General features: G+C 57.5%; 48 protein-coding genes. 42 read left to right on the top strand and 6 right to left on the bottom strand.

From position 1 onward, the window contains the following. From rpoB to bfr, 36 genes are all read left to right on the top strand, one after another. The coding region (gene rpoB / locus PMI29_RS24745; protein WP_007994656.1) for a DNA-directed RNA polymerase subunit beta at positions 1 to 1,873 on the top strand (1,873 nt) is incomplete at its 5' end. Between the two features lie 64 nt (positions 1,874 to 1,937). Further along, positions 1,938 to 6,137: a DNA-directed RNA polymerase subunit beta' gene (gene rpoC, locus PMI29_RS24750; RefSeq protein ID WP_007984408.1), complete on the top strand. Its 4,200-nt coding sequence runs from the start codon at positions 1,938 to 1,940 to the stop codon at positions 6,135 to 6,137. 216 nt (positions 6,138 to 6,353) lie between these two features. Continuing rightward, positions 6,354 to 6,725, top strand: a complete 372-nt coding sequence (rpsL, locus tag PMI29_RS24755) for a 30S ribosomal protein S12 (RefSeq protein ID WP_003186084.1) — start codon at positions 6,354 to 6,356, stop codon at positions 6,723 to 6,725. A gap of 108 nt (positions 6,726 to 6,833) precedes the next feature. Next, positions 6,834 to 7,307 carry a 30S ribosomal protein S7 gene (gene rpsG, locus PMI29_RS24760; protein WP_007994653.1) on the top strand — a complete coding sequence of 158 codons (474 nt, stop codon included), beginning with the start codon at positions 6,834 to 6,836 and terminating at the stop codon, positions 7,305 to 7,307. A gap of 30 nt (positions 7,308 to 7,337) precedes the next feature. Next, complete coding sequence (gene fusA, locus PMI29_RS24765) at positions 7,338 to 9,443, top strand: elongation factor G (protein ID WP_007994652.1); 2,106 nt, start codon at positions 7,338 to 7,340, stop codon at positions 9,441 to 9,443. A gap of 30 nt (positions 9,444 to 9,473) precedes the next feature. Further along, on the top strand, positions 9,474 to 10,667 hold the full coding sequence (gene tuf, locus PMI29_RS24770) for an elongation factor Tu (RefSeq protein WP_007984412.1): 1,194 nt from the start codon (positions 9,474 to 9,476) through the stop codon (positions 10,665 to 10,667). 157 nt (positions 10,668 to 10,824) lie between these two features. Then, positions 10,825 to 11,136, top strand: a complete 312-nt coding sequence (gene rpsJ / locus PMI29_RS24775; protein WP_003186070.1) for a 30S ribosomal protein S10 — start codon at positions 10,825 to 10,827, stop codon at positions 11,134 to 11,136. An 80-nt stretch (positions 11,137 to 11,216) separates the two neighbouring features. Then, positions 11,217 to 11,852, top strand: a complete 636-nt coding sequence (gene rplC / locus PMI29_RS24780) for a 50S ribosomal protein L3 (RefSeq protein WP_003186059.1) — start codon at positions 11,217 to 11,219, stop codon at positions 11,850 to 11,852. A gap of 12 nt (positions 11,853 to 11,864) precedes the next feature. Continuing rightward, positions 11,865 to 12,467 carry a 50S ribosomal protein L4 gene (gene rplD / locus PMI29_RS24785; protein WP_003228735.1) on the top strand — a complete coding sequence of 201 codons (603 nt, stop codon included), beginning with the start codon at positions 11,865 to 11,867 and terminating at the stop codon, positions 12,465 to 12,467. Continuing rightward, positions 12,464 to 12,763, top strand: a complete 300-nt coding sequence (rplW, locus tag PMI29_RS24790) for a 50S ribosomal protein L23 (protein WP_002555488.1) — start codon at positions 12,464 to 12,466, stop codon at positions 12,761 to 12,763. Before rplD ends, rplW begins: the two co-directional genes overlap by 4 nt. A gap of 14 nt (positions 12,764 to 12,777) precedes the next feature. Next, positions 12,778 to 13,602: a 50S ribosomal protein L2 gene (gene rplB, locus PMI29_RS24795; RefSeq protein ID WP_003186055.1), complete on the top strand. Its 825-nt coding sequence runs from the start codon at positions 12,778 to 12,780 to the stop codon at positions 13,600 to 13,602. Positions 13,603 to 13,618: 16 nt separating this feature from the next. After that, on the top strand, positions 13,619 to 13,894 hold the full coding sequence (rpsS, locus tag PMI29_RS24800; protein WP_002555486.1) for a 30S ribosomal protein S19: 276 nt from the start codon (positions 13,619 to 13,621) through the stop codon (positions 13,892 to 13,894). 11 nt (positions 13,895 to 13,905) lie between these two features. Then, positions 13,906 to 14,238 carry a 50S ribosomal protein L22 gene (gene rplV, locus PMI29_RS24805; protein WP_003103908.1) on the top strand — a complete coding sequence of 111 codons (333 nt, stop codon included), beginning with the start codon at positions 13,906 to 13,908 and terminating at the stop codon, positions 14,236 to 14,238. Positions 14,239 to 14,251: 13 nt separating this feature from the next. Further along, on the top strand, positions 14,252 to 14,938 hold the full coding sequence (rpsC, locus tag PMI29_RS24810; protein ID WP_007970424.1) for a 30S ribosomal protein S3: 687 nt from the start codon (positions 14,252 to 14,254) through the stop codon (positions 14,936 to 14,938). Positions 14,939 to 14,950: 12 nt separating this feature from the next. Beyond that, positions 14,951 to 15,364: a 50S ribosomal protein L16 gene (rplP, locus tag PMI29_RS24815; RefSeq protein ID WP_003228729.1), complete on the top strand. Its 414-nt coding sequence runs from the start codon at positions 14,951 to 14,953 to the stop codon at positions 15,362 to 15,364. Then, entirely contained in the window at positions 15,364 to 15,555 is a 192-nt protein-coding gene (rpmC, locus tag PMI29_RS24820; protein WP_002555481.1) for a 50S ribosomal protein L29, read from the top strand. The genes rplP and rpmC overlap by 1 nt, the downstream gene beginning before the upstream one ends. 2 nt (positions 15,556 to 15,557) lie before the next feature. Beyond that, positions 15,558 to 15,824 carry a 30S ribosomal protein S17 gene (gene rpsQ, locus PMI29_RS24825; RefSeq protein ID WP_003176419.1) on the top strand — a complete coding sequence of 89 codons (267 nt, stop codon included), beginning with the start codon at positions 15,558 to 15,560 and terminating at the stop codon, positions 15,822 to 15,824. A gap of 23 nt (positions 15,825 to 15,847) precedes the next feature. Continuing rightward, entirely contained in the window at positions 15,848 to 16,216 is a 369-nt protein-coding gene (gene rplN / locus PMI29_RS24830; RefSeq protein ID WP_002555479.1) for a 50S ribosomal protein L14, read from the top strand. An 11-nt stretch (positions 16,217 to 16,227) separates the two neighbouring features. Continuing rightward, positions 16,228 to 16,542 carry a 50S ribosomal protein L24 gene (gene rplX, locus PMI29_RS24835; RefSeq protein ID WP_003186046.1) on the top strand — a complete coding sequence of 105 codons (315 nt, stop codon included), beginning with the start codon at positions 16,228 to 16,230 and terminating at the stop codon, positions 16,540 to 16,542. 20 nt (positions 16,543 to 16,562) lie between these two features. Next, positions 16,563 to 17,102, top strand: a complete 540-nt coding sequence (rplE, locus tag PMI29_RS24840) for a 50S ribosomal protein L5 (RefSeq protein ID WP_003210069.1) — start codon at positions 16,563 to 16,565, stop codon at positions 17,100 to 17,102. A 13-nt stretch (positions 17,103 to 17,115) separates the two neighbouring features. After that, complete coding sequence (gene rpsN, locus PMI29_RS24845; protein ID WP_003176414.1) at positions 17,116 to 17,421, top strand: 30S ribosomal protein S14; 306 nt, start codon at positions 17,116 to 17,118, stop codon at positions 17,419 to 17,421. Between the two features lie 209 nt (positions 17,422 to 17,630). Continuing rightward, a complete protein-coding gene (gene rpsH / locus PMI29_RS24850) occupies positions 17,631 to 18,023 on the top strand; it encodes a 30S ribosomal protein S8 (RefSeq protein WP_003186040.1) in 393 nt (130 codons plus the stop codon). A gap of 12 nt (positions 18,024 to 18,035) precedes the next feature. After that, on the top strand, positions 18,036 to 18,569 hold the full coding sequence (rplF, locus tag PMI29_RS24855) for a 50S ribosomal protein L6 (protein ID WP_003176412.1): 534 nt from the start codon (positions 18,036 to 18,038) through the stop codon (positions 18,567 to 18,569). A 10-nt stretch (positions 18,570 to 18,579) separates the two neighbouring features. Continuing rightward, positions 18,580 to 18,930: a 50S ribosomal protein L18 gene (rplR, locus tag PMI29_RS24860; RefSeq protein ID WP_003186037.1), complete on the top strand. Its 351-nt coding sequence runs from the start codon at positions 18,580 to 18,582 to the stop codon at positions 18,928 to 18,930. Between the two features lie 3 nt (positions 18,931 to 18,933). Next, positions 18,934 to 19,434: a 30S ribosomal protein S5 gene (rpsE, locus tag PMI29_RS24865; RefSeq protein WP_003186035.1), complete on the top strand. Its 501-nt coding sequence runs from the start codon at positions 18,934 to 18,936 to the stop codon at positions 19,432 to 19,434. Positions 19,435 to 19,436: 2 nt separating this feature from the next. Next, entirely contained in the window at positions 19,437 to 19,613 is a 177-nt protein-coding gene (gene rpmD / locus PMI29_RS24870; RefSeq protein ID WP_003176408.1) for a 50S ribosomal protein L30, read from the top strand. A gap of 3 nt (positions 19,614 to 19,616) precedes the next feature. Then, entirely contained in the window at positions 19,617 to 20,054 is a 438-nt protein-coding gene (gene rplO, locus PMI29_RS24875; RefSeq protein WP_003228720.1) for a 50S ribosomal protein L15, read from the top strand. Then, the gene (secY, locus tag PMI29_RS24880) at positions 20,055 to 21,383 is read left to right on the top strand and encodes a preprotein translocase subunit SecY (RefSeq protein WP_003228718.1); all 1,329 of its coding nucleotides are present in this window, start codon (positions 20,055 to 20,057) and stop codon (positions 21,381 to 21,383) included. Positions 21,384 to 21,407: 24 nt separating this feature from the next. Further along, positions 21,408 to 21,524 (top strand): 50S ribosomal protein L36, encoded by a 117-nt coding sequence (gene rpmJ, locus PMI29_RS31705; RefSeq protein ID WP_002555468.1) that lies wholly within the window; start codon positions 21,408 to 21,410, stop codon positions 21,522 to 21,524. 130 nt (positions 21,525 to 21,654) lie between these two features. Further along, positions 21,655 to 22,011, top strand: a complete 357-nt coding sequence (gene rpsM, locus PMI29_RS0129855) for a 30S ribosomal protein S13 (protein WP_009045849.1) — start codon at positions 21,655 to 21,657, stop codon at positions 22,009 to 22,011. A 30-nt stretch (positions 22,012 to 22,041) separates the two neighbouring features. Continuing rightward, on the top strand, positions 22,042 to 22,431 hold the full coding sequence (gene rpsK, locus PMI29_RS24885; RefSeq protein WP_002555466.1) for a 30S ribosomal protein S11: 390 nt from the start codon (positions 22,042 to 22,044) through the stop codon (positions 22,429 to 22,431). Between the two features lie 18 nt (positions 22,432 to 22,449). Further along, positions 22,450 to 23,070: a 30S ribosomal protein S4 gene (gene rpsD / locus PMI29_RS24890; protein WP_003176404.1), complete on the top strand. Its 621-nt coding sequence runs from the start codon at positions 22,450 to 22,452 to the stop codon at positions 23,068 to 23,070. A 22-nt stretch (positions 23,071 to 23,092) separates the two neighbouring features. After that, positions 23,093 to 24,094, top strand: coding sequence for a DNA-directed RNA polymerase subunit alpha (locus PMI29_RS24895; RefSeq protein ID WP_007970428.1), 1,002 nt, complete (start codon positions 23,093 to 23,095; stop codon positions 24,092 to 24,094). Positions 24,095 to 24,136: 42 nt separating this feature from the next. Further along, positions 24,137 to 24,523 carry a 50S ribosomal protein L17 gene (gene rplQ / locus PMI29_RS24900; RefSeq protein WP_007970429.1) on the top strand — a complete coding sequence of 129 codons (387 nt, stop codon included), beginning with the start codon at positions 24,137 to 24,139 and terminating at the stop codon, positions 24,521 to 24,523. 238 nt (positions 24,524 to 24,761) lie between these two features. After that, the gene (locus PMI29_RS24905; protein WP_007994645.1) at positions 24,762 to 26,216 is read left to right on the top strand and encodes a catalase; all 1,455 of its coding nucleotides are present in this window, start codon (positions 24,762 to 24,764) and stop codon (positions 26,214 to 26,216) included. A gap of 149 nt (positions 26,217 to 26,365) precedes the next feature. Next, the gene (gene bfr / locus PMI29_RS24910) at positions 26,366 to 26,830 is read left to right on the top strand and encodes a bacterioferritin (protein WP_007984427.1); all 465 of its coding nucleotides are present in this window, start codon (positions 26,366 to 26,368) and stop codon (positions 26,828 to 26,830) included. Between the two features lie 164 nt (positions 26,831 to 26,994). Here the strand turns inward: bfr and uvrA are convergent, their stop codons facing one another. Beyond that, positions 26,995 to 29,829, bottom strand: coding sequence for an excinuclease ABC subunit UvrA (gene uvrA / locus PMI29_RS24915; RefSeq protein WP_007994644.1), 2,835 nt, complete (start codon positions 29,827 to 29,829; stop codon positions 26,995 to 26,997). Between the two features lie 191 nt (positions 29,830 to 30,020). On the opposite strand from uvrA, the gene PMI29_RS24920 reads away from it, so the two are divergent. Both PMI29_RS24920 and PMI29_RS24925 read left to right on the top strand, forming a co-directional pair. Beyond that, positions 30,021 to 31,418 carry an MFS transporter gene (locus PMI29_RS24920; protein ID WP_007994643.1) on the top strand — a complete coding sequence of 466 codons (1,398 nt, stop codon included), beginning with the start codon at positions 30,021 to 30,023 and terminating at the stop codon, positions 31,416 to 31,418. Between the two features lie 9 nt (positions 31,419 to 31,427). Next, positions 31,428 to 31,946, top strand: a complete 519-nt coding sequence (locus PMI29_RS24925; RefSeq protein WP_007984430.1) for a single-stranded DNA-binding protein — start codon at positions 31,428 to 31,430, stop codon at positions 31,944 to 31,946. Between the two features lie 90 nt (positions 31,947 to 32,036). Here PMI29_RS24925 and PMI29_RS24930 read toward each other — a convergent pair whose 3' ends face one another. Then, positions 32,037 to 32,585 carry a cysteine hydrolase family protein gene (locus PMI29_RS24930; RefSeq protein WP_007994642.1) on the bottom strand — a complete coding sequence of 183 codons (549 nt, stop codon included), beginning with the start codon at positions 32,583 to 32,585 and terminating at the stop codon, positions 32,037 to 32,039. Positions 32,586 to 32,687: 102 nt separating this feature from the next. On the opposite strand from PMI29_RS24930, the gene PMI29_RS24935 reads away from it, so the two are divergent. The 3 genes from PMI29_RS24935 (at position 32,688) to PMI29_RS24945 (ending at position 35,848) form a co-directional block, all read left to right on the top strand. Further along, a complete protein-coding gene (locus tag PMI29_RS24935) occupies positions 32,688 to 33,680 on the top strand; it encodes a GlxA family transcriptional regulator (protein WP_007994641.1) in 993 nt (330 codons plus the stop codon). A gap of 301 nt (positions 33,681 to 33,981) precedes the next feature. Continuing rightward, complete coding sequence (locus PMI29_RS24940; protein ID WP_007994640.1) at positions 33,982 to 35,091, top strand: DUF3182 family protein; 1,110 nt, start codon at positions 33,982 to 33,984, stop codon at positions 35,089 to 35,091. Continuing rightward, positions 35,081 to 35,848, top strand: a complete 768-nt coding sequence (locus PMI29_RS24945) for an alpha/beta hydrolase family protein (protein WP_007994638.1) — start codon at positions 35,081 to 35,083, stop codon at positions 35,846 to 35,848. Before PMI29_RS24940 ends, PMI29_RS24945 begins: the two co-directional genes overlap by 11 nt. A 140-nt stretch (positions 35,849 to 35,988) precedes the next feature. Here the strand turns inward: PMI29_RS24945 and PMI29_RS24950 are convergent, their stop codons facing one another. The 4 genes from PMI29_RS24950 to PMI29_RS24965 all read right to left on the bottom strand — a co-directional run bounded on the left by PMI29_RS24950 (position 35,989) and on the right by PMI29_RS24965 (position 40,478). Continuing rightward, a complete protein-coding gene (locus PMI29_RS24950) occupies positions 35,989 to 36,975 on the bottom strand; it encodes a lysylphosphatidylglycerol synthase domain-containing protein (RefSeq protein WP_007994637.1) in 987 nt (328 codons plus the stop codon). After that, on the bottom strand, positions 36,962 to 38,254 hold the full coding sequence (gene clsB, locus PMI29_RS24955) for a cardiolipin synthase ClsB (RefSeq protein WP_007994635.1): 1,293 nt from the start codon (positions 38,252 to 38,254) through the stop codon (positions 36,962 to 36,964). Before clsB ends, PMI29_RS24950 begins: the two co-directional genes overlap by 14 nt. Continuing rightward, on the bottom strand, positions 38,251 to 39,063 hold the full coding sequence (locus tag PMI29_RS24960; RefSeq protein ID WP_007994632.1) for an endonuclease/exonuclease/phosphatase family protein: 813 nt from the start codon (positions 39,061 to 39,063) through the stop codon (positions 38,251 to 38,253). Before PMI29_RS24960 ends, clsB begins: the two co-directional genes overlap by 4 nt. 203 nt (positions 39,064 to 39,266) lie before the next feature. Further along, complete coding sequence (locus tag PMI29_RS24965) at positions 39,267 to 40,478, bottom strand: MFS transporter (RefSeq protein WP_007994630.1); 1,212 nt, start codon at positions 40,476 to 40,478, stop codon at positions 39,267 to 39,269. Positions 40,479 to 40,698: 220 nt separating this feature from the next. Between PMI29_RS24965 and PMI29_RS24970 the strand changes: the two genes are divergently transcribed. Continuing rightward, complete coding sequence (locus PMI29_RS24970; protein ID WP_007994628.1) at positions 40,699 to 42,819, top strand: mechanosensitive ion channel family protein; 2,121 nt, start codon at positions 40,699 to 40,701, stop codon at positions 42,817 to 42,819. Positions 42,820 to 43,058: the final 239 nt, after the last annotated feature.

Raw genomic sequence — 43,058 nt, 5'->3', positions numbered from 1 at the left:
AAGCCGTATCGTGGTTCGTGTTGCCGATGACGAAGTTGAAACCGGTGAAGCCGGTGTCGACATCTACAATCTGACCAAGTACACCCGCTCCAACCAGAACACCTGCATCAACCAGCGTCCGCTGGTGCGTAAGGGTGATCGGGTTCAGCGTAGCGACATCATGGCCGACGGCCCGTCCACCGACATGGGTGAACTGGCACTGGGTCAGAACATGCGCATCGCGTTCATGGCATGGAACGGCTTCAACTTCGAAGACTCCATCTGCCTGTCCGAGCGTGTTGTTCAGGAAGACCGTTTCACCACGATCCACATTCAGGAACTGACCTGTGTGGCCCGTGACACCAAGCTTGGCCCAGAGGAAATCACTGCCGACATCCCTAACGTGGGTGAAGCGGCTCTGAACAAGCTGGACGAAGCCGGTATCGTTTACGTAGGTGCTGAAGTTGGCGCAGGCGACATCCTGGTCGGTAAGGTCACTCCGAAAGGCGAGACCCAACTGACTCCGGAAGAAAAACTGCTGCGTGCGATCTTCGGTGAAAAAGCCAGCGACGTTAAAGACACTTCCCTGCGTGTACCTACCGGTACCAAAGGTACTGTCATCGACGTACAGGTCTTCACCCGCGACGGCGTTGAGCGTGATGCTCGTGCCCTGTCGATCGAGAAGTCCCAGCTGGACGAGATCCGCAAGGACCTGAACGAAGAGTTCCGCATCGTTGAAGGTGCAACTTTCGAACGTCTGCGTTCCGCTCTGGTCGGCCACAAAGCCGAAGGCGGCGCCGGTCTGAAGAAAGGCCAGGACATCACCGATGAAGTTCTCGACGGTCTTGAGCACGGCCAGTGGTTCAAACTGCGCATGGCTGAAGATGCTCTGAACGAGCAGCTCGAGAAGGCCCAGGCCTACATCGTTGATCGTCGCCGTCTGCTGGACGACAAGTTCGAAGACAAGAAGCGCAAACTGCAGCAGGGCGATGACCTGGCTCCAGGCGTGCTGAAAATCGTCAAGGTTTACCTGGCAATCCGTCGTCGCATCCAGCCGGGCGACAAGATGGCCGGTCGTCACGGTAACAAGGGTGTGGTCTCCGTGATCATGCCGGTTGAAGACATGCCGCACGATGCCAATGGCACCCCGGTCGACGTCGTCCTCAACCCGTTGGGCGTACCTTCGCGTATGAACGTCGGTCAGATCCTTGAAACCCACCTGGGCCTCGCGGCCAAAGGTCTGGGCGAGAAGATCAACCGCATGGTTGAAGAGCAGCGCAAGGTTGCCGAGCTGCGTAAATTCCTGCACGAGATCTACAACGAGATCGGCGGTCGTCAGGAAAGCCTCGATGACTTCTCCGACCAGGAGATCCTGGATCTGGCTCAAAACCTGCGTGGCGGCGTTCCAATGGCCACTCCAGTGTTCGACGGCGCCAAGGAAAGCGAAATCAAGGCCATGCTGAAACTGGCAGACCTGCCAGAAAGCGGCCAGATGCAGCTGACCGACGGCCGTACCGGCAACAAGTTCGAGCGCCCGGTTACCGTTGGCTACATGTACATGCTGAAGCTGAACCACTTGGTAGACGACAAGATGCACGCTCGTTCTACCGGTTCGTACAGCCTGGTTACCCAGCAGCCGCTGGGTGGTAAGGCGCAGTTCGGTGGTCAGCGTTTCGGGGAGATGGAGGTCTGGGCACTGGAAGCATACGGTGCCGCTTACACTCTGCAAGAAATGCTCACAGTGAAGTCGGACGATGTGAACGGCCGTACCAAGATGTACAAAAACATCGTGGATGGCGATCACCGTATGGAGCCGGGCATGCCCGAGTCCTTCAACGTGTTGATCAAGGAAATTCGTTCCCTCGGCATCGATATCGATCTGGAAACCGAATAACACGTGACGCGAATCGAGAGCGGGGCAGGATTGCCCGCTCTCTGCTCCGCCAGGAGGAAAGGCCTTGAAAGACCTACTGAATTTGCTGAAAAACCAGGGTCAAGTCGAAGAGTTCGACGCCATCCGTATCGGATTGGCATCGCCTGAGATGATCCGTTCGTGGTCGTTCGGTGAAGTTAAAAAGCCGGAAACCATCAACTACCGTACGTTCAAACCCGAGCGTGACGGCCTGTTCTGCGCCAAGATCTTTGGCCCGGTAAAGGATTACGAGTGCCTGTGCGGTAAGTACAAGCGCTTGAAGCACCGTGGCGTGATCTGCGAGAAGTGCGGCGTTGAAGTCGCGCTGGCAAAAGTTCGTCGTGAGCGCATGGCGCACATCGAACTGGCTTCGCCTGTTGCCCACATCTGGTTCCTGAAATCGCTGCCGTCCCGTATCGGCTTGCTGATGGACATGACCCTGCGTGATATCGAACGCGTTCTCTACTTCGAGAGCTACGTCGTTATCGATCCAGGCATGACCACCCTTGAAAAAGGTCAGCTGCTGAACGACGAGCAGTACTTCGAAGCGCTGGAAGAGTTCGGCGACGATTTCGATGCCCGCATGGGTGCCGAAGCTGTCCGCGAACTGCTGCACGCTATCGACCTGGAGCACGAGATTGGCCGCCTGCGTGAAGAAATTCCGCAAACCAACTCCGAAACCAAGATCAAGAAGCTGTCCAAGCGTCTGAAGTTGATGGAAGCCTTCCAGGGTTCCGGCAACCTGCCAGAGTGGATGGTGCTGACCGTTCTGCCGGTTCTGCCGCCAGATCTGCGTCCACTGGTCCCGCTGGATGGCGGTCGCTTCGCGACTTCCGACCTCAACGATCTGTATCGTCGAGTGATCAACCGTAACAACCGTTTGAAGCGCCTGCTGGATCTGTCCGCTCCGGACATCATCGTGCGCAACGAAAAGCGTATGTTGCAGGAAGCCGTCGATGCACTGCTCGACAACGGTCGTCGTGGCCGCGCTATCACCGGTTCCAACAAGCGTCCTCTGAAATCCCTGGCTGACATGATCAAGGGTAAGCAGGGTCGTTTCCGTCAGAACTTGCTCGGTAAGCGTGTTGACTACTCCGGTCGTTCGGTAATTACCGTAGGTCCGACCCTGCGTCTGCACCAGTGCGGTCTGCCGAAGAAGATGGCTCTCGAGCTGTTCAAACCGTTCATTTTCGGCAAGCTGGAAATGCGTGGTCTCGCGACCACCATCAAGGCTGCCAAGAAGATGGTCGAGCGTGAGCTGCCAGAGGTTTGGGACGTTCTCGCTGAAGTGATTCGCGAACACCCGGTTCTTCTCAACCGTGCGCCGACCCTTCACCGTCTGGGTATCCAGGCGTTTGAACCGGTACTGATCGAAGGTAAGGCTATCCAGCTGCACCCGCTGGTCTGCGCCGCGTACAACGCCGACTTCGACGGCGACCAAATGGCCGTGCACGTACCGCTGACGCTGGAAGCCCAGCTGGAAGCGCGTGCGTTGATGATGTCGACCAACAACATTCTGTCGCCAGCCAACGGTGAGCCAATCATCGTTCCGTCGCAGGACGTTGTATTGGGTCTGTACTACATGACGCGTGAAGCGATCAACGCCAAGGGCGAAGGTCGTGTGTTCGCGGATCTGCAGGAAGTTGACCGTGTGTTCCGTGCCGGCGAAGCCGCACTGCACGCCAAGGTCAAAGTGCGGATCAACGAAACCGTCAACGACCGTGACGGCGGCAGCGTGACCAACACTCGTATCGTCGACACCACTGTCGGCCGTGCGCTGTTGTTCCAGGTTGTGCCAAAAGGTCTGTCGTACGACGTCGTCAACCTGCCGATGAAGAAAAAGGCGATCTCCAAGCTGATCAACCAGTGCTACCGCGTGGTTGGTCTGAAAGAGACCGTGATCTTCGCTGACCAGTTGATGTACACCGGTTTTGCCTATTCGACCATTTCCGGCGTTTCCATCGGTGTTAACGACTTCGTTATCCCGGATGAAAAAGCCCGCATCATCGGTGCAGCCACCGACGAAGTGAAAGAGATCGAAAGTCAGTACGCCTCCGGCCTGGTAACCCAGGGCGAGAAGTACAACAAAGTGATCGACCTTTGGTCCAAGGCGAACGACGAAGTTTCCAAGGCGATGATGGCCAACCTCTCGAAAGAGAAAGTCATCGACCGTCATGGCGTCGAAGTCGACCAGGAGTCCTTCAACTCGATGTACATGATGGCTGACTCGGGTGCGCGGGGTTCCGCAGCACAGATTCGTCAGCTGGCCGGTATGCGTGGCCTGATGGCCAAGCCGGACGGTTCCATCATTGAAACGCCGATTACTGCGAACTTCCGTGAAGGTTTGAGCGTACTCCAGTACTTCATCTCCACTCACGGTGCTCGTAAAGGTCTGGCGGATACCGCGTTGAAAACCGCTAACTCCGGTTACCTGACTCGTCGTCTGGTAGACGTGGCACAGGATCTGGTTGTAACCGAGATCGATTGCGGCACCGAGCACGGCCTGCTGATGACTCCGCACATTGAAGGCGGTGACGTTGTAGAGCCGTTGGGTGAGCGCGTATTGGGTCGTGTTATTGCCCGTGACGTATTCAAGCCAGGTACCGAGGACGTCATCGTTCCTGCCGGCACCCTGGTAGACGAAAAGTGGGTCGAGTTCATCGAGCTGAACAGCATCGACGAAGTGATCGTGCGTTCGCCGATCAGCTGCGAAACCCGCTACGGCATTTGCGCCAAGTGCTACGGCCGCGATCTGGCTCGTGGTCACCAGGTGAACATCGGTGAAGCGGTCGGCGTTATCGCCGCCCAGTCCATCGGTGAGCCGGGTACCCAGCTGACGATGCGTACGTTCCACATCGGTGGTGCGGCAAGCCGGACCTCCGCAGCCGACAGCGTTCAGGTGAAGAATGGCGGTACCGTCCGTCTGCATAACCTGAAGCACGTTGAGCGAGTGGACGGCCACCTGGTTGCCGTATCCCGTTCCGGTGAGCTGGCCATCGCTGATGACTTCGGTCGTGAGCGTGAGCGTTACAAGCTGCCGTACGGTGCTGTGATTTCGGTTAAGGAAGGTGACAAGGTCGACGCTGGCGCAATCGTGGCCAAGTGGGATCCGCACACTCACCCGATCGTTACCGAGATGAAAGGTACCGTGACCTACGTGGGCATGGAAGAAGGCATCACGATCAAGCGTCAGACTGACGAATTGACCGGTATGACCAACATTGAAGTACTCGACGCCAAAGATCGTCCAGCTGCCGGTAAGGACATCCGTCCTGCCGTGAAGATGGTCGACGACAACGGCAAGGATCTGTTGCTGCCAGGCACTGACGTAATCGCTCAGTACTTCCTGCCAGCCAACGCCCTGGTCGGTGTAGCGGATGGTGCGAAGATCGCGATCGGTGATGTTATCGCTCGTATCCCGCAAGAAACTTCGAAGACCCGTGACATCACCGGTGGTCTGCCGCGTGTTGCTGACCTGTTCGAAGCCCGTCGTCCGAAAGAAGCGTCGATTCTGGCTGAAGTCAGCGGCACCATCGCGTTCGGTAAAGAGACCAAGGGCAAGCGCCGTCTGGTCATTACCCCGAACGACGGTAGCGATCCGTACGAAGAGCTGATTCCGAAGTGGCGTCACCTGAACGTCTTCGAAGGCGAACAGGTAAACCGCGGCGAAGTTATCTCCGACGGCCCGAGCGATCCACACGACATCCTGCGTCTGCTGGGTGTGAGTGCGCTGGCCAAGTACATCGTTAACGAGATCCAGGACGTTTACCGTCTGCAAGGCGTGAAGATCAACGACAAGCACATCGAGACCATCCTGCGTCAGATGCTGCGTAAAGTTGAGATCGCTGAATCCGGCGATTCCAGTTTCATCAAGGGCGACCAGATGGAATTGACTCACGTACTGGTAGAGAACGAGCGTCTGAGCGGCGAAGACAAGTTTGTCTCCAAGTTCACTCGCGTTCTGCTGGGTATCACCAAGGCGTCGTTGTCCACCGAATCGTTCATCTCGGCGGCTTCCTTCCAGGAAACCACTCGCGTACTGACCGAAGCGGCGGTAACCGGCAAGCGCGATTACCTGCGCGGCCTGAAAGAAAACGTGGTCGTGGGTCGTCTGATCCCGGCCGGTACCGGTCTGGCTTATCACAGCGAGCGTAAGCGCCGCCGTGATGCAGACAAGCCGTTGCGCGTAAGCGCCAGTGAAGTGGAAGCTGCACTGACCGAAGCGCTGAACTCGAGCGGTAACTGAGTTCTGCGGTAAATGAGTGTGAGGCCCTGGTCGCTCCGTTCATCGAATCGAGACAATTTGTCGGGATTGGATGAGCGGGGAGGGCGGGGCCTTGCCTTGACTGGGGACAAGATCCTCTTTAGACTCTTGTACCCCTAAATTTGGCGGGAACTCGTTCCTGCCATTTTGCTTTTCTTGCAAGACAATAGCGTCGCAAGACAACAGTGGAGCTAGTAGATGGCAACTATCAACCAGCTGGTACGTCAGCCGCGTAAGCGTATCGTCGAGAAATCCGACGTGCCTGCGCTGCAGAACTGCCCGCAACGCCGTGGCGTGTGCACCCGTGTGTACACCACCACGCCGAAAAAACCTAACTCGGCACTGCGTAAAGTATGCCGTGTGCGTCTGACCAACGGTTTCGAGGTTTCCTCGTACATCGGTGGTGAAGGCCACAACCTGCAAGAGCACAGCGTGGTACTGATCCGCGGCGGTCGTGTAAAAGACTTGCCAGGTGTTCGTTACCACACCGTTCGCGGTTCGTTGGATACTTCCGGTGTTAAAGGTCGTAACCAGGGTCGTTCGAAGTACGGTACCAAGCGTCCGAAGTAATCGGTCGTTTTGCAGTATTTAATTTTATTGAGTCGATAAGAGTAAGGTCGGGCACGTATCCACAGGATCTGTCCCGGGCTAACCTGAAGACCGTTTGAGGGCTTATCAATGCCAAGACGTCGCGTAGCAGCCAAGCGTGAGATTCTGGACGATCCGAAATACGGAAGCCAAATCCTCGCCAAATTCATGAACCACGTAATGGAAAGCGGCAAGAAAGCCGTTGCCGAGCGTATCGTTTATGGTGCCCTGGATACCGTGAAGGCTCGTAAGGCCGGCACCGATCCCCTGGAACTCTTCGAAAAAGCACTCGACGCCATCGCTCCGCTGGTCGAAGTGAAGTCGCGCCGCGTTGGTGGTGCTACTTACCAGGTTCCGGTCGAGGTTCGTCCTTCCCGTCGTAACGCTCTGGCAATGCGCTGGTTGGTAGACTACGCCCGCAAGCGCGGCGAGAAGTCTATGGCTCTGCGTTTGGCTGGCGAACTGTTGGACGCTGCCGAAGGTAAAGGTGCTGCAGTTAAGAAGCGTGAAGACGTTCACCGTATGGCTGAAGCCAACAAGGCTTTCTCGCACTACCGCTTCTAATTTTAGCGTCACTCATTTTGCGAGGGCTTTATGGCTCGTACAACACCGATTAATCGCTACCGTAACATTGGTATCGTTGCACACGTGGATGCTGGTAAAACCACCACCACTGAGCGCGTCCTTTTTTACACTGGCAAAAGTCACAAAATGGGCGAGGTGCATGACGGCGCCGCGACCACAGACTGGATGGTGCAGGAGCAGGAGCGTGGTATTACCATTACTTCTGCTGCCATTACCGCCTTCTGGCAGGGTTCTGCGAAGCAGCACAAGGACCAGTACCGTTTCAACGTTATCGATACCCCGGGCCACGTAGACTTCACTATTGAAGTTGAGCGTTCCCTGCGCGTACTCGACGGCGCGGTCGTTGTGTTCTGTGGTACTTCCGGCGTTGAGCCTCAGTCCGAAACCGTATGGCGTCAAGCCAACAAGTACGGTGTTCCACGTATCGTTTACGTGAACAAGATGGACCGTGCCGGTGCGAACTTCCTGCGTGTGATCGCTCAGATCAAGCAGCGTCTGGGTCACACTCCGGTGCCGATCCAGTTGGCTATCGGTTCCGAAGACAACTTCCAGGGTCAGATCGATCTGATGACCATGGAAGCGGTTTACTGGAACGATGCTGACAAGGGCATGACTCCGCGTCGCGAAGCTATCCCTGCTGAACTGCAGGAGCTGGCTGAAGAGTGGCGCAACAACATGGTTGAGGCTGCGGCCGAAGCCAGCGAAGAACTGATGAACAAGTACCTTGAAGGTGAAGAACTCACCATCGAGGAAATCAAGGGTGCTCTGCGTCAGCGTACTATCGCTGGTGAGATCGTTCTGGCTGTTTGCGGTTCTTCCTTCAAGAACAAGGGTGTTCCCCTGGTTCTCGACGCCGTTATCGACTACCTGCCGGCTCCAACCGACATTCCTGCCATCAAGGGTACTGACCCGGATGACGAGGAAAAGCAAATGGAGCGTCATGCAGACGACAACGAGCCGTTCTCGGCTCTGGCGTTCAAGATCGCTACCGACCCATTCGTGGGTACCTTGACTTTCGTCCGTGTTTACTCGGGCGTGTTGGCCTCCGGCGACGGCGTGATCAACTCGGTCAAAGGCAAGAAAGAGCGCGTGGGCCGTATGGTGCAAATGCACGCAAACGCCCGTGAAGAGATCAAGGAAGTGCGCGCTGGTGACATCGCGGCCTTGATCGGCATGAAGGACGTCACCACTGGTGAAACCTTGTGCAACGCTGACAAGCCAATCATCCTGGTTCGCATGGACTTCCCGGAGCCGGTTATTTCGGTTGCCGTTGAGCCTAAGACCAAGGATGACCAGGAAAAAATGGGTATCGCTCTGGGCAAGCTTGCTCAGGAAGACCCGTCTTTCCGCGTCAAGACTGATGAAGAGACTGGTCAAACGATCATCTCTGGCATGGGCGAGCTGCACCTGGACATCCTGGTTGACCGGATGCGCCGTGAGTTCAACGTCGAAGCCAACATCGGCAAGCCTCAGGTTTCGTATCGTGAGCGCATCACGAAGAACTGCGAAATCGAAGGCAAGTTCGTTCGTCAGTCCGGTGGTCGTGGCCAGTTCGGCCATTGCTGGATCCGTTTTGCTCCTGCTGACGAAGGTCAGGAAGGTCTGCAATTCGTGAACGAAGTAGTGGGTGGTGTGGTTCCTAAGGAATACATCCCGGCTATCCAGAAGGGTATCGAAGAGCAGATGAAGAACGGCGTTGTTGCCGGCTATCCGCTGATCGGCCTGAAGGCTACCGTGTTTGATGGTTCTTACCACGACGTCGACTCGAACGAGATGGCGTTTAAGGTGGCTGCTTCCATGGCGACCAAGCAACTGGCCCAGAAGGGCGGTGGTGAGTTGCTCGAGCCGATCATGGCGGTAGAGGTTGTTACGCCTGAAGACTATATGGGTGACGTGATGGGCGACCTTAACCGTCGTCGCGGCATGATCTTGGGTATGGAAGACACGGTCTCCGGCAAAGTAATTCGTGCCGAAGTTCCGCTGGGCGAGATGTTCGGTTATGCGACCGACGTTCGTTCCATGTCCCAGGGTCGCGCAAGCTACTCTATGGAATTCAAAAAATACAATACAGCTCCGTCGCACATCGTCGAAACTGTAACCAAAAAACAAGGCTGATTCAGTCCTTTAGGCAAGGAGTTAATTGTCGTGGCTAAAGAAAAATTTGATCGTTCCCTACCGCACGTCAACGTTGGCACTATCGGTCACGTTGACCACGGTAAAACCACTCTGACCGCAGCTCTGACTCGCGTTTGCTCCGAAGTTTTCGGTTCCGCAATCGTTGAATTCGACAAGATCGACAGCGCGCCAGAAGAAAAAGCTCGTGGTATCACCATCAACACCGCGCACGTCGAGTACAACTCGAAGATTCGTCACTACGCTCACGTTGACTGCCCAGGTCACGCTGACTATGTGAAGAACATGATCACCGGTGCTGCCCAGATGGACGGCGCGATCCTGGTTTGCTCGGCCGCTGATGGTCCGATGCCACAAACCCGTGAGCACATCCTGCTGTCCCGCCAGGTAGGCGTTCCGTACATCGTGGTTTTCCTGAACAAGGCTGACCTGGTAGACGACGCTGAGCTGCTGGAACTGGTAGAGATGGAAGTGCGCGATCTGCTGAGCACTTACGACTTCCCAGGTGACGACACTCCAATCATCATTGGTTCGGCCCGTATGGCGCTGGAAGGCAAAGATGACAACGAGATGGGCACCACTGCCGTCAAGAAGCTGGTAGAAACTCTGGACAGCTACATCCCAGAGCCAGAGCGTGCTATCGACAAGCCGTTCCTGATGCCAATCGAAGACGTATTCTCGATCTCCGGTCGCGGTACTGTTGTAACTGGTCGTATCGAGCGCGGTATCGTTCGCGTTCAGGATGCACTGGAAATCGTTGGTCTGCGTGACACCACCACCACCACCTGCACCGGTGTTGAAATGTTCCGCAAGCTGCTCGACGAAGGTCGTGCTGGCGAGAACTGCGGCGTTCTGCTGCGTGGTACCAAGCGTGACGACGTTGAGCGTGGCCAGGTTCTGGTCAAGCCAGGTTCGGTTAAGCCGCACACCAAGTTCACCGCAGAAGTTTACGTTCTGAGCAAGGAAGAAGGCGGTCGTCACACTCCGTTCTTCAAAGGCTACCGTCCACAGTTCTACTTCCGTACTACTGACGTGACTGGTAACTGCCAGCTGCCAGAAGGCGTTGAAATGGTAATGCCAGGTGATAACATCCAGATGGAAGTTACCCTGATCAAGACCATCGCAATGGAAGACGGTCTGCGTTTCGCTATCCGTGAAGGCGGTCGTACCGTCGGCGCTGGCGTCGTAGCCAAAATCATCGAGTAAGCATCTCTTTTGAGATAGCTTCGATGCTTTGAAAAGCCCCCGCTCAGCGGGGGCTTTTTTATTGGGTTGACACCCATCTGGGGCGTCTATAGAATTGCGCCTCCTTTTAACGGGCGTATTGCGCCCGGTGGGAATAGCAGCCGGAGTCTGAAATCCAATGCAAAATCAGCAAATCCGTATCAGGTTGAAGGCTTTCGACCATCGCCTGATCGACCAATCAACCCAGGAAATCGTGGAAACCGCGAAACGTACTGGTGCTCAAGTGCGTGGTCCAATTCCACTGCCTACCCGTAAAGAGCGGTTCACCGTTCTGGTCTCCCCGCACGTCAACAAAGACGCGCGTGACCAGTACGAGATCCGTACTCATAAGCGTGTTCTGGACATCGTCCAGCCAACGGATAAAACCGTTGACGCTCTTATGAAGCTTGATCTTGCGGCCGGTGTGGAAGTGCAGATCAGCCTCGGCTAAGACTCGGTCTTAGTCGTGTAACGCTCTGAAATGGGCGGCCATAGCGGGTGAAAGCCCCGTACACTCATGAGGTTTACAACATGACTATTGGTGTAGTCGGTCGTAAATGCGGTATGACCCGTATTTTCACCGAAGAAGGTGTCTCCATTCCGGTCACGGTCATTGAGATCGAACCGAATCGCGTCACCCAGTTCAAAACTGAAGAGACCGATGGCTATCGTGCAGTGCAAGTCACTGTCGGCGAGCGTCGTGCTTCGCGTGTAACAGCAGCTCAGGCTGGCCACTTCGCTAAAGCGAACGTTGCCGCTGGTCGTACCGTAATGGAATTCCGTCTTGAAGAAGGCGAGTACCAGGCCGGCGATCTGATCAACGCTGAAATCTTCGCCGCTGGTCAACTGGTTGATGTAACCGGTCAGTCCAAGGGTAAAGGCTTCCAGGGTACGATCAAGCGTTGGAATTTCCGCGGGCAAGATAACACCCACGGTAACTCCGTATCCCACCGCGTTCCAGGCTCTATCGGCCAGTGCCAGACTCCTGGTCGTGTATTCAAGGGCAAAAAAATGTCCGGTCATATGGGCGCTGAGCGCGTGACCGTGCAGTCCCTCGAAGTAGTGCGCGTGGACGCTGAACGCAATCTGTTGTTGGTCAAGGGCGCTGTTCCTGGCGCTACTGGCGGCAACTTGGTTGTACGTCCAGCAGCCAAGGCTCGCGGTTAAGGGGAAGCTGACATGCAATTAAATGTAAATGACGCTCAAGCGATCGAAGTTTCCGAACTGACATTTGGCGGCGAATTCAACGAGACGCTGGTTCACCAAGCAGTCGTGGCCTACATGGCCGGCGGCCGTCAGGGTTCCAAGCAGCAAAAGACCCGTTCCGACGTTCGTGGTGGCGGCAAGCGCCCATGGCGTCAGAAAGGTACTGGCCGTGCTCGTGCCGGTACTATCCGTAGCCCAATCTGGCGTGGCGGCGGTACCACTTTCGCAGCTCGTCCTCAGGATCACTCCCAGAAGCTGAACAAGAAGATGTATCGCGCAGCAATGCGTTCCATCCTTGCTGAGCTGGTGCGTACTGATCGTCTGGTCGTGGTTCAGGATTTCGCCGTTGAAACGCCGAAAACCAAAGACCTGCTGGGCAAACTGAACAACATGAGCCTGACCGACGTTCTGATCGTGTCCGACGCTGTTGATCAGAACCTGTACCTGGCTGCTCGTAACCTGCCACACGTAGATGTACGTGACGTGCAAGGTTCCGATCCAGTTAGTCTGATCGCATACGACAAGGTGTTGATCACCGTGTCGGCCGTGAAGAAATTCGAGGAGCTGCTGGGATGAACCAGGAACGCGTATTTAAAGTTCTGCTTGGCCCACACGTTTCCGAGAAGGCTACGGTTCTGGCAGACAAGAAAGGCCAGTTCGTTTTCAAGGTTGCTACTGACGCAACCAAGCTGGAAATCAAGAAGGCCGTCGAAAGCCTGTTCAGCGTGAAAGTAGAGCGTGTTACTACCCTGAATGTTCTGGGTAAGAGCAAGCGCACTGCTCGCGGTCTGGGCAAGCGTAATGACTGGAAGAAGGCAGTTATCTCCCTTCAGCCAGGCCAAGATCTCGATTTCAGCAGCAGTGCTGAGTAAGGAAGGGGTGCATCATGGCAATCGTTAAATGCAAACCGACTTCCCCTGGCCGCCGTTTTGTGGTCAAGGTGGTCAACCAGGAGCTGCATAAAGGCGCTCCTCACGCACCGCTGCTCGAGAAGAAATCGAAGTCTGGTGGTCGTAACAACAATGGCCGTATTACCACTCGTCACATCGGTGGTGGTCATAAGCAGCATTATCGTCTGGTCGACTTCCGTCGCAACGACAAAGATGGCATCGCTGCCACTGTCGAGCGTATCGAATACGATCCAAACCGTACTGCTCACATCGCTCTGCTGCTGTACGCAGATGGCGAGCGTCGCTACATCATCGCCCCTAAAGGCGTGAGCGCTGGCGACCAGCTGATCGCAGGTGCCTTGGCGCCGATCAAGCCGGGCAACGCTCTGCAACTGCGTAACATTCCAGTTGGTAGCACCGTACACGGCATCGAATTGAAGCCAGGTAAAGGCGCTCAGATCGCTCGTTCCGCTGGTGCTTCGGCTCAGCTGATCGCCCGTGAAGGCGTTTACGTGACCCTGCGTCTGCGTTCTGGTGAGATGCGTAAAGTGCTGGCTGAATGCCGTGCGACCCTGGGCGAAGTCTCGAACTCCGAGCACAGCCTGCGTTCGCTGGGTAAAGCTGGTGCCAAACGCTGGCGTGGCGTTCGCCCAACCGTTCGTGGTGTTGCCATGAACCCGGTTGACCACCCACATGGTGGTGGTGAAGGTCGTACCTCTGGTGGTCGTCATCCGGTATCGCCATGGGGCTTCCCGACTAAGGGCGCGAAGACTCGTGGTAATAAGCGTACCGACAAAATGATCGTCCGTCGTCGCAAGTAAATAGAGGGATACGACAGTGCCACGTTCTCTGAAAAAAGGTCCTTTTATCGATCTTCACCTACTGAAGAAGATCGAAGTGGCGGCGGAAAAGAACGATCGCAAACCGGTGAAAACCTGGTCGCGTCGTTCGATGATCCTGCCACAAATGGTCGGTCTGACCATCGCAGTACACAACGGTCGTCAGCACGTCCCAGTTCTCGTGAACGAAGACATGGTCGGCCACAAACTGGGCGAGTTCGCCGGTACCCGCACTTATCGCGGGCACGTGGCAGACAAGAAAGCCAAGCGTTAAGGGGTTAGGAAATGGAAGTAGCCGCTAAGTTGTCGGGCGCTCGAATCTCCGCCCAGAAAGCCCGCTTGGTCGCCGACCAGATCCGCGGGAAGAAGGTGGGCGAAGCGCTCAACCTGTTGGCTTTCAGCAGTAAGAAAGCCGCCGAGATCATGAAGAAAGTGCTGGAGTCGGCCGTAGCCAACGCCGAGCATAACGAAGGCGCAGACGTTGATGACCTGAAGGTCAGCACTGTTTTCGTCAACGAAGGGCGTTCGCTGAAGCGCATCATGCCACGTGCCAAAGGCCGTGCTGATCGCATCGTCAAGCGGTCTTGCCATATCACTGTCAAGGTTGCTGACAAGTAACGGAGTCGAAGAGATGGGTCAGAAAGTACATCCCATTGGCATTCGCCTGGGAATCGTCAAGGAGCACACCTCCGTCTGGTACGCAGACGGTCGGACTTATGCGGACTATTTGCTCGCAGATCTGAATGTGCGTGAGTACCTCCAAGACAAACTAAAAAGCGCGTCCGTAAGCCGTATCGATATCCATCGTCCGGCCCAAACTGCACGCATCACCATCCACACCGCTCGTCCAGGTATCGTTATCGGGAAGAAAGGTGAAGATGTTGAGAAACTGCGTCAGGACCTGACCAAGCAAATGGGTGTGCCTGTGCACATCAATATCGAAGAGATCCGCAAGCCGGAGCTCGACGGTATGCTGGTTGCGCAGAGCGTAGCTCAGCAGCTGGAGCGTCGCGTAATGTTCCGTCGTGCTATGAAGCGCGCCGTACAGAACGCCATGCGCATTGGTGCCAAAGGCATCAAAATCCAAGTGAGCGGTCGTCTCGGCGGTGCTGAAATCGCACGTACTGAATGGTATCGCGAAGGTCGTGTGCCATTGCACACCCTGCGTGCCGACATCGACTATGCCAACTACGAAGCTCACACCACTTACGGTGTGATCGGTGTAAAGGTTTGGATCTTCAAAGGCGAAGTAATTGGTGGTCGCCAAGAAGAACTGAAACCACAAGCACCAGCGCCTCGTAAAAAAGCTGCTAAGTAAGGGGTACGCCAAATGTTGCAACCAAAGCGTACGAAGTTCCGCAAGCAAATGACTGGTCACAACCGTGGCCTGGCATTGCGCGGTAGCAAAGTCAGCTTCGGCGAGTTCGCGCTGAAGTCTGTTGCTCGTGGTCGTCTCACCGCTCGTCAGATCGAGTCAGCGCGTCGTGCTCTGACCCGTCACGTAAAACGTGGCGGCAAGATCTGGATCCGTGTATTCCCGGACAAGCCGATCTCCAAAAAACCTCTCGAGGTTCGTATGGGTAAAGGTAAGGGTAACGTGGAGTACTGGGTTGCCCAGATTCAGCCAGGCAAAGTCCTGTATGAAATCGAGGGTGTTTCTGAAGAGCTGGCGCGTGAGGCTTTCGCCCTGGCTGCTGCAAAGCTGCCGCTCGCCACCTCCTTTGTTAAACGGACGGTGATGTGATGAAAGCGAATGAACTTCGTGAAAAATCCGCACAGCAGCTGAACGAGCAACTGCTCGGCCTGCTGCGCGACCAGTTCAATCTGCGTATGCAGAAAGCAACTGGCCAGTTGGGGCAGTCTCATCTGCTCTCGCAAGTTAAGCGTGACATCGCTCGCGTGAAGACTGTGCTCAACCAGCAGGCAGGTAAGTAATCATGGCTGAAGCCGAAAAAACTGTCCGTACGCTGACTGGCCGTGTTGTCAGCGACAAGATGGACAAAACCATCACCGTTCTGATCGAGCGTCGCGTTAAGCACCCGATCTACGGTAAATACGTTAAGCGTTCGACTAAGCTGCACGCGCACGACGAAACCAATCAGTGCCACATCGGCGACAAAGTCACTATTCGTGAAACTCGTCCTTTGGCCAAGACCAAGTCTTGGGCGCTGGTTGATGTTCTCGAACGCGCTGTGGAAGTCTAAGGACTAGGGGTCGGAGAAATTATATGATTCAGACTCAATCCATGCTCGATGTGGCCGATAACAGCGGCGCTCGCCGTGTTATGTGCATCAAGGTGCTGGGTGGCTCCCATCGTCGTTACGCTGGTATCGGTGACATCATCAAAGTTACCGTGAAGGAAGCAATTCCTCGCGGTAAAGTGAAAAAAGGCCAAGTGATGACTGCTGTTGTAGTCCGCACTCGTCACGGCGTACGTCGTGCTGATGGCTCCATTATCCGCTTTGATGGCAACGCTGCTGTTCTGTTGAACAACAAGCAAGAGCCGATCGGCACCCGTATCTTTGGGCCAGTGACCCGTGAGCTTCGTACCGAGAAGTTCATGAAGATCGTCTCGCTCGCCCCAGAAGTGCTGTAAGGAGATCCGACATGCAAAAGATTCGTCGTGACGACGAGATCATCGTGATCGCCGGCAAAGACAAAGGTAAGCGCGGTAAGGTGCTGAAGGTTCTTGCTGACAACCGTCTGGTTGTTGGTGGTCTGAACCTGGTCAAGCGTCATACCAAGCCTAACCCGATGTCGGGCGTACAGGGCGGTATCGTCGAGAAAGAAGCGCCACTGCACGCTTCCAACGTCGCCATCTTCAACGGCGAAACCAACAAGGCTGACCGCGTTGGTTTCAAAGTAGAAGACGGTAAGAAAATTCGTGTCTTCAAGTCGACCCAAAAAGCGGTTGATGCTTGAACACTGCTAGGTAGAAGACCATGGCACGACTAAAAGAGATTTACCGGAAGGAAATCGCTCCGAAACTTAAGGAAGAACTTAAGCTTTCGAACGTGATGGAAGTTCCGCGCGTTACCAAAATCACCCTGAACATGGGTCTGGGCGAAGCGATCGGCGACAAAAAAGTCATCGAGCACGCTGTTGCTGACCTGGAAAAGATCACCGGCCAGAAAGTCGTTGTGACCTACGCTCGCAAATCCATCGCAGGCTTTAAAGTCCGTGAAGGTTGGCCGATCGGCGTCAAAGTGACCCTGCGCCGTGAGCGTATGTACGAGTTCCTGGATCGTCTGCTGTCGATCTCCCTGCCTCGGGTTCGCGACTTCCGCGGCCTGAATGCCAAGTCCTTCGATGGTCGTGGCAACTACAGCATGGGCGTGAAAGAGCAGATCATCTTCCCGGAAATCGACTACGACAAGATCGATGCTCTCCGCGGTCTGGACATCACCCTGACCACCACTGCCAAGAACGATGATGAAGGCCGCGCTCTGCTGCGTGCGTTCAAATTCCCGTTCCGCAACTGATTGGAGTAGGACCATGGCCAAGATGAGCATGAAAAACCGCGAGCTGAAGCGTCAGCTCACGGTTGCCAAGTACGCCAAGAAGCGTGCAGCACTGAAAGCTATCATCGTTGATCTGAACGCAAGTCCAGAAGCGCGTTGGGAAGCTACAGTAGCTCTGCAGAAGCAGCCACGTGACGCAAGCGCTTCGCGCATGCGTAACCGCTGCCGCCTGACCGGTCGTCCACACGGCGTTTACCGCAAGTTCGGCCTCGGCCGTAACAAGCTGCGTGAAGCTGCCATGCGTGGTGACGTACCGGGTCTGGTTAAAGCCAGCTGGTAAGTACTGTCAAAGTCTCGGTGTCCAGGATCGCAAGATCCTGACCACCGGTGGCCTTGAATCTGGATCAAGCCCCTTTTGGGGCTTGATTCATTTCTGGGGTGTGTCTAGAATACCCGGCTCGCCTGAGCCCGTGTTTTTCATGCCCGGAGATTCTCGGCGACACGTAATAGCCGCAAGGCTAATTTTTTTGTATTAGGAGCGTCTAGCCCATGAGTATGCAGGACCCGTTAGCGGACATGCTAACTCGTATCCGTAATGCCCAGATGGCTGAAAAGTCCGTCGTAAGCATGCCATCTTCCACGTTGAAGGTAGCTGTTGCCAAAGTCCTGAAGGACGAAGGTTACATTGCGGGTTATCAGATCAGCAGCGAAATCAAACCACTGCTGTCCATCGAGCTGAAGTACTTCGAAGGCCGTCCGGTTATCGAAGAAGTGAAGCGCGTTAGCCGTCCAGGCCTGCGTCAGTACAAGTCCGTCGATGATCTGCCAAAAGTTCGTGGCGGTCTCGGTGTGTCTATCGTCTCCACCAACAAAGGTGTGATGACTGATCGTGCTGCGCGCGCTGCCGGTGTCGGCGGCGAAGTTCTTTGCACTGTGTTCTAAGGGGGGATAAGCATGTCTCGCGTCGCTAAGAACCCCGTTAAGCTGCCAGCCGGTGTCGAAGTAAAATTCGCAGGCCAACAGCTTTCGGTGAAGGGTGCCAAGGGCACTCTCGAACTGAACATCCATTCGTCCGTTGAGATCGTTGAAGAAGCTGGTGAGCTGCGTTTCGCTGCTCGCAATGGCGATCAACAGACTCGCGCAATGGCTGGTACCACTCGTGCGTTGGTAAACAACATGGTCCAAGGCGTAAGCCAAGGCTTCGAGCGCAAGCTCCAGCTGGTCGGTGTTGGTTACAAAGCGCAAGCAAAAGGCACAGTGCTGAACCTGGCTCTTGGCTTCTCGCACCCAGTGGATTACGAACTGCCGGAAGGCATCACCGCTGAGACTCCTAGCCAGACCGATATCCTGATCAAGGGCATCGACAAGCAGCTGGTAGGTCAAGTGGCCGCCGAGATCCGCGACTTCCGTCCACCAGAGCCGTACAAAGGCAAAGGTGTGCGCTACGCGGACGAAGTCGTCCGTCGTAAAGAAGCCAAGAAGAAGTAGGGCATAGCAAATGACCGACAAAAAAGTTACTCGACTGCGTCGCGCTCGCAAAGCACGCCTGAAAATGCACGAACTCGAAGTCGTGCGTCTCTGCGTGTTCCGCTCTTCGCAGCACATCTACGCCCAGGTCATTTCGGCCGACGGCAACAAAGTCCTGGCAAGCGCCTCGACTTTGGATAAAGAACTGCGTGATGGTGCCACCGGCAACATCGACGCGGCCACTAAGGTTGGCCAGCTGGTCGCTACGCGTGCTAAGGCCGCTGGCGTCTCGCAGGTGGCTTTCGACCGCTCTGGCTTCAAGTACCACGGCCGCGTTAAAGCGCTGGCTGATGCTGCTCGTGAAGCTGGGCTGGAGTTCTAAGTTATGTCAAATAACGACCAAAAGCGCGACGAAGGCTACATCGAGAAGCTGGTTCAAGTTAACCGCGTAGCCAAAACCGTTAAAGGCGGCCGTATCTTCACTTTCACCGCGTTGACCGTGGTTGGTGATGGTAAAGGCCGTGTTGGCTTCGGCCGTGGCAAGTCGCGTGAAGTGCCTGCTGCGATCCAGAAGGCAATGGAAGCTGCTCGCCGCAACATGATCCAGGTTGATCTGAACGGCACCACCCTGCAGTACGCAATGAAGTCCGCTCACGGCGCTTCGAAGGTGTACATGCAGCCTGCTTCTGAAGGTACCGGTATCATCGCTGGCGGCGCTATGCGTGCTGTCCTCGAAGTTGCTGGCGTTCAGAACGTTCTGGCCAAGTGCTACGGCTCGACTAACCCGGTAAACGTGGTTCACGCCACTTTCAAGGGTTTGAAAGCAATGCAGTCTCCTGAATCCATTGCCGCCAAGCGTGGCAAAAGCGTCAAGGAGATCTTCTGATCATGGCTACCGTTAAAGTTACGCTGATCAAAAGCATGACCGGCCGCATCCCTAACCACAAACTGTGCGTTAAGGGTCTGGGTCTGCGTCGCATCGGTCACACTGTAGAAGTCCAGGATACTCCCGAGAATCGCGGGATGATCAACAAGGCTTACTACATGCTGCGTGTCGAGGGTTAATCGATGAAACTCAATGATCTGAGTCCAGCGCCGGGTTCCCGTCGCGAAAAGCATCGTCCGGGCCGTGGTATCGGTAGCGGTTTGGGTAAGACTGGTGGCCGTGGTCACAAAGGTCAGACCTCTCGCTCCGGTGGCACCATTGCTCCAGGCTTTGAAGGCGGTCAACAGCCGCTGCATCGTCGCCTGCCGAAGTTCGGTTTCGTTTCCCTGAAAGCCATGGATCGCGCAGAAGTGCGTCTGTCCGAGCTGGCTAAAGTGGAAGGCGACATCGTCACCGTGCAGTCCCTGAAAGATGCCAACGTGATCAACGTCAACGTACAGCGTGTGAAAATCATGCTGTCCGGTGAAGTGACTCGCGCTGTCACTATCGGCAAGGGAATCGGCGCCACCAAAGGTGCGCGTGCGGCTATCGAAGCAGCTGGCGGCAAGTTCGAGGAATAAATGGCTAAGCAAGGTGCTCTCTCTGCGCTCGGCAAAGGCGGTATGTCTGAACTCTGGGCTCGTCTGCGTTTTCTGTTCCTGGCGATTATCGTCTACCGAATAGGCGCACACATCCCGGTTCCAGGTATCAACCCGGACCGACTCGCGGACCTGTTTCGACAGAATGAGGGGACCATTCTTAGCTTGTTCAACATGTTTTCCGGCGGCGCGCTGGAACGGATGAGCATCTTTGCACTGGGGATCATGCCGTACATCTCGGCATCGATCATCATGCAGCTGATGACCGCCGTCAGCCCGCAGCTGGAACAGTTGAAGAAGGAAGGTGAAGCTGGCCGTCGCAAGATCAGCCAGTACACCCGCTACGGCACTGTCGTCCTCGCTCTCGTCCAGGCTATTGGCATGTCCATTGGTCTGGCGGGGCAGGGCGTTGCGTTCACTGGTGACTTTGGCTTCCATTTCGTCGCGGTATCCACGTTTGTGGCTGGTGCGATGTTCATGATGTGGCTGGGTGAGCAGATTACTGAGCGTGGTGTTGGCAACGGTATCTCGATGTTGATTTTTTCGGGTATCGTCGCCGGTCTTCCGAGAGCGATCGGGCAGTCTTTCGAGTCTGCACGTCAGGGTGATATCAACATCTTCGCCCTGGTTGCCATCGGTTTGCTGGCAGTAGCGATTATCGGTTTCGTGGTGTTCATTGAGCGTGGTCAGCGTCGTATTGCTGTTCATTACGCCAAGCGTCAGCAGGGCCGCAAGGTCTTCGCTGCGCAGACCAGCCACTTGCCGCTGAAGGTGAACATGGCCGGTGTTATTCCGGCTATTTTCGCGAGCAGCATTTTGCTGTTCCCGGCTTCGTTGGGTGCCTGGTTCGGTCAGTCTGAAGGTATGGGCTGGTTGCAGGACATCTCGCAGTCGATCGCTCCTGGTCAGCCGTTGAATATTCTGCTGTTTAGTGCAGGGATTATTTTCTTCTGCTTCTTCTATACGGCGTTGATGTTCAATCCGAAAGACGTAGCGGAAAACCTGAAGAAGTCCGGTGCCTTTATTCCGGGCATCCGTCCAGGTGAGCAGTCTGCGCGCTACATTGATGGCGTTCTGACCCGCTTGACCATGTTCGGTGCTCTTTACATGACGGCCGTCTGCCTGTTGCCCCAGTTCCTGGTGGTTGCAGCCAACGTACCGTTCTACCTTGGCGGGACCTCGTTGCTGATCGTCGTCGTGGTTGTGATGGACTTCATGTCCCAAGTACAATCGCACCTCGTTTCGCACCAGTACGAATCCCTGATGAAGAAAGCCAACCTGAAGGGTTACGGCAGCGGCATGCTGCGCTGACCCATAAGGTTCGAGGAGTTGGTGATGAAAGTTCGTGCATCGGTGAAAAAGCTGTGCCGTAACTGCAAGATTATTCGCCGCGAAGGTGTTGTTCGAGTAATTTGCAGCGCGGAACCGCGTCACAAACAGCGCCAAGGCTGAGTGTGATTGTGCTTCAAGCCCGGCAGCTAGTGCGCTGCCGGGTTGATTATTTGTTATTACAGCGATATTATCTCGCGCCCTATTTCTTGGCTTCCGGGGCGTAGGTAGCTGTCAATTGGAGTCCCACTGAATGGCCCGTATTGCAGGCGTTAACATTCCAGATAACAAGCATACTGTTATCTCGCTGACCTACATCTATGGTGTTGGTCGCACTACTGCACAGAAAATTTGTGCAGAGACTGGGGTAAACCCAGCAGCAAAGATCAAAGATCTGAGCGACGAGCAAATTGAACAGCTGCGTGGCGAAGTGGCGAAGTTCACCACTGAAGGTGACCTGCGTCGCGAAATCAACATGAAAATCAAGCGCTTGATGGACCTCGGTTGCTATCGCGGTCTGCGTCATCGTCGCGGTCTTCCAGTGCGCGGTCAGCGTACCAAGACCAACGCGCGTACCCGTAAAGGTCCGCGTAAGCCGATCCGCAAGTAATCGCCCCAGCGAATCGACAGGAATTTAATCATGGCAAAACCTGCTGCTCGTCCTCGTAAAAAAGTTAAAAAGACAGTGGTTGATGGCATCGCCCACATCCATGCATCTTTTAACAACACCATCGTGACCATTACCGACCGTCAAGGTAACGCTCTTTCCTGGGCTACCTCCGGTGGTTCGGGTTTCCGCGGTTCCCGCAAGTCCACCCCGTTTGCTGCTCAAGTAGCTGCTGAACGTGCTGGTCAAGCTGCGCTGGAATACGGCCTGAAAAACCTCGACGTCAACGTCAAAGGTCCAGGTCCAGGTCGTGAATCCGCAGTCCGCGCTTTGAACGGCTGTGGCTACAAGATCGCCAGCATCACCGACGTGACGCCAATCCCGCACAACGGGTGCCGTCCGCCGAAGAAGCGCCGCGTGTAATCCAGGAGATTGTAAAGAATGGCTCGTTACATTGGTCCAAAATGCAAACTCGCTCGTCGCGAAGGCACCGATCTCTTCCTGAAGAGCGGCGTGCGCGCGATCGAATCGAAGTGCAACATTGAAGCAGCACCTGGTATCCACGGCCAACGCCGCGGTCGCCAGTCCGACTACGGCACCCAACTGCGTGAAAAGCAGAAGGTCCGTCGTATCTACGGCGTTCTCGAGCGTCAATTCAGCGGCTACTACAAAGAAGCTGCTGGCAAGAAAGGTGCAACCGGTGAAAACCTGCTGCAACTGCTCGAATGCCGTCTGGACAACGTTGTATACCGTATGGGCTTTGGTTCGACTCGTGCCGAATCCCGTCAGCTGGTATCGCACAAGTCGATCAGCGTAAACGGTCAGACCGTTAACGTTCCGTCCTACCAGGTTCGTGCTGGTGACGTGGTTGCTGTTCGCGAGAAAGCAAAAAATCAACTTCGCATTGTCCAAGCTCTCGATCTGTGTGCCCAACGTGGCCGCGTAGAATGGGTAGAAGTAGACACTGAGAAGAAGTCGGGCGTTTTCAAGAACGTTCCAGCTCGCAGTGATCTGTCCGCCGACATCAACGAAAGCCTGATTGTCGAGCTCTACTCCAAGTAAGGGCTAGAAAATAGGTGCATCCATGCAGATTTCGGTAAATGAGTTCCTGACACCCCGCCACATTGATGTGCAGGTTGTCAGTCCAACCCGCGCCAAGATCACTCTCGAGCCTCTCGAGCGTGGTTTCGGCCATACCCTGGGCAACGCGCTGCGCCGCATCCTGTTGTCCTCAATGCCCGGCTGTGCAGTAGTCGAGGCCGAGATTGACGGTGTGCTCCACGAGTACAGCGCCATCGAAGGTGTACAGGAAGACGTAATTGAAATCCTGTTGAACCTTAAAGGTCTGGCTATCAAGCTGCACGGTCGTGACGAAGTTACGCTGACCTTGTCGAAGAAGGGTTCGGGGGTGGTTACCGCTGCCGATATTCAGCTGGATCATGATGTCGAGATCGTTAATCCCGATCACGTAATCGCTAACCTGGCGTCTAACGGCGCCCTGAACATGAAGCTCGTAGTAGCTCGTGGTCGTGGTTATGAACCGGCAGACTCGCGTCAGAGCGATGAAGACGAAAGCCGCAGCATCGGTCGCTTGCAGCTTGACTCTTCGTTCAGCCCGGTTCGCCGTATCGCATACGTGGTGGAAAACGCCCGTGTCGAGCAGCGTACTAACCTGGACAAGCTGGTTATTGATCTGGAAACCAACGGTACCCTGGATCCTGAAGAGGCAATTCGCCGCGCTGCAACCATCCTGCAACAGCAGTTGGCTGCGTTCGTCGACCTCAAAGGTGACAGTGAGCCAGTGGTTGTCGAGCAGGAAGACGAGATCGATCCGATCCTGCTTCGCCCGGTTGACGATCTGGAACTGACTGTACGTTCGGCTAACTGCCTTAAGGCGGAAAACATCTACTACATCGGTGACCTGATTCAGCGTACCGAAGTAGAGCTGTTGAAGACTCCGAACCTGGGCAAGAAATCCTTGACTGAAATCAAGGACGTTCTGGCCTCCCGCGGTCTGTCCCTCGGCATGCGCCTCGACAACTGGCCGCCTGCAAGTCTTAAGAAGGACGACAAGGCGACTGCCTGATCGTCGTAATCACCGAACGTAGTGTTTGGTAAGGAATGAACCATGCGTCATCGTAAAAGTGGTCGTCACCTGAGCCGCACCAGCTCGCACCGCAAGGCCATGTTCCAAAACATGGCGGTGTCGCTGTTCGAGCACGAGCTGATCAAAACTACTCTGCCAAAAGCCAAAGAACTGCGCCGCGTTGCCGAGCCGCTGATCACTCTGGCCAAGACAGATAGCGTTGCTAACCGCCGTCTGGCTTTCGACCGTACTCGTTCGAAAGCTATCGTTGGTAAGCTCTTCAACGACCTGGGCAAGCGTTACGCTACCCGTGAGGGTGGCTACCTGCGCATCCTCAAGTGCGGTTTCCGCGCTGGCGACAACGCGCCTATGGCGTACGTCGAGTTGGTTGATCGTGCTACTGCTGGCGAAGCTGTATCTGCCGAGTAAGACGTCAGTCTGAAACAAAGAACCGGGCCTAGTGCCCGGTTTTTTGTGTCTGTAAGAAATGTACCTTCGTATAATCCTTGGATCCTTCCCGTTGTCATATTATCGGTTGGGGGGTGATCATTAGTAATTTTCTATCGATGCCTGCAAGTTAATGAATTTGTAGGTGTAACATTGATGATCAATACTCCTTCTCAGCCGATAGCCGGCAGTTCAAGACCGACAGAGGAAGGAAGATCTCATGAGCCAGAACAAAACGCTTACCACCGCCAGTGGCGCTCCTGTTGCCGATAACCAGAATTCCCGTTCCGCCGGCCCTCGCGGCCCGCTGCTGCTCGACGACTTTCATCTGATCGAGAAGCTTGCCCACTTCAACCGTGAAAACATCCCTGAGCGCCGTGTACATGCCAAAGGTTCGGGTGCCTACGGTACGTTCACCGTGACGCGCGATATCACTCAATACACCAGCGCGAAGCTGTTTGATGCGGTCGGCAAGCAAACTCCAACGTTCCTGCGGTTTTCCACCGTGGGTGGTGAGCGCGGCTCGGCCGATACCGAACGTGATCCACGCGGATTTGCCTTGAAGTTCTACACCGAGGAAGGCAACTGGGACATCGTCGGCAACAACACACCAGTGTTCTTCATTCGCGATCCACTGAAGTTTCCAGACTTTATCCACACGCAGAAGCGTTTGCCGCAAAGTAACCTGAAGAGTGCCCAGATGATGTGGGACTTCTGGTCGCATTCGCCCGAGGCGCTGCACCAGGTCACCATCCTGTTCTCCGACCGGGGCATCCCTGACGGATACCGCCACATGCATGGCTTTGGCAGCCACACTTACAGCCTCATCAACGCCCAAGGTGAGCGTCACTGGGTGAAGTGGCACTACAAGACCAAACAAGGGATCAAGAACCTTGCTCCTGCCGAGGCTGCGCGCCTGGCGGGAACTGATCCGGATTACGCCCAGCGCGATTTGTTCAATGCCATCGAACGCGGTGATTTTCCGAAATGGCGCGTGTGCATTCAGATCATGAGCGAGGCTCAAGCGGCGGCGCATTACGAGAACCCGTTTGATGTGACCAAAACCTGGTCGCAAAAAGAGTTTCCACTCATTGAAGTCGGTGAGCTGGAGCTCAATCGCAATCCGCAGAACTACTTCGCGGAAGTCGAGCAAGCGGCGTTTGGTCCCAGCAATATGGTGCCAGGTGTTGGACTCTCGCCGGATCGTATGCTGCAAGGCCGGGTATTCGCCTACGCGGACGCTCACCGCTACCGTGTCGGCACCAATCACCAACAGTTGCCGGTCAACGCTCCGCGCAGTCCGGTGAACACTTACCAGCGCGATGGCTCGATGGCTTTTGGCAGCAATGGCGGTGCCTCGCCGAACTACGAGCCCAACAGCTACGTCGAGTCGCCGAAGCAGGCGCCTCGTTACGCAGAACCGGCGCTGGCCCTCAGTGGTGCCGCCGATCGTTACGACCACCGTGAAGATACCGATTACTACAGTCACGCTGGCGCGTTGTTTCGCTTGATGACTGAGGAGCAGAAATCACTGCTGGTCAGCAACATCGCCGGAGCGATGGCGGGTGTGTCGAGCGATGTGGTTGACCGCCAATTGCAGCATTTCTACAAAGCCGATCCGGCGTATGGAGAAGCAATCGCAAAGCTGCTCAACGTACAGCTTAACGAAGTCTAAATGAGAAGCAGAACCGCCCTTGTTTGGGCGGTTTTTTGCGTTATTTAAGCTGCTTTTCTCAGAATATCTTCGCTTTTATTGCGTCTTCCGAGTGACGATAGGGGCATGTTGGTTCAAACTACAACTTTCAAGCAGGGAGATGTAGGGCGATGCAAGGCCACCCAGATGTGATCGATTACCTCAACACGTTGCTGACCGGCGAACTGGCCGCGCGTGATCAATATTTCGTCCACTCGCGGATGTATGAGGACTGGGGTTTCACCAAGCTCTACGAACGAATCAACCACGAGATGGAAGAAGAAGCCGGACACGCTGATGCCTTGATGCGCCGGATTCTGATGCTCGAAGGCACGCCGCGTATGCGTCCTGATGATCTGGATGTCGGCACCACCGTTACCGAGATGCTTGAAGCGGATTTGCGTCTGGAATACAAGGTCCGTGCTGCGCTGTGCAAAGGCATCACGCTCTGCGAGCAGCACAAGGACTATGTCAGTCGCGAGATGCTGCGGGTTCAATTGCATGACACCGAAGAAGATCATACCTACTGGCTCGAGAAGCAGTTGGGTCTGATCAAGTTGATCGGGCTTGAGAACTACCTGCAATCCCACGCCTGATTGCATAGGGGAAGCCCCAACGTCTTTTGTAGGAGCGAGCTTGCTCGCGAAAATCTGAAGGCGCTGCGTTATCGTTTACGAACTTCGCAAGCAAGCTCGCTCCTGCAGATACAAAAAAGCCCCTGTCACTGATGAAGTGACAGGGGCTTTTTCATGGGGGCAGGTTAAGCCCGATCGCGCTCCAGCAGCGGCTTGAGGTAGTAACCGGTATGGGATTGCTTCATCTCGGCCACTTCCTCCGGCGTGCCGACGGCAATGATCTGCCCGCCCTTGGAACCACCCTCCGGTCCCAGGTCCACCAGCCAGTCAGCGGTCTTGATCACGTCCAGGTTATGTTCGATCACCACCACGGTGTTGCCGTGATCGCGCAGGCGATGCAACACGTCCAGCAGTTGCTGGATATCCGCGAAGTGCAGCCCGGTGGTCGGTTCATCGAGGATGTACAGGGTCTTGCCGGTATCACGCTTGGACAGTTCGCGGGAGAGTTTCACCCGCTGGGCTTCACCGCCGGACAGCGTGGTCGCCGATTGCCCCAGCTTGATGTACGACAGGCCGACGTCCATCAACGTTTGCAGCTTGCGCGCCAGGGCCGGTACGGCATCGAAGAACTCCCGCGCTTCCTCGATGGTCATCTCGAGGGTTTCGTGGATGCTCTTGCCCTTGTACTTGATCTCCAGGGTTTCGCGGTTGTAACGCTTGCTCTTGCACACGTCGCACGGAACGTAGATGTCCGGCAGGAAGTGCATCTCCACCTTGATCAGGCCGTCGCCCTGGCAGGCTTCGCAACGGCCGCCCTTGACGTTGAAGGAGAAGCGCCCCGGCCCGTAGCCCCGGGAGCGGGACTCCGGTACGCTGGCGAACAACTCGCGGATCGGTGTGAACAGTCCGGTGTAGGTCGCCGGGTTGGAGCGGGGTGTACGGCCGATCGGGCTCTGGTCGATGTCTACGACCTTGTCCAGGTGCTCCATGCCCTTGATGCTGTCGTGGGCGGCCGCCTCAAGGGTTGTGGCGCCATTCAGCGCTGTAGCGCTTAAAGGGAACAGCGTGTTGTTGATCAGCGTCGACTTGCCTGAGCCGGATACGCCCGTCACACAAGTGAGCAAACCAATCGGAATCTCCAGATCGACATCGCGCAAGTTGTTGCCACGCGCGCCCTTGAGCGACAGCGTCAGCTTCTTGTTGCGCGGTGTGCGTCTGGCCGGGACTTCGATCTTTACCCGGCCCGACAGGTACTTGCCCGTCAGCGAGTCCGGATGCGCCATGACCTCGGCCGGTGTGCCTTCGGCGACGATATGCCCGCCGTGCACGCCGGCGCCCGGGCCGATGTCCACCACGTAGTCGGCCAGGCGAATGGCGTCTTCGTCGTGCTCGACCACGATCACCGTGTTACCGATATCGCGCAGGTGCTTGAGGGTGCCCAGCAGCCGGTCGTTGTCGCGTTGATGCAGGCCGATGGAGGGTTCGTCGAGGATGTACAGGACGCCCACCAGGCCGGCGCCGATCTGGCTGGCCAGACGGATACGCTGGGCCTCGCCACCGGACAAGGTGTCTGCACTGCGATCCAGCGACAGATAGTCGAGGCCGACGTTGACCAGGAACTGCAGGCGTTCGCGGATTTCCTTGAGAATCTTGTCGGCAATTTCGCCACGGCGGCCGGTGAGCTTGAGCCCGCCAAAATAATCGGATGCATCACCGATCGGCAGGTTGGTCACCGCCGGCAGGGTTTTCTCGCCGACCCACACGTGCCGCGCCTCACGCCGCAGGCGGGTGCCGCGGCAGTCCGGGCACGACTGGGTGCTGAGGAACTTGGCCAGCTCTTCGCGCACCGATGCCGATTCGGTCTCGCGGTAGCGTCGCTCCAGGTTCGGCACGATGCCTTCGAACGGATGCGAGCGTTTGACGATGTCGCCACGGTCGTTCAGGTATTTGAAATCGACGTTTTGCGAACCGCTGCCATGCAGGATGAATTTCTGCTGGTCGGCGGGCAGTTCGTTGAACGGCACTTCCAGGCTGAACTTGTAGTGCGAGGCCAGCGAGCCGAGCATCTGGAAGTAATAGACGTTGCGCCGGTCCCAACCGCGAATCGCCCCTTCGGCCAGGGTCAGTTCGCCGTTGACCAGGCGCTTGATGTCGAAGAACTGTTTTACCCCCAGACCATCACAGGTCGGGCAGGCGCCGGCCGGGTTGTTGAAGGAGAACAGCTTGGGCTCCAGCTCGCTGATCGCGTGGCCGCAGATCGGGCAGGCGAAGCGTGCGGAGAAGATCATCTCTTCTCCCGGTTCGTCGTCCATCGGTGCTACCAGGGCGATACCGTCCGCCAGCTTCAGCGCGGTCTCGAAGGATTCGGCCAGGCGTTGTTGCAGGTCGGCGCGGACCTTGAAGCGGTCGACCACGACATCAATGGTGTGTTTTTTCTGCTTGTCGAGCTTGGGTGCTTCGTCCAGCTCGTAAAGCTTGCCGTTGATCCGGGCACGGACGAACCCTTGGGCGCGCAGTTCTTCGAAGACCGACAGGTGCTCGCCTTTGCGCTCGCGGATGACCGGGGCCAACAGCATCAGCTTGCTGCCCTCCGGTTCGGCGAGGACCAGGTCGACCATCTGGCTGACGGTCTGTGCTTCCAGCGGGATGTCGTGATCCGGGCAACGTGGAATGCCCACGCGTGCATAAAGCAGGCGCAGGTAATCGTAGATTTCGGTAATGGTGCCGACCGTCGAGCGCGGGTTGTGCGAGGTGGACTTCTGTTCGATGGAGATCGCCGGCGACAGGCCTTCAATGGTGTCGACGTCGGGTTTTTCCATCATCGACAGAAACTGCCGGGCGTAGGCCGACAGCGATTCGACGTAGCGGCGCTGACCTTCGGCGTACAGGGTGTCGAACGCCAGGGACGACTTGCCGGAGCCGGACAGGCCGGTGATGACGATCAGCTTGTCCCGTGGCAGGGTCAGGTCGATGTTCTTCAGGTTGTGGGTTCGAGCCCCACGAATCAGGATCTTGTCCAAGGTGGCCTCGCTTGGCGGGCGTCGAAAACGTAGGAGTATACGGCCAAATACTGGATGGATGCACACTATCAAACGAGAGGGTTACTGTCTTACATGAAGAGTGTGTCAGCAATGCGCGTCAAAGCGTCGCGATATACCCCGCCAATCGATGGGGCTGGTAGAATCGGCGCCGGTTCACATGAGGTTTTTCCATGCACGATCCCCACAGCGAGCGCATGAGTGGCTGCGAGACCCGCGCAGCAAGCGGTCTGGCCCTGGTGTTCGCCTTCCGTATGCTTGGCATGTTCATGGTGTTGCCGGTACTGGCGACCTATGGGATGGATCTGGCCGGGGCTACACCGGCCCTGATCGGCCTGGCGATTGGCGCTTATGGCCTGACCCAGGCAGTTTTCCAGATTCCGTTCGGTTTCATTTCCGACCGCATCGGTCGACGCCCGGTGATTTACCTGGGCTTGATCGTCTTTGCCCTCGGCAGTCTGCTGGCCGCCAATGCCGATTCGATCTGGGGCGTGATCGCCGGGCGAATCCTGCAGGGCGCCGGGGCGATTTCCGCGGCGGTCATGGCCTTGCTGTCCGACCTGACCCGCGAGCAACACCGGACCAAGGCCATGGCCATGATCGGCATGACCATCGGCCTGTCGTTTGCGGTGGCCATGGTGGTCGGCCCGCTGCTGACCCGTGCCTTCGGGCTGTCCGGGCTGTTCCTTGCCACCGGCGGCATGGCGCTGTTCGGCATCGTGATCGTGATGTTCATGGTGCCGCGCTCCACCGGCCCGTTGCAGCACCGCGAATCCGGTATCGCGCGCCAGGCGCTGATCCCGACACTCAAGCATCCGGACCTGCTGCGTCTGGACCTGGGCATTTTTGTGTTGCACGCGATGTTGATGTCCAGCTTCGTCGCCTTGCCGCTGGCGCTGGTCGAGAAAGCCGGGCTGCCCAAAGAGCAGCACTGGTGGGTGTACCTGACCGCGCTGCTGATTTCTTTCTTCGCCATGATCCCGTTCATTATCTATGGCGAGAAGAAACGCAAAATGAAACGAGTTTTACTCGGCGCCGTCGTGACGTTGATGCTCACTGAGCTATTCTTCTGGCAGTTCGGCGATAGCTTGCGGGCTCTGGTGATCGGTACGGTGGTGTTCTTCACCGCATTCAATCTGCTGGAAGCTTCGTTGCCATCGCTGATCAGCAAGGTTTCACCGGCAGGCGGCAAGGGCACGGCGATGGGCGTTTATTCCACCAGTCAGTTCCTGGGCTCGGCACTGGGGGGAATCCTCGGTGGCTGGCTGTTCCAGCATGGCGGTCTGTCGGTTGTGTTCCTCGGATGCGCCGGTCTGGCTGCCCTCTGGCTGGCCTTTGCTGTTACCATGCGTGAACCTCCCTACGTCACAAGCCTGCGCTTGCCGTTGTCGCCCGAGGCGATCCGCGAAGCGGGTCTGGTCGAGCGCCTGAAGGCGGTCGTAGGGGTAACAGATGCAGTCATCGTCGCAGATGAGGCGGCGATTTACATCAAACTGGACACCGAACTATTGGATCGCACCACCCTTGAGTGCCTGGTGAACAACCCGGCCGGGGCAGCGTGCGTAGCCTAGGAGAACGTTATGGCCCGTGGGGTTAACAAAGTCATATTGGTCGGCACTTGCGGCCAGGATCCCGAAGTTCGCTACTTGCCTAACGGTAATGCCGTGACCAACCTGAGTCTGGCGACCAGCGAACAGTGGACCGACAAGCAAACCGGTCAGAAAGTCGAAAAGACCGAATGGCACCGTGTGTCGATGTTCGGCAAAGTGGCGGAAATCGCCGGCGAATACCTGCGTAAAGGTTCGCAGGTGTACATCGAAGGCAAGCTGCAGACCCGCGAGTGGGAAAAAGACGGTATCAAGCGTTACACCACCGAAATCGTGGTCGACATGCAAGGCACCATGCAACTGCTGGGCGGCCGTCCACAGGGCGACCAGCAAGGCCAGGGCGGCGGTAACAACTACCAGCAATCCGCTCCGCGCCAGCAGGCTCCGCGTCCACAGCAGTCGGCGCCGCAACAGTCGCGCCCGGCGCCACAGCAGGCAGCTCCTCAGCCGGCTCCGGATTTCGACAGCTTTGATGACGATATTCCGTTCTAAAGCAGCTGCAAGCCTCAAGCTGACAAAACAAAACCCGCACTTCGGTCTGAAGTGCGGGTTTTTTATGGACGGTGGAATTTAATCGCCGACTCAGGCCGCGATGAACTCGTCGGTCGAGACAACGCTGGCATACGCAAACGCCAGGGCCGCCATGAAAGCTGCATGAACCTGCGCCGCCGGAACCGTCACGCCATTGAACTCCAGGTCACGGGTGGCGCAGGCGTCGTGGATCACTGTGACCTTATAGCCAAAGTCTGCCGCCGCACGAGTGATGCCATCGATGCACATGTGGCTCATGCTGCCCACGACCACCAGTTCCTTGATGTCTTGCTCGTCGAGGATCGATTTCAGCCCGGTTTCGCGGAATGAATTGACGAAGTGCTTGAGCACCACCGGTTCGTCGGCGCGGTTGAGGACTTTGGGGTGCAGCTTCGCGCCTTCGGAGTTCGGGGTAAAAAACGGCGCCTCTTCGGTGGTGAATTCGTGGCGGATGTGCACCACCGGATCCCCCGCGTCGCGGAAGGCCTTGATCAGGCGTGCGGCGTTGTCGGCGGCGTCGTCGGCGCCAACCAGCGGCCACTTGCCTTGGGGGAAGTAGTCATTCTGGATATCGACTACGATGAGCGCTTGCTTGGCCATGACTGTTTCCTCGAAGTGTGTGTTGGCTGTGGAATGAAGTATTGGCTCTGGCAGGCGATCCGGGGATTGGCCGCACCGACAATAGAAGGGGGAAAACTGACAATGGACGCAGAAAGGGCAATCGCCGAACTGGGGGTGTTGATCTATCCCGGCGCGCAGATGGCGGCGGTGCATGGGTTGACGGATTTGTTCGGGGTGGCGAACCGGATCGCCGCCGAACATCAGTCTGCGCAGTTGCCGCTGCTGCGGGTCAGCCATTGGCAGGTCGAAGGCGATCAGGCGCCGGTTCGGGTCTTCGACAGCCATCCTGGCCCGGACCGCGCGCTGGTGGCCGTGTTGATTCCGCCGTCGATCACCGGTTTTTCCGAGGACAAGGCGCCACAGGGATTGATCCACTGGTTGCGTCAGCAACATGCCAGTGGCGCGACGCTGGGCGGGGTTTGCGTGGGGTCTATCCTGTTGGCCGAAAGCGGTCTGCTCGATGGTCGCAGCGCCACCACCCATTGGACCTCGGCCAAAGCCTTCGCCGAACGTTATCCGGCGATCCGGCTCAAGGCCGATACGCCGATTGTCGATGACGGCGACCTGATTACCACCGCCGGGCTGATGGCCTGGTCCGAATTGGGTCTGCGCCTGGTCAACCGGCTGCTGGGGCCGAGCATCGCCACCAATACCGCACGTTTTCTGGTGGTGGAGCACAGCGATAGCGCCAGCGAGTGCGGCAGCAACTTCGCGCCGATCCTCAGCCACGGCGATGCCGCGATCCTCAAAGTGCAACACTGGCTGCAAAGCACCGGGGCGACGGATGTGTCGCTGGCGACGATGGCCGAAAAGGCTGGCCTGGAAGAACGCACCTTTCTGCGCCGCTTTCGCGCGGCCACCGGGCTCAAGCCCACCGAATACTGCCAGCATCTGCGAGTCGGCAAGGCCCGTGAAATGCTCGAATTCACCAACGGCACTATCGACCACATTGCCTGGACGGTGGGTTATCAGGACCCTGGAGCGTTTCGCGCGACGTTCAGGAAAATCACCGGGCTGGCGCCAAGTGATTATCGGACGCGGTTCGGGGTGACGCCGGGTGTCGCGGTACGGTAAGTGGTACAGCGAAAATCCGGTGTGGGAGCGAGCTTGCTCGCGATGAGGGCATGACATTCAACATTGATGTGCCTGACACACCGCTATCGCGAGCAAGCTCGCTCCCACAGGGGCGGGTATGCGGGCTGGAGTCGTGCAAAATGCCGGCAAATCAAAGGGCATCGTGCAGAATAAAACAGGCCTCATGCCATCATGTTTTACCCAATCGGCTGATTTGAAAGGTATTTCCCTGTACTGCACCTTGGCCTGATCTCTGCACTCCTTCCGCTACATTCATCAAGCGTCGATTGAAGGGGGAAGCATGACCCCGACAAACCGCAAGAAACTGGTGGTCGCCCATTCGGTGCTCACCGATGCGCCGCTGCATGAAGTCGAAACCAACCGTGCGCTGGCCCGTTGGCTGGCGCAGATATTGGGGCTCAAGTACGGCGGCAGCTACGATCCGCAGTTGCACGAAGGGCGGGACCTCTACCTGTTGCCGACCCGGACTCTGGTGGGCGCTGCGGCTGCCCGGCAACTGGGGATCAAGGGGCCGGAGGACTTGTGGGGCGGTTATGTCGACCACGACTTCATCTGCACCAAAGCCATCAGTCACGGCTTGTTGAACCACGATGCCCATGCACCACCAGGCTGGGCGCCGTTGTTTTCCGAGCGGGTGCGCAGCGTAGTGCTCGACGGCCTCAGCGTGTTTTCCCTGAAGGATGCACGGCCGGCGGCAGAACATTTGTTGTACGCCGGGCCGATCCGCCTGAAGCCGATTCATGCCTGCGCCGGACGTGGTCAGGAAGTGATCAACAGCCTCGACCGGTTCGACGAGATGCTTGCCAGGCCTGACGCCAAAAAACTGTTCAGTGAAGGCGTCGTGCTGGAGCAGGATCTCGACCAGGTGATCACCCACAGCGTCGGCCAGAGTTTTATCGGCAACAAGGTACTCAGTTACTGCGGTGATCAATACCTGACCCAGGACGCTCAGGGTGAACAGGTGTATGGCGGGTCCAGGCTGCTGGTGGTGCCGGGTGGCTATGACCAATTGCTGAAGCTGGATCTGCCGGAAGACGTGCGCCTGGCGATCCATCAGGCTCAGGTTTTCGACAAGGCGGCGGATGAAGCCTATCCGGGTTTTTATGCATCGCGGCGCAACTACGACATTGCCCAGGGCGTTGACAGTGACGGCCAGCCGCGCAGTGGCGTGCTCGAACAGTCCTGGCGCATGGGCGGTGCCAGCAGCGCCGAGGTGGCGGCCTTGCAGAGTTTCGTCAACGATCCGGGGATGCGGGCGATTCGTGTGGCTTCGGTGGAAACCTACATCGATCAGCCGCTGCCGGTAGACGCCATCGAGGTATACCGCGGGCCGGCGCATACCAATGACTTTCTCCTCAAGTACGTAACGGTTGAATCCTATGACGGCTAGAAGCGAATCCATTCAGATCGACATAGACAATGAACACATGAGCGGGACTTTTCTGAGTCCCAAATCGAAGGTCCCCGGCGTGCTCTTCGTGCACGGCTGGGGCGGTAGTCAGGAACGGGACCTGGAACGCGCCAAAGGCATCGCCGGTTTGGGCTGTGTGTGCCTGACCTTTGACCTGCGCGGGCACACCGGTGGCACCGGCGGCACCGGCATTCCATTGTCCCGGGTGACCCGGGAAGACAATTTGCGTGACTTGCTGGCGGCCTATGACCGTTTGCTCGCGCACCCGGCCCTCGATACCTCGGCGATTGCCGTGGTCGGCACCAGTTACGGTGGTTATCTGGCCGCGATTCTGACCTCGCTCAGGCCCGTTCGCTGGCTGGCACTGCGGGTGCCGGCGCTGTATCGCGACGAGCAATGGCACACGCCGAAGCGCGATCTGGACAAGCTGGATCTGCGCGATTACCGAAGCACCCTGGTGTGCGTCGACAGCAATCGTGCCTTGCATGCCTGTTCGCTGTTCACCGGGGATGTGCTGTTGGTGCAGTCAGAGACTGACGAACACGTGCCCCACGCGACGATCATGAGTTACCGCGCGGCCTGCCAGCAGACTCACTCGCTGACCCACCGCATCATCGACGGTGCCGACCATGGATTGAGCGACCCGGTTTCACAGCAGGCTTACACCTCGATTCTGGTGGGCTGGATTACCGAGATGGTGGTGGGGGAGCGGTTGAGCATTATTCAATCGTCCTGAGATTTGCGCTGTGCTTTCGGACGCCTTCGCGGGCAAGCCCGCTCCCACAGTGGGCCCGTGTGAACTCACAATGTATGACTTACGCAGATCAAAGGTGGGAGCGAGCTTGCTCGCGATGGCGGTCCTGGATGCACCACAAATTATTTGGATTTCTTCGCAATCCGTAACGACTTGGCCTTGGCTTCCACCAGCAGGTACATCACCAGGGCAATCAACAACGGCAGGATGAAATAAATCGCCCGATAGGCCAGCAAGCCCGCCACCAGGCTGCCCCGCGAAAACTCGTGTTGCAGCAGCGCAACGAACACCGCCTCGAGCACGCCGAGCCCGGCCGGGATGTGCGTGATGACTCCGGCGATGGCGCTGATCAACAACACCCCGAGCACCAGTGGATAGTCGAGCTTGCCCGGCAGCAACATGAAAATCACCGCTGCCATCAGCGACCAGTTCAGTGCCCCGAGCGCCAGTTGCAGCACCGCCATGCGTAGCGACGGCAGGTCGATTTCCATGCCGCGAATCGCCCACTCCCGACGTTTGGCAAACCTGCACGCCGCCAGGTACCCGGCGCTCAGCAGCAATAACAAGACCCCCACGCCTTGCAGCGCGCTACTGCTGAGTTTCCAGCCCGGCGGCATGCGCACCAGCCCGCTGCTGAACACTGCGCCGGCAATCACCATGTAGCCGAACCAGTTGGTTGCCAGGCTCAGTCCGAGAATTTTCGCGATGTTGCTCTTGCTCACCCCGAGCCGCGAATACAACCGGTAACGCATGGCGATGCCGCCGACCCAGGCGCTTAGATTCAGGTTAAAGGCATAGCTGATGATTCCCACGGGCAGGATCTGTTTCCACGTCAGGTTCTGGCGGATGTAGGTGCGGCCGATAAGGTCAAAGCAGGCGTACACCAGAAAACTCACCAGGGTCAGCCCCGACGCAATGATCAGCGTACGCACCTTGAAATCGGCCAGGTTATCGAACACTTCGTCCCACTCGATGCGCTGGGCGAGCATTGTGAACAGCACGATCAGCATCAGGAAAAACAGCATCGTCAGCGGTCGTTTCCAGCGGCTCCAGTGGGGCTTGCCCGAGTGTTTGGCGGAGGCTGACGCGTGGCTCTCAGCGCGGTTCATGGTCAGCGCTCCCGGTCGGAGGAGGGAAGGGTTTCAGGCGAGGTTTATGCGCCGGCAGCCAACCGGCCCACGCCGGGAAATGCCGCAGGAAGTGAAACACCAGAAAACCGACGGTCATGTGCCAGACGCGACCTCGTGGCGCGATATCGGGAGACATGGCCTTGCAATGGTTGTCGCTGAGGTCTTCCAGGCGATCGAACAAATGACGATTGAAGCCTTGGTCGCGGATCAGCACGTTGGCTTCCAGATTCATCGACAGGCTCAACGGGTCCAGGTTGCTGGAACCGACGGTGCTCCAGTCTTCGTCCACCAGCGCGACTTTGCCGTGCAGCGGGCGGTCGCAATATTCGTAGATCTTCACCCCGGACTTGAGCAGGTAATCGTAAGTCATGCGCGCGGCGAGCCTGGCCACCGGCATGTCTGGCTGTCCCTGCAGGATCAGCCGCACATCAACGCCACGGCGGGCCGCGTTGCGGATCTCGCGCAGCAAGCGGAAACCGGGAAAGAAGTAGGCGTTGGCGATCACCACCCTGCGCTGTGCCTGACGCAACACCTGGCGGTAAACCTCTTCGATGTCGTTCGGGTGTTCCCCGTTGTCGCGGTACACCAACCGCACCTGGCCATCATGATCGTTGAGGGCCAGTTCCGAACGTCGCACCCGGCGCCGCTGCCACCAGTATTTTGCCCGCACCGGGCGACCACATTGCAGCAGGGCGAAGTGATGGATATCGGCAACGGCCGGACCCTGAACTTCTACGGAATAATCCTGTTTGGCCTCGGGACCGAAGTCGGCCAGATGATCGGCGGAAAAGTTGATCCCGCCGACGAATGCGACGCTGCCATCCACCACCACAATCTTGCGGTGCAGGCGCCGGAACCAGTTGGTGCGGATGCCCAGGCGTTTCGGTGCCGGGTCGAACATTTGCAGGTGCACGCCGGCTGCGGTCAGGGCGGTGAGGAATCCGCTACTCAGTTCGCCACAGCCAAAACCGTCGAGGCTGACGGTGGTGCGAACACCACGTTGAGCGGCTTCGATCAGGATTTGTTGCAGCTCATTGCCGACCTTGTCCTCGAACAGAATGAAGGTTTCCAGCAGGATTTCACTTTGCGCCCGGCGCAGGGCTTCAAAAACCCGGGGAAAATACGCTTCGCCGTTTTCCAGCAACTCGACGCGATTGCTGCCTTGCCAGCCGTATTCGATATCGACCGCTATTGGCTCGCGGGTGGGCGGAGCAGGGATGTGTTCCAGCGTGGTTTTTTCCATCGACTGGCTGCTCATAGCTCGATCTCCACCGACAGTGGGACGTGGTCGGAAAGGTGCGACCAGGGCCGGATTTTCAGCACGCGTGGATGGCTGGCCTTGAGGTTGCGCACGTAGATACGGTCCAGGCGCAATACCGGCAAGCGCGCGGGGAAACTGCGCGCCGGTTTGCCATGGTGCGCGGCGAAGACTTCACGCAAACCGCTGGGCTTGAGCAACGCATCGGCGCGCTGGCGCCAGTCGTTGAAGTCGCCGGCGACGATCACTGGGGCATCGCCCGGCAGGGCGTCCAGACGCTGGGCGAGCAATTTCAGTTGTGCCGTGCGGTGGGTTTCGCGCAACCCCAGATGCACGCAAATCGTATGCACCTCCTGGCCGTCGCCGGGCAAACGCAACACGCAATGCAACAGCCCGCGGTTCTCGTGCCCGCTGATGGACACGTCGAGGTTGTCGTGGCGGATGATCTGGAATTTCGACAACAGCGCATTGCCGTGATCGCCCGCCGGATACACCGCATTGCGTCCATAGGCGAACTGCGGCCACAGGGTGTCGGCGAGGAACTCGTATTGCGGCATCGCTGGCCAGTTGGTGTAGCGCCTGGGGTGCTGCTCGTGGGTGCCGTGGACTTCCTGCAAAAACACCACGTCGGCAGACACGCTGCGCACCGCTTCACGCAGTTCCGGCAGGATGAAACGCCGGTTCAGCGCGGTGAAACCTTTATGGGTGTTGACCGTCAGCACCGTGAAACGACAAGTGACGGACGGACCCTGTACCGGCAAGTCGGTTGCATTTGAGTGTGCGGGAATACCGGTGTGATTCGCTGTCATGTCACCTGTCGCCTGACTACCCCTGTCTTTGGGTGACTGCGGGGTAGCGGCGAAAGTTTCGATGGGACTACGGACGGTACATTTTCTACAGAGCACCACCGAACAAGTGTGGGAGCGAGCTTGCTCGCGAAAGCGGTGTGTCAGTCACCTCATTGTTGAGTGTGCCGACGCCTTCGCGAGCAAGCCCGCTCCCACAGGGTTTATCAGTGTCCTGTTACAACGCGTGAGGAGCCTTCAGCCGGTTCGGCATACACCGGGCCGAGGCGATCAAGACGACCACTCCACGCGGTCAATGCCAGCGCCACCAGCACCACCAGGCCACCGATCCACGCGGTATGAATCAACCCCATGTGGGCGACGATTAGGCCACCGCCCCAGGCACCACCGGCAATGCCGAGGTTGAACGCCGCGATGTTCAGGCCGGATGCCACATCCACGGCCTGCGGTGTGTGATGTTCGGCCTGGCGCACCACGTACACCTGCAATCCCGGCACGTTGCCGAATGCCACGGCACCCCAGACCAGCACGGTGGCCAGCGCCAGCCAAGGATTTCCGGCAGTGAAGGTCAGCGCGAACAGCACGGCGGCGAGCAGGGCAAAAATGAGTTTCAGGGCGCTGATCGGACCGCGTTTGTCCGCCAGTTTGCCGCCCCAGATATTGCCGACGGCCACGGAGATGCCATAGACCAGCAACACCAGGCTGACGGTGCTGGCGCTGAAGCCGGAGAGGTCCTGAAGAATCGGCGCGAGAAAGGTAAAGGCGGTGAACGAGCCGCCGTAGCCAACGGCCGTCATCGCATACACCAGCAACAGGCGAGGTTGCTTGAGCACCTGCAATTGCTGCAACAACGACGCGGGTTTGCTGTGGGCGATATTTTTCGGCACGTAGATCAGGCTGCCGATGAAGGCGATGACACCCAGTGCCGAAACGGCAAGGAAGGTTTCACGCCAGCCGAAATGCTGGCCGATGAATGTCCCCAGCGGCACGCCGGTGACCAGCGCCACGGTCAGGCCGGTGAACATGATGGCAATCGCGCTGGCGGCTTTTTCCTTCGGCACTAGACTGGTTGCGATGGTCGAGCCGATCGAGAAAAACACCCCGTGGGCCAGGCCGGTGACAATCCGGGCGAGGATCAACGACTCGTAGCTCGGTGCTTGCCACGCCAGCAGGTTGCCGAGGGTGAACAGCACCATCAGCGACAACAGCAGCAATTTGCGCGGCACCTTGCCGGTGAGGGCGGTCAGCACCGGGGCGCCGACGGCGACGCCAAGGGCATACAGGCTGACCAGCAGGCCGGCGGACGGCAGACTGACGCCGAGGTCGGCGCCGATGGTGGGTAACAGGCCAACGATGACGAACTCGGTCGTCCCGATGGCGAAGGCGCTGAGGGTCAGCGCGAGCAGGGCAATGGGCATGGCTGCAACTCCGGTGGTTGATTCGATGGAGCGCAGTGTCGGGGTTTGGCTCGTACGGAAAAATACAGGGATGGGCATTTGATATTTGCGTACAGATCAAATATCGCGAAGGCGGGTGCATACTTGTGGCGCCGCCATCCGGCGATCCGCTGGCAATGCCCGAACTTGCCCGGCATTTCTCGATCAGTTCCTTACAGACACAGCCAAAGGAGCGGGTGCTTTGATCAGGCTCAAGAGCGCGATACTGCTGGGGGCGTTACTGCTTCTGGGCAGCGAGGAACTGGAAGCTGCCGCGATACCGGGGCTGCCGGCCGCCGCGACACCGCTGGCCCACCCCGAGCCGCTGGTACAGGGCGGTTTGCTCGGTGCCATCAGTTCAAGCATCGACGAGGCCCAGAGCAAACTCGATCTCAACGAAAATCTGGTCGACACCTGGCGCCTGCGTGCCGATCGCGCAGCCGAAGAAGTGGAGCAACTGGTCAATCAGCCATCGGCCCGTTCGCCCTGGAGCGTCGCCGGGGATTTCCTGCTGCTGACCTGCGTGTGGGCGGCCGTGTTTGCCGGGCTTTGGCTGCTTGGGCGGCTGACCGCCAGACGCCTGTGTGAGCAGCGATTACTGCTCAGTCGCGAACGGGGCCAGGCATTGCTCGGTTACGTGCTGCCCTACGCCCTTCCGGCAGTGGTCAGTCTGCCGTTGACGATTTATGCCAGCCAGTTTTTGCCGATATCGGCGGGCCGGGCGTTGGCGCTGTGTCTGGCTTATGCCACAAGCGCGGGGATCTTTGCCGCGTCATTGGTGATGTCGCTGATGGTGATATTCAATGCCGGCCACAAGCGCCGCGCGGTGCAGATCATCCGTGAGAAAAGTCCCTGGCCGTTGTTCGGTATCGGCTTTCTGGTGGCCTTGAGCGATGCTCTGACCAGCCCGCAGATCGCCCATCAGTTGGGCAACAATCTCACCAGCAGCATCGCCGTGTTTACCGGGTTGGCCGCGTCGATTTCCTTCGGCTTGCTGGTGATTCGCATGCGTCGTCCGGTAGCCCATGTGATCCGCATCCTGCCGCTGGCCCAGCGCCTCAGTCAGCCGGCGTTGCGTGAAACCCTGCGGATATTTTCCGGGCTCTGGTACTGGCCGATTCTGTTGATGGTACTGGTTTCGATCATCAACCTGATCGGTGCCGGGGCGGACAATCAGAGAGTGCTGCGCAGCGCCTTGTTCACCACGGTGCTGCTGATTGCCACGGTGTTTCTCAGCACCACGCTGCATCATCTGTTCAAGGCGCGCAGCGAGTCGGACCTGCGCCGCAGCGGCGCCTACAAGGAGCGCTTCCTCAACCTTTCCCACGCCTTGCTGCGCATCGGCATGGCCGTGGTCTTCATCGATATTCTCGGGCGGATCTGGGGCGTATCGCTGTTCGAGTTTGCGGTGAGCAATGCCGTGGGCCGGGCGATCAGTGATTCCCTGAGCCACATCGGCCTGATCCTGCTGGTGACCTGGATGGTCTGGGTGGTGCTCGACACGGCGATTCAGGAGGCCCTGAAACCGCCGACCAACAAACGCTCGGCGCGCCAGCCCAGTACGCGGGTGAAAACCATCCTGCCACTGCTGCGCAACGCGATCAAAATCATCCTGGTGGTGATTTGCGCGATCACTACCATGGCCAACCTGGGGATCAACGTCGCGCCGTTCCTGGCCGGTGCCGGGGTCATCGGCCTGGCAATCGGATTCGGTTCCCAGCAACTGGTGCAGGACGTGATTACCGGGCTGTTCATCATCATCGAAGACACCCTGTCCATCGGTGACTGGGTGGTGCTCGATTCCGGTCACGCAGGTACCGTCGAAGGCCTGACCATCCGCACCTTGCGCCTGCGCGACGGCAAGGGCTTCGTGCACTCGGTGCCGTTTGGCCAGATCAAGGCCGTGACCAACCAATCGCGGCAATTCGCCTATGCGTTTTTCTCGGTGCAATTCACCTACGACACCGATGTCGACAAGGCCATCGAACTGATCCGCGAGGCCGGGCATTCCATCAGCAGCGACCCGTTCCTGCGCTACAACCTTCAAGGGCCGCTGGATGTGTTTGGCGTCGACAAAATGGACCTCAACGGCGTGGTGTTGACCGCGCAATTCCGTACGGTGTCCGGTGGCCAATATGCAGTGAGCCGGGCCTTCAACCAGCGTTTGAAAAAGCTTGTGGATAACTGCCCGTGGGTGCATTTCGCGCAAACTTATCCACAGCAGGCGCTGGTGCCGCGGCATCCGGTCGAGCCACCGCTGGAGGCTGGAGCTGAGCCGGAGCATGCGGCGGTGCTGATGCCGGATCGGCCGCGGTCTCAATAGTTTTTTGTCGACAGTACTGGCCTCTTCGCGGGCAAGCCCGCTCCCACAGGGGGATTTGCGAACGACACAAATCAACTGTGGGAGCGAGCTTGCTCGCGATGGGGCCGGTCCAGACGACATTAATGCCGGATCAGCTTGCTGCGCACTTCGGCACTAGCCTGCTGATCCAGCTCCCCCCAAAACTGTTGATTGCCGGCAATCTCGGCAGCGACCGGCAACCCGTCGCGATACACCAGCCG

This window comes from Pseudomonas sp. GM49, assembly GCF_000282355.1.
GTDB lineage: Bacteria > Pseudomonadota > Gammaproteobacteria > Pseudomonadales > Pseudomonadaceae > Aquipseudomonas.
The sequence above is the reverse complement of the archived record's forward strand: the minus strand, read 5'-3'. Positions and strand labels throughout refer to the sequence as shown.

What these genes read in the sequence shown, in the direction of transcription:
- bfr (WP_007984427.1), top strand. Translation starts at nt 26,366, where the DNA reads ATGCAAGGCCACCCAGATGTGATCGATTACCTCAACACGTTGCTGACC.
- PMI29_RS24960 (WP_007994632.1), bottom strand. Translation starts at nt 39,063, where the DNA reads ATGACAGCGAATCACACCGGTATTCCCGCACACTCAAATGCAACCGAC.
- PMI29_RS24940 (WP_007994640.1), top strand. Translation starts at nt 33,982, where the DNA reads ATGACCCCGACAAACCGCAAGAAACTGGTGGTCGCCCATTCGGTGCTC.
- rplF (WP_003176412.1), top strand. Translation starts at nt 18,036, where the DNA reads ATGTCTCGCGTCGCTAAGAACCCCGTTAAGCTGCCAGCCGGTGTCGAA.
- rplC (WP_003186059.1), top strand. Translation starts at nt 11,217, where the DNA reads ATGACTATTGGTGTAGTCGGTCGTAAATGCGGTATGACCCGTATTTTC.
- PMI29_RS24925 (WP_007984430.1), top strand. Translation starts at nt 31,428, where the DNA reads ATGGCCCGTGGGGTTAACAAAGTCATATTGGTCGGCACTTGCGGCCAG.
- PMI29_RS24945 (WP_007994638.1), top strand. Translation starts at nt 35,081, where the DNA reads ATGACGGCTAGAAGCGAATCCATTCAGATCGACATAGACAATGAACAC.
- rpsE (WP_003186035.1), top strand. Translation starts at nt 18,934, where the DNA reads ATGTCAAATAACGACCAAAAGCGCGACGAAGGCTACATCGAGAAGCTG.
- rpsD (WP_003176404.1), top strand. Translation starts at nt 22,450, where the DNA reads ATGGCTCGTTACATTGGTCCAAAATGCAAACTCGCTCGTCGCGAAGGC.
- clsB (WP_007994635.1), bottom strand. Translation starts at nt 38,254, where the DNA reads ATGAGCAGCCAGTCGATGGAAAAAACCACGCTGGAACACATCCCTGCT.
- rplO (WP_003228720.1), top strand. Translation starts at nt 19,617, where the DNA reads ATGAAACTCAATGATCTGAGTCCAGCGCCGGGTTCCCGTCGCGAAAAG.
- rplQ (WP_007970429.1), top strand. Translation starts at nt 24,137, where the DNA reads ATGCGTCATCGTAAAAGTGGTCGTCACCTGAGCCGCACCAGCTCGCAC.
- rplN (WP_002555479.1), top strand. Translation starts at nt 15,848, where the DNA reads ATGATTCAGACTCAATCCATGCTCGATGTGGCCGATAACAGCGGCGCT.
- secY (WP_003228718.1), top strand. Translation starts at nt 20,055, where the DNA reads ATGGCTAAGCAAGGTGCTCTCTCTGCGCTCGGCAAAGGCGGTATGTCT.
- PMI29_RS24935 (WP_007994641.1), top strand. Translation starts at nt 32,688, where the DNA reads ATGGACGCAGAAAGGGCAATCGCCGAACTGGGGGTGTTGATCTATCCC.
- rpsC (WP_007970424.1), top strand. Translation starts at nt 14,252, where the DNA reads ATGGGTCAGAAAGTACATCCCATTGGCATTCGCCTGGGAATCGTCAAG.
- rplE (WP_003210069.1), top strand. Translation starts at nt 16,563, where the DNA reads ATGGCACGACTAAAAGAGATTTACCGGAAGGAAATCGCTCCGAAACTT.
- fusA (WP_007994652.1), top strand. Translation starts at nt 7,338, where the DNA reads ATGGCTCGTACAACACCGATTAATCGCTACCGTAACATTGGTATCGTT.
- rpmD (WP_003176408.1), top strand. Translation starts at nt 19,437, where the DNA reads ATGGCTACCGTTAAAGTTACGCTGATCAAAAGCATGACCGGCCGCATC.
- rpsH (WP_003186040.1), top strand. Translation starts at nt 17,631, where the DNA reads ATGAGTATGCAGGACCCGTTAGCGGACATGCTAACTCGTATCCGTAAT.
- rplV (WP_003103908.1), top strand. Translation starts at nt 13,906, where the DNA reads ATGGAAGTAGCCGCTAAGTTGTCGGGCGCTCGAATCTCCGCCCAGAAA.
- rplB (WP_003186055.1), top strand. Translation starts at nt 12,778, where the DNA reads ATGGCAATCGTTAAATGCAAACCGACTTCCCCTGGCCGCCGTTTTGTG.
- rpmC (WP_002555481.1), top strand. Translation starts at nt 15,364, where the DNA reads ATGAAAGCGAATGAACTTCGTGAAAAATCCGCACAGCAGCTGAACGAG.
- PMI29_RS24895 (WP_007970428.1), top strand. Translation starts at nt 23,093, where the DNA reads ATGCAGATTTCGGTAAATGAGTTCCTGACACCCCGCCACATTGATGTG.
- PMI29_RS24965 (WP_007994630.1), bottom strand. Translation starts at nt 40,478, where the DNA reads ATGCCCATTGCCCTGCTCGCGCTGACCCTCAGCGCCTTCGCCATCGGG.
- PMI29_RS24950 (WP_007994637.1), bottom strand. Translation starts at nt 36,975, where the DNA reads ATGAACCGCGCTGAGAGCCACGCGTCAGCCTCCGCCAAACACTCGGGC.
- rpmJ (WP_002555468.1), top strand. Translation starts at nt 21,408, where the DNA reads ATGAAAGTTCGTGCATCGGTGAAAAAGCTGTGCCGTAACTGCAAGATT.
- rpsJ (WP_003186070.1), top strand. Translation starts at nt 10,825, where the DNA reads ATGCAAAATCAGCAAATCCGTATCAGGTTGAAGGCTTTCGACCATCGC.
- rpsN (WP_003176414.1), top strand. Translation starts at nt 17,116, where the DNA reads ATGGCCAAGATGAGCATGAAAAACCGCGAGCTGAAGCGTCAGCTCACG.
- rplX (WP_003186046.1), top strand. Translation starts at nt 16,228, where the DNA reads ATGCAAAAGATTCGTCGTGACGACGAGATCATCGTGATCGCCGGCAAA.
- rplW (WP_002555488.1), top strand. Translation starts at nt 12,464, where the DNA reads ATGAACCAGGAACGCGTATTTAAAGTTCTGCTTGGCCCACACGTTTCC.
- rplD (WP_003228735.1), top strand. Translation starts at nt 11,865, where the DNA reads ATGCAATTAAATGTAAATGACGCTCAAGCGATCGAAGTTTCCGAACTG.
- rpsK (WP_002555466.1), top strand. Translation starts at nt 22,042, where the DNA reads ATGGCAAAACCTGCTGCTCGTCCTCGTAAAAAAGTTAAAAAGACAGTG.
- rplP (WP_003228729.1), top strand. Translation starts at nt 14,951, where the DNA reads ATGTTGCAACCAAAGCGTACGAAGTTCCGCAAGCAAATGACTGGTCAC.
- rpsM (WP_009045849.1), top strand. Translation starts at nt 21,655, where the DNA reads ATGGCCCGTATTGCAGGCGTTAACATTCCAGATAACAAGCATACTGTT.
- rpsG (WP_007994653.1), top strand. Translation starts at nt 6,834, where the DNA reads ATGCCAAGACGTCGCGTAGCAGCCAAGCGTGAGATTCTGGACGATCCG.
- rpsL (WP_003186084.1), top strand. Translation starts at nt 6,354, where the DNA reads ATGGCAACTATCAACCAGCTGGTACGTCAGCCGCGTAAGCGTATCGTC.
- rplR (WP_003186037.1), top strand. Translation starts at nt 18,580, where the DNA reads ATGACCGACAAAAAAGTTACTCGACTGCGTCGCGCTCGCAAAGCACGC.
- PMI29_RS24920 (WP_007994643.1), top strand. Translation starts at nt 30,021, where the DNA reads ATGCACGATCCCCACAGCGAGCGCATGAGTGGCTGCGAGACCCGCGCA.
- PMI29_RS24905 (WP_007994645.1), top strand. Translation starts at nt 24,762, where the DNA reads ATGAGCCAGAACAAAACGCTTACCACCGCCAGTGGCGCTCCTGTTGCC.
- PMI29_RS24930 (WP_007994642.1), bottom strand. Translation starts at nt 32,585, where the DNA reads ATGGCCAAGCAAGCGCTCATCGTAGTCGATATCCAGAATGACTACTTC.
- rpsQ (WP_003176419.1), top strand. Translation starts at nt 15,558, where the DNA reads ATGGCTGAAGCCGAAAAAACTGTCCGTACGCTGACTGGCCGTGTTGTC.